Source organism: Candidatus Poriferisodalis sp., assembly GCF_965204125.1.
Classification (GTDB): domain Bacteria; phylum Actinomycetota; class Acidimicrobiia; order Acidimicrobiales; family Poriferisodalaceae; genus Poriferisodalis.
In genome coordinates this window covers 3129045-3185544 of sequence record NZ_OZ241968.1, presented here as the reverse complement: position 1 = coordinate 3185544, position 56500 = coordinate 3129045, and the positions used below count along the sequence as shown (strand labels likewise).

Genomic DNA, 56500 nt, shown 5'->3' with positions numbered 1-56500 from the left:
TCGTCGCGCACCAGCGCCTCCAGCAAGCTGACGGTGTCGACCACAGCATCGACGGCCCCAGCCGGACGACCCCGGTAGCCGGCGAGGACAGGCCACAGTCGCAGACTGCGAAGCGCTTCAATCGTGTCGCCTGCCGCAGGCAGCAGCAGGGAAGCAGTGTCGTCAAGCACCTCGGTCAGCGTGCCGCCGGCGCCCACCGTCAGCATCATTCCCACCGGCGGTGATGAGCGCACGCTCACCAACAGCTCGGCCACCACGTCAGTGATGCACGACTCCACCATGACCGTTCCGCCTCCGACGGAGGCGGCGACCCGCTCAGCAGCTGCGGCAACCGAGGCGGCATCGGCGAGCCCGACCACGACGCCACCGGCATCGCTCTTGTGCGCTGCACCGACGGCCTTGACAGCGACTGGGTAGCCGATCTCATCTGCGGCAGCCGGGGCCTGCTGCGGCTCGACCAGCCGACCCATCGGCACCTCGATGCCAGCCGCCGCCAGACGCGGCTTTGCCTCGTGCTCAAGCAGGACCGATGTGCCGAGGGGAGCCTCTCGAGCCTTCACCACCAACGAGCCCGCCTCGGCTTCCGTGTGGTCGAGATGGTGCCCCCATGCGGCGGCCGCCTCCAATGCAGACAGCGCGTTGTCGATGTCGCCGCAGGCAGCCAGCCCCCATGCGGCGGCTTGAGAGCGGGCCTCGTCGGGCAGGTTCTCTGCCAGCGATACCGCCACGACGCCGGGAGTGTCGCCGTTGGCGCAGGCCGTGGCGAACGCCTGCATCGTCGGCCACCAGCGCGAGCGATCCAGCCCCTCGGCGGGGAAATCGAGCAGCAAGACGGCGGCATCGAACGGTGCGCCGTTGCCGGAGGCACCCAGAACAGATTCGAAACAGCGACTCAGCCTGTCCAGGTCGCCCCAGATGAATGTGTGATAGTCGAGCGGGTTGGTGACCGCGACGCGGCCGTCCAGCGCAGCCGCCACGCGGGCGGCGTGGTCGGGTGCGAATTGCGGGAAGCTCAGGTTGCGCCCTTGGCTGCGGTCGGCCACCAGCGCCGCCTCGCCGCCCGAGCAGCTCAATGACACCACGCGGTTGCCCCCCAGAGGGCCGGTGGAACAGAGGGTGGACAGAGTGTCGACCAACCCGTCGATGGATTCGACGCGGTGGATGCCCAGCTTCCGAAAGAGCGCGTCGTAGGCAGCGTCGTCGCCCACGAACGAGGCGGTGTGGGTGACCGCGATCGCGCCCGATGACGGCGAGGCGCCGACTTTCACCGCCACTACCGGAAGGCGTCGCCGACGAGCCACTGCCGCGGCCTCGACGAAGCGCTCGACGTCGTTCAGGCCTTCCATGCACAGACCCACGCCGGTTGTGGTGTCGTCGGCGACCACTGCCTCGAACGCTTCTGAGATCCCGACGTCGGCTTGGTTTCCCAGGCTGATGACCCAGGCCACATCGAGACCGCGGCGACTCATGGTCAGGTTTACGGCGATGTTCCCACTCTGGCTCAGCAGTGCCACGCCCCTGGTGCGACGAATCAGACCGTGGACGTCCGGCCACAGGGCGGCGCCGGTGGGCGCTGAGAGCATTCCGTAGCAGTTGGGCCCCAGTACCGCCATCGCGCCCGCTGCTTCGACCAGCTCGACTTGGCGGATCTTGCCGGCCGCGCCGACCTCGGCAAACCCCGAGGCATGACAGACAGCGACGCCCACACCGGCTTGGGAGAGGCGGCGCACGGTGTCGATCGTGGCGTCGTGGTCGACGCCGACGAACGCAGCGTCGATGCCTTCGGGCAGCTCGGCAACGGAGGCGACCGTGGGCAGGTCGCCCAGGGTGCGGTGAGGGTTGACCCCCCACATCTCACCTGCGAAGCCGAATGCCCGGCAGGCGTCAATCGACTGTTCGGCGGCGATGCCTCCGACGAATGCCAGCGACCGTGGCCGCAACAGCCGATCCAGCCGACCAGTCATGCCGTCCCAGTCATGTCGCTGCGATGACTTGTGTCATGGCGGTTCAGCAGCCGAGGGGCCGCAGCATGTCACGAGACACGATGTGGCGCTGGATCTCGCTGGTGCCGTCCCAGATGCGATCGACCCGGGCGTCGCGCCAGATTCGCTCCAACGGAAGCTCGTCCATCAGCCCCATGCCGCCGAGGATCTGTATGGCCTCATCCGACACGAACTGCAGCATCTCGGTGGCCGACAGCTTGGCCATGGCGGCGTCGGCGTCGGTCATCTCGGCCCGCTCGGAGAGCCACGCGGCCCGGTACGTCATCATCTCGGCTTGGGCGAGGCGGAGGCGCATGTCGGCCAGCTTGAACGACACGCCTTGGAATCGCCCGATCCGTTGGCCGAACTGCTCACGGGTGGCGGCCCAGTCGAGCGCCACCGACAGTGCCCGGTCGGCGCGTCCCAGGCACACAGCGGCCACCTGCAGGCGGGTGCTTCCGAGCCACTCGTTGGCAACGTCGAAGCCTCGATGTTCCTCGCCGAGCAGCTTGCTCGCCGGCACTCGGGCGTTGTCAAAGTTCAGGATGAGGTTGTGGTAGCCCCGGTTTGACACGCAGTTGTAGCCAGGCACCCGTTCGACGCCGGGGGTGTCGAAATCCACCAGCAGGGCTGAGATCAGCTTGCGGGGACTGCGGCCCGGCGTATCGGCGTCTGGAGCATCGATGCCCGTGGTCGCGAACAGGATCACATAGTCGGCCAGATCCGCGTGGCTGATGAAGTGCTTGGTGCCGTTCACCACGAATTCGTCGCCGTCGCGCTCGGCCCGGCAGGACATGCCGCGCAGGTCAGAGCCAGCGTCGGGCTCGCTCATGGCCAAGCACTCCACCCGTTCGCCTCGCACGGTAGGCACCAGGTAGTCCGAGATCTGATCACCGGTGCAGGCCCGCAAGATGTTGGAGGGGCGGGCCACGATGTACTGCAGGGCGTAGGACGTCCAGCCGAAAGCCCGCTCGGCCATGGTCAGCGTCAAGTCGTCAAGCCCCCCGCCGCCGAGCTCGACGGGCATGTTGGCGGCGTAGAGGCCAGCATCGACGGCCCTGTTGCGTATCTGCTCCACCAGATCGGGCGGAACCTGACCGGAGCGCTCCACCTCGTCCTCATGCGGCACGAGTTCGCGCATGGTGAAGGTGCGCACGGTGTCGACCACCATCTGCTGGGTGTCGTCGATCGAGAAATCCATCGGTGTTGCTGTCCTGGCTGTTGTGGCGCTACAGGTGAGCGCGTTGGCGGAGTGGTGCGTGCAGTGCTACGTCGGAAGCAGCGCCATGCGGCTGCCGGCCTGCGGCGGCGTCGGCATCGATGCGTGTGCTGCAGTGATGGCCGCAACTGCCGCTGCTGGGCCGTCTGCCAACGGAGCACTGCGCCCGGCGGCCGTGTCGACATGAACCAGCATCTGCTCACCGACGCACAGCACCTCATCGTGTTTGTGGTCGCTGTGGTGTTGCTCGTCGCGCTGGCGTTCGTCGTGGCCGTGCCGGTGCCCGTCGCACCTGTGCATCGTGTGGAAGATGTGCAGGCGCTTGGCATCGCTGCCCAGCACTTGGGTGGTGATCCGCAGCGGCTCGCCTGCCGACGCCTCGCGCAGATGAGTCAGGTGGGTCTCGGCTGTGTAGTACGAGTGGCCGGCGGCGCGGTAGGCCTCGTCGATCCCGATGTAGCGGAACAGGGCATCAGCCGCCCAGCCGAACGCGGTCAGGAACGCCCACTCGGTCATGTGGCCGTTGTAGTCCACCCAGTCGGGCATCACGACGGTCGAGTACAGGTCTAAGGGAGCAGCCACTTTGCTGCTCGGCGACCACCGTCGATGCTGTGCATTCGCGGCTACCAGAATGCGAGCCTCCCGCTCCGCCATCAGACGGCCTGCACCCAAGCCGCTGGGCCGGAGCGCCCTCATCACTGCCAGCAGGCCGTCGTCGCGCAGCCGTTCGAGTTCGGCAATCGACCGTGGGCCAGCTTGATCCTCGCAGCCGGCGGCCATCGCCTCGATCAGCTCGGGGGTCAGCTCCGGAGCCTCCAGCCGTGTCCACGGCAACGCCAGTGCCGGGCCGAACTGGCTCAGCATGTGGCGCATGCCGCCGTCTCCTCCGGCGAGGTGGAACGTGAGATTTGTGCCCATGGCTGCCCAGCGCAGACCTGGGCCGTAGACGATGGCGTCGTCGAGCTCCGCAGTAGTAGCGACGCCGTCGTTCACCAAGTGCAGATTCTCGCGCCACAGAGCTTCTTGGAGGCGGTCAGAGAGGTAGCCCTCAATCTCGTTGCGCACGACCAGCGGGTGCATCACCAGATCGTCGTAGTGCTCCAGGGCCGCGGCCAGTGTCTCGTCGCTGGTGGCCTCGCCCCGCACTACCTCGACCAGCGGCAGCAGGTACACGGGGTTGAACGGGTGGCCGATCACGAGCCGCTCGGGATGAGCGAGCGACTCCGCCAGCTTGCTGGGCAGCAGTCCCGACGAGCTGCTTGCGATCGGCGTGCTGGGATCAGCCGCAGCGTCCACTTCGGCCAGCAACGACTGCTTCAACGATTCGACCTCTGGGGCGCTCTCTTGCACAAAATCGGCCGAGGCGGCCACCTCTTGCGCGCTCGAGGCCCAGCGCAGCCTGTCAGGATCGGCATCGGGGAACAGTCCCAGGTCAGCCGCCGACGGCCATGCCCGCTCGATAGCCGATCGCAGCCGCTGCTCAGCGCCATCACCCGGATCCCACGCCACCACGTCATGGCCCCGTGCCAAGACGCGAACAGCCCAGCCGGCGCCGATGACCCCAGTGCCCACGAGCCCGATGGTTCGCCGACTGTTCTTCACCGCAGCAGCGCCCTCCCCCGACAACCCCAAACTAGGTTGCGTGCCTTGGCGAGTCACCCTGTTTCTTGTGCAGGCCCGTGGGGAGTCCCTGCGTGTGGCGGAGGCTGTGCGTGGCGCGAGGTGGCAGAGTGCTCGCCATGACGTCACCTGGATCAATCACGTTCGGTCTGCTGCTGCCCTCGCGAGAGCTGGCGATGTATCCGCCGCACGACGGCGATGCGCGCCGACTTGTCGAATGGGCTGTGCGAGCGGAAGAGCTTGGTTTCGATGCCGTGTGGATCGGCGACTCCTTGCTCGCCAAGCCGAGAGCGGAGCCGCTCTCGGTGCTGGCGGGTGTAGCGACGGCCACCGAGCGTGTCGATCTCGGCACGGCGGTGCTGCTGGCCTCGATGCGCAGCGCCACCCAGCTCGCCCAGCAGGCCGCCACGGTGGATGCTCTCTCGGGCGGCAGGCTCATCCTGGGTGTCGGCGCAGGCCCACCCGGAGCGGAGGTCAACGCCGATTTCGACCTGGTCGGCGCCGATTTCAACCGGCGAGGCACCCTGATGATGGAAACCGTGCATCGGGCTCGTGAGCTCTGGCGCGCCGAAGGCACACCCACCCAGCGGCGGCTGCAGCCGGTCTGCGTCAGCGATGGCGGGCCGCGCCTGTGGCTGGGGGGCTCAGGCCCGCGCGGACTCGAGCGTGCAGGCCAGCACTTCGACGGCTGGTTCCCCACGGCACCGGCCGCGGACACCTTCGGCGAACAGCTCGCGACCGTGCGCAGCCATGCGGCCGACGCAGGCCGCGATCCGGCATCGATCACCGCCGCGGCGTACCTGACGGTCAACATCGGCGAGCCGGAAACCGCCGCCGCGGAGGTGGCCGAGCATTCGAAGCTCTACTACGGGGTAGAGATCGAGGTGCTCCGGCGCATAATGGGCACCTACTCGGGCACACCTGCCGAGGTTGCCGCCTGGCTGCAGGGCTACATCGACGTTGGCTGCGAGCACATCTGCATCCGGTTGGCCTCGCCAGACGTGGACACCCAGCTCGACCGCCTTGTCGCGCTGCTCCCCGAACTCCGTCAGTAGGCGGATCGGGCCGTCCGACCGCTGCTCAATCGACGCCGAGGCCGGGGTTACGCTCGCAGCCGTGAGCGAGGAGGGTGCGACGACGCCGGGACTGGTGTGCTCGCATCATCACCTCTACTCGGCGCTGGCCAGGGGCATGCCTGCACCGCCGCGCACGCCAGGGGGCTTTGCCGAAATCCTCGAGCTGGTCTGGTGGCGTCTCGACCGAGCGCTCGATCTGGAGATGCTGGGGTGGTCGGCGAAGCTCGGAGCGCTGGAAGCGCTGGAATCGGGCTGCACGGCGATCGTGGATCATCACGAGTCTCCCAACGCCATTGAGGGATCGCTCGACGTGATCGCAACGGCGTGCGCCGAGGTCGGCGTGCGGGTGAGCTGTTGCTACGGCGTCACCGACCGTCACGGCAGCGACGGCGCCAGGCGCGGTCTGGCAGAGAACGAGCGCTACCTGGCCGCCGGCGGCCAGGGCTACGTCGGCGTCCATGCGTCGTTCACCTGTACCGATGACACGCTTGCGTCGGCGGCGGAATTGGCAAGCCGGTACGACGTGGGCGTGCACATTCACGTGGCCGAAGGCCCCCCGGACGCGGATGCCGCAGAGCGGCTGGCCGGTCTCAGCGACGATCGCTGGCTGCTTATCCATGGCGTGCACCTGCCCACCGAACACGGTCTCGCCGGGACGATCGTGCACAACCCTCGCTCCAACATGAACAACGCAGTCGGCTATGCCAATCCCACGCGCTTCGCCGCCGCGAACCCCATCGCGCTCGGCACCGACGGCATCGGCGCAGACATGCTCGATGAGTTCCGGGTGGCCTACGCCCGGCTGCGTGAGCACGACGTCACCGCTTCGCCCGACCCGCCGTGGGAATGGCTCGCACGAGGCTGGGAGCTGATGCCCGACGCCCGCAACGACACGGTGCGCTGGTCGTACCCCAGCGCCGATCCGTGGCACCTCGCCTATACGCCTGGCGTGCACCCCCTCGACATCACGATCGACGGGGAGCAGGTGCTGGCCGGCGGCATCGCGACGCGTGTTGATCCAGCTGAGGTGCGGGCCAAAGCGGCCGAGCAGGCCCAGCGGCTATTCGCGTCGCTCGACGAACTCGATTGAGACCGAACTCGACGGAGACACGGATTGGGGAGGTCAGCAATGGGTGCTCTGGTCAACCGGAACCCACTGTTCGACGGGCGCGACTGGCCAGCTGTGTCGCCCGAGGTGATGGCGTTTCACCGCCGGCTGCCTGCATATGCGCCGACCCTGGTCATCGATGCTCCCCGGCTGGCCGACAGTCTGGGCGTGGGGCAGGTGCTGGTGAAGGCCGAGACGCAGCGCATGGGCCTGCCCTCGTTCAAGATTCTGGGTGCTTCGTGGGCTTCATACCGCGCTGTCTGCGAGCACATCGGCCAGGAGCCCCCGCCTTGGGCCAACATCAACGAGTTGGCAACCAGCTTGGCGCACCTGCGGCCGATGACGCTGGCGGCTGCCACCGATGGCAACCACGGGCGAGCGGTCGCGTTCATGGCACGCCTGCTGGGCTTCGACGCGCACATCCTGGTGCCCGACGGCACCTCGGAGGCTCGCATCGCCGCGATCGAGGGCGAGAGCGCCACGGTGACCGTCGTGGACGGCACCTACGACGACGCCATCACCCAGAGCGCCGAGATGGCCGGCGATCGCTGCCTGGTCGTGTCGGACACCTCGTGGCCGGGGTACGAGACAATTCCCGCCAACGTCGCCGAGGGCTACACGACGATCTTCGCCGAGGTCGACGACGCGCTCGCCGCCAATGGCATCGACCAACCAGATCTGGTCGCCGTCCCCGTGGGTGTCGGCGCCTTCATGGCTGCGGCGGTCACCCACTACCGCAGCGGGGAGCATCGGCCTGTGCTGGTGTCGGTGGAGCCCGACGACGCCAACTGCGTGCAGATGTCGACGATCAACGGGGAGATCACCGAGACTCCCGGCCCGCACCGGTCGATCATGGTCGGCCTCAACTGCGGGGTGCCCTCGCCGCTGGCGTGGCCGATGATGGCGAGCGGCGTCGACTGGTGCGTGTCGGTGAACAGCGACGCAGCCGGTGCGGCCATGGCGGATTTGGCCGATTCGCAGGTGGTCGCCGGCGAGACCGGCAGCGCCTCGCTGGCCGGCGTGCGAGCACTCCTGGCCGATGAGCAGGGCTCAGCGGCGCTGGACGACCCCGCAAGCGCCACCGTGCTGGTCATGGTGACCGAGGGCGCCACCGACCCAGCGAACTACGAACGCATCGTCGGCCGCCCACACACCCAGGTTGGCCGGGTGCTATCCGCAGTACGTTGAGCGCCAGCCAAGTGGCCTGAAACACGGGGGAGGCTCGTCATGCCGCTGGATCAAGCGAACTATCAGGCAATGCTCATCGACAAGCGTGACAACGGCGTCGCCGTGGTCACGCTGAACCGCCCAGAACGGCTCAACGCCGTGAACGGCCAGATGCACCACGAGATGGCCAGCTTCACCCGCGACGCCCAGACCGACGACGACGTGAAGGTCGTGGTGCTGGCCGGTTCGGGCCGTGCGTTCTGTGCGGGGGGCGACTTCAGCGACACCGGCGGGCCGGCAGTCAGCTTCGAAGAGGGGCGCCAGATCGTCGATCACCTGCTCGAGCTGCGCAAGCCGATCATCTCCGCCGTGCAGGGCTACGCCATGGGCCTCGGCGCCAACATCGCCCTGCTGTGCGATGTCGTGGTGGCAGGGCACAGCTCGGTGTTCGCCGACACGCACGTCAACATGGGCATCGGCGCGGGCGACGGCGGCCAGGTGATCTGGCCGCTGCTGATGGGGGTCAACCGGGCCAAGTGGCATCTCATGACCGGCGAGCGGGTCACCGGCCAGATGCTCTACGACATGGGGCTCGTCAACTTCCTGGTGGACGATGACGCGATTCTCGACACGGCCGTCGAGAAAGCAGACCAGCTAGCGGCTGGCCCGCAGAAGGCCATCAGCGCCTCGAAGGTGCCCATCAACAACTGGATCCGGCAGATGTCGGCACAGATCCTGCCGCTGTCGCTGAGCCTGGAGGGCGAGACGTTCCACAGCAGCGACGCCCGGGAGGCCCAGCGGGCGTTCGTGGAGAAGCGGCCGCCCAAGTTCGACTAGCCATTCATGGCGCTGCTCAGATGATGAAGGGCAGGTTCGGCAGCGGCGACGTGGAGTTCACCAGCTCCACTGTCTTGGCCGCCATGCGCAGTCCGTCGGCTGTGCGCCGCAAGCGGTGTGTCGCCCGGCCTGCCCATAGGCGCAGGTGCCCGGTTGCCTGAACGGCGTGCTCGTAGAGCACGAAGTTGCTGCCAACCTCGAACTCGTCGCCTTCCGCGCTCAGGATCTCGATGTTCGACACCACCCGGCGCATCGATGACGGCGGGTCCTGTGCGTGATGAACGCCAGTGGCGAGCTGCCGGATGCGGGTGCCCAGGCGGGCCCGGTTGTCGTTGATGTAGCTGACCCGGGTGCCGGGCTCGTAGTCACCCGGGCCGAACGGCACCCAGTAGTGCATGTCGTCGGTGACCAGCGCCTCCCACTCGTCGTAGCGGGACTCGTCCGCCAGCCGGGCTTCGAGATACACGAATGCCTCGATGTCGCGACGCGTTGGCTCGTCCACGGTCGCCATCGCAGTTGCTCAGACGCCGTTGTGCCGGTCGCCCACCACGCTGGCCATGACCTCGCGGTAGTGATGCCAGAAGCCGCGATTGGTGGTCTCGTCGGTGATGTCGCTCCAGCGCTGACCGTCTGCCGACTGTTCGCGCTCGAGGCCTCGGCTGAGATCGACCCAGCCGTCGTCGCCGACAGCAGCCCCTTCGAAGGCCCGGTGCATGCGTTCGGCGATCACGGCATCGTCGGTCAGGAAGAACGATGCAGGGCCCATTGCCGCTTCGGACTGCAGCACCAGCCGCCGGTTGACGCTCTCGTCGGTGCCCTCGACCAGCAGGGGAGTGTGGCGGTGCACCGTGACCCCCGGTGCGACCGGTTCGATCCGAGCGATGTTCATCTCGGCCAGGAACAGGTTCGGGAACACCAGGGCGTGCGGCGGGCCGTCCCACATGATCGTCTTGGCCTTCTCGGGGCCATAGGACCCCTCGAGAGCATCGCAGTAGTCGGCGACCTTCTCGCGTGTGGTGCCGAGCCAGGCCAACTCAGCGGTGTAGCTGCGGCGGAAGTCGAGTTCGAGATGACCGCCGTCGTAGGCGCGGGTGGCCGACTCTGAGGCCTCCTCGCCGGTCATCACGATCTCGTCGTAGTAGGTATCGGGGACGGCCCGGGCCATGGACGCGTGCGTGAAGTTGAGGTGGTAGCCGTCGTGGTCGCTCTCGGGCCACATCTTCCAGTTGGAGTCGATCCGCTGACCGATCCAGCCCGCAGAGAGGCGGACCCTGCCGGTGGGCGACATATTCGAGGTGCGATCGATGAGATCAGTGCCGCCTGCGCCGAGATGGTCGCTGAGCGAGCCGGCGGTGCCGCTGCGATTGGCGAACACGAACCCCCGGTAGTCGTCGACCTGGCCGGGACGGTCGAGCCCGAGATCGGCGGTGTCCTTGTGGAAGCCCTTGGGCCCGGGAACGCCGAGCAGCGTGCCGTCGAGGTCGTAGGTCCAGCCGTGGTAGGCGCAGCGGAAGTTGCGGTTGTTGCCGTCGTTCTGCGGGCAGAGCGTGGTGCCGCGATGGGCGCAGCGGTTCGCCACGACGCTGATCGCGCCGTCACGGTTGCGCACCATGAGCACCGGCTCGGTGCCGAGGCGCCGGGAAACCCAATCGCCTACCTCGGGCACCTCCGATTCGTGGCCCACGAACGCCCAGCCGTCGGTGAAGATGCGTTGCATCTCGTCTGCGAACACCGCCGGATCGGTGTAGAGGCTGCCGTGGATGCGGTCGTCCTGTACGAGGTGCCGGTAGTCGTGCGATGCCGGTGAGCTCTGCACGGTCAGTGCCATCGATGTTCCCCCTCGGTGTCATCGAACGCTAGGCGCTCAGGCCCAGCTGTTGCTGATACCTGCTAGATCCCGGGCGTCCGGTAGCCGTCGCGCCGCCACAGGATGGGGAAGTGGTTCTCGTCCATCTCGTCGTCGGCGAGCCGCGCATAGCGGGCGTAGATCGGGCCGTTGCCCTCGCCGAAGCCAGCCCGGTCGAACCGGGCCTCGCTGGAGGCGCAGTGCAGCACGAGCGCGCGCCGGTGCCGATCAGACTCATTCGGCCCCGACCCGTGCCACGTCCAGCCGTGATGGAACGATCCGCCCCCGGCGGGAACTTCCACCGGCACGAGGTCGACTTCTGCACCGCTGGCGCCGGCGGCAGCCGCCACGGTGGCCCGGTAGTCCTCCGGTGCATGGAACTCGCCCATCTGGTCTCCGCCGGTCGGCCATCGGTGCGATCCCCGTGCGATCTCCATCGTGCCGCCTCCGGCCGCCGTGTCGTCGAGTGCGATCCAGCACGAGAACATCTCGGTCGGCGTGTACCAAGCCAAGTAGGCGTTGTCACGGTGGAAGCCGACAGAACGTGCGCCGGGGGGCTTCCACAGCACGTTGTCCTGGATGATGCGGGCGCCAGTCCAGCCAGCCAGCGTGGCCACGGCCTCGCCCAGGCGGGCATCGAGCACCGTCGAGGCGATCAGCCGGTCAGCCTTCCAACCGTTGCATATCTGCCTGGTGAGCGTCGGATCGTCGCGGCCCGAGAGCCAGTTGACCTCATCTGGGGAGATGCCGGTCTCGAAGTCGCCGCAGAACAGCTGCTCGAACCGCTCCCTGAGCGGCTCGAGCAGCTCGGGGTCGATCAGCGAATCAACCGTGACGAAGCCGTTGGCCTCGAACGATGCCACATCGCCGGCCGTGAGCATCTTCCCAAGCTAGTTCCGGTACGTCGCCGTACTCTCGAAGGGCGCATCACGAAAGGATCGGAGTGACATGACGGCTGAGCCGGCCTTTGCACCGGGCACACCTGGCTACCGGGCGATCGTGGATCATGCGCTGATGACCACCCGGGGCGTGCGCCAGCGCCTCGACTTCGACAGGGATGTCGATGATCAGATCATCCTCGACTGCATCGACGTTGCCGAGCAGGCACCGACCGGTGGGAACAACGGCAGCCGCCGGTGGATGATCATCAGGGATCAGCAGACCAAGGATCGGATGGCTGATCTGTACCTGTCGGCCGGCGTCGACTGGGTGATTGAGACGGCGAAACGGCTGGAAGGCAGCGGCCACCCGAACGAACGGCTGATGGCCGGTGCACGTCACCTCGGCGAGAACATCGCTAGGACGCCGGCGCTCGTGATCCCCACGATTCTCGGGCGCCACGACGGCAGCGGACGGCCCGGGCTGTTCGATTCAGTGATCCAGTCGGCCTGGAGCTTCATGGTCGCGTTGCGGAGCAGGGGCCTGGGGACCGTCTGGACCACGATGTACCTCAACGAGGCGCCTGCGGTCGCCGAGCTGCTGGAGCTGCCAGACCATGTGACCCAGATCTGCCTGTTCCCGGTGGCCTACACGGTCGGCACCGACTTCACGCCGACCTCTCGGCGCTACCCGGCTGCTGACATCGCCTACTTCGACCGTTATGGGCGCACTAGGACGCCCACCGGGCCGGGTGTCGTCGATGAGATTGATCTCAAGGCCAAGCCCGACACCGTCCGGGCCGCCATCGAATCGCTCGACTCGCCACCCGAGCGCTGGCGGTTCGACCTCGAGCAGGTACCCGGGGGCAGCCGACTGCGCCTGCACGCCCCGGTCGATCCTGGCGGCGACGCATCGACGGTAATGGCCGAGGTGCGACAAATGCTGGACGCGCTGGCCCAGCAGCTCAAGAGCTAGCTCATCCGCCGTATCTGATGTTCAGGATGTCCTAGGACATCCTGAAATCGGGATCGTGGCGGCGGAGCTCGCGGCGGGCGATGGTCATCTTGTGGACCTCGTCGGGACCGTCTGCGATCCGCAGCGTCCGCATCTGGGCGTACATCTCGGCCAGCGGGAAGAACTGGGTGACGCCGCCGGCGCCGTGGACCTGGATGGCCCGATCGATGATCTTCAGCGCCATGTTGGGCACCACCACCTTGATGCCGGAGATCTCCTGCGCGGCGGCCTTGTTGCCGATGGTGTCCATCAGATGTGCCACATGCAGCACATACTCGCGGGCCTGGTCGATCTCGATGCGAGCCTCGGCGATCCAGTCCTGGATGAGGCCTTGCTGGGCGACCGACTTGCCGAAGGTGTGGCGCTCGAGCGCCCGCTTGCACATGTACTCGAGTGCCCGTTCGGCCACGCCGATGGAGCGCATGCAGTGGTGGATGCGTCCGGGGCCCAGCCGGGCTTGGCTGATGGCGAAGCCCTCGCCCTCGCCTCCCAGGATGTGGTCCTCGGGCACCCTCACGTTCTCGTACACCAACTCGGGGTGACCGCCCCGGTGGTGGTAGCCGAACACCAGCGGGTCGCGCTCCACCGTGATGCCCTCGGCGTCTCGGGGCACCACGATCATCGACTGCTGGCGATGGCGCGGTCCGTCGGGGTCGTTCTTGCCCATCACGATGAGCACCTTGCACTCGGGCCGCAGCGCGTTCGAGGAGAACCACTTGCGCCCGTTCAGCACGTACTCGTCGCTGTCCTTGTCGATCCGCAGGCGGATGTTGGAAGCATCCGAGCTGGCAACCTCGGGCTCGGTCATCGAGAAGGTCGAGCGGAACTCTCCCTCCAGCAGCGGTGCCAGGTATTGCTGCTTGACCCGCTCGGAGCCGTACAGGTTCAGGATCTCCATGTTGCCGGTGTCAGGCGCCGCGCAGTTCAGCGCCTCGGAGCTGAACGACACCTTGCCGAGCTCTTCAGAGATCGGCGAGTAGTCGAGGTTGGAGAGCTTGGTGCCGGGCGCCTGCGGGTCGAGGTGGGGGATGAACAGGTTCCACAGGCCACGCTCGCGTGCCGCCGCCTTGAGCTTCTCCATGATTGCCGGGGTGGCGTGCACCTGCCCGGCGGCTACGAGCTCTTCGTACTGCTCGTTGTACTCCTCCTCGTTGGGATAGATGTGGTCGTCCATGAACGACTTGACGGCCTCCTGCATCTCGAGGCCCTTGTCGGTGTAGGCGTGTGCCATGTCGGTGCTCCCGTCTCGTCGGTGCGGTGGGGCGAGGTCGGCACCCTTCGGTGAGCGGGCGCCACTGCGCCCCGAAAGCTAGCCCGCGGACGTGCGACGTTTCAGAGCCGCGGCCGGGCGGCGGCGACAGCGGGTGTGGCCCACGGGCGCGGCACGCCGCGGCAGATCAAATTGTGGAAGGTCAGATGTAACTGGCGACGCCGCCATCGATGGTCAGGCAGCTGCCGTTGATGTAGTTGGCGGCATTGCTGGCCAGGAACACGATCCCGGAGGCAACCTCTTCGGGTGTGCCGTAGCGGCCTTGGGGCACACCGGTGGAGTTGCGGGCGAAGATGGCCTCGGCATCGGTGTCGTTGGCCTCGGCGATCTCCGCCGCGGCTCGTTCCCACATATCGGTACGGATGAGGCCGGGGATGATGGTGTTGGTGAGGACGTTGTCGGCGCCGTACTTCGTGGCCAGCGCTTTGGCCGTCGCGACCATCGCAGCCTTGGTTGCGGCGTAGTCGATGAGGGCAGGGTTGGGTGAGAATGCGGCACCTGTCGCCACCATCACGACCCGTCCCCATTTCTGCTTGCGCATGTGGGGCAAGCAGTGCCGGGTGCATCTCACCGCTGACATCAGGTTGAGCTGGTGCAGATCGCTCCAGTCGTCGTCAGACATGAACAAGAAGTTGCGCGACGGCGATGCACCGACGTTATTGACCAGGATGTCTGGCGGGCCCGCATCGGCAGTGGCGGCATCGAGGAACTGCTGCGTGGAATCGGCATCGGCCATGTCGGCGGTATATCCCCGGACCGCGCCGGTGCCCGATGGGGGCGAATAGGAGGCCAGCGACTCCACGGCCTCGCTGCCTCTCGCGCAGAAGGCCACCGATGCTCCGTGGTCGGCCAGCAGCCGCACGGCGGCCTCGCCGATGCCCTTGCTGGCACCGGTCACCAGCGCCACTCGTCCTGACAGGTCCATGTCCAGCATTGCGTCCTCCGCAGTCAGATGTTCTCGTTGTTCGACGATCTCGTGGGTGACGGGGCCGATGGAACGGCTGAGGTCTCAGTCGGCGGCGGCCAAGGCAGTCTCGCCGGAGCCGTCAGCGTCTTCGATGTGACTCGAAACCGCATCGAGTTCGGCGACGCCCTGCTTGATCCGGGGGATGAGCTCGCGGCCGAAGTCGACGGCGTCGTTGAAGGGGTCGAAGCCCCGGATCAGCACGTAGCCCACATCGCTCACGCCGCCGCCCACCGGTATTCCGAGCCGGTAGTAGCGCAGGATCGCATCGGCCACCTGCTCGGGCGTGCCGACGAGGCACGAGGTGTTGCCGGGAGCGCCGGTGGCTTCTGCGATCTTGAGCCACAGCCGTTCGTCGTGCACGTCGCTCGCGGCGGCATAGCCCAGCATCCGCTCGCCGCCATGGTCGTAGGGCTTGCCCCGGTGGCTGCCCGCCACCGTCAGCTTGTCGGTGCCGGCAGCCTCGATGCCGCTCAGAATGCGATGAGCCCGATCCCATGCCTCTCCCTCGGTGTCGCCGAGGATGGGCCGGACGCTGACCGAGAATCGTGGCGTGCGCCCGTAGGCAGCGGCCCGGCGGCGGAAGTCGTCGAACCGCTCGGCGACCGCGGCGCGTGGCTCTGCGTAGATGGCGTACACGTCACAACGTTGTGCCCCCATTTCCAGCGCTTCCTCGCTGGATCCCCCGAAGAAGACGGGCGGCGACGGCTGCTGCAGCGGCTGTACATCGGCACGCACGTTGCTGAACCGGTAGTACGGCCCGTCGTGGTCGAACGGCTCGGTTGACGTCCAGGTACGGCGCATCACGTCGATGTACTCGCCGGCACGGGCATAGCGTTCGGCTTTCGGCAGGTAGTCGCCGTCGCGCTGATTGTCCTTGTCGCTGGCCCCGGCGATGATGTGCAGTGCGAAGCGTCCGCCGCTGAGCTGGTCGAACGTGGCCGCCTTGCGCGCCGCCAGCGTGGGGGCCACGAAGCCCGGCCGGTGCGCCACGAGGTAGCCGAGCCGCTCGGTCACCGAGGCTGCGTGGGTTGCGACCGACCATCCGTCTGCCGAAGTGGAGGTGTAGCCCACCAGCACCAGGTCGAAGCCGGCCTCGTCGTGTGCACGGCTGAAGTCCTCGAGGAACTGGCGAGATAGCCCACCCTCGATGACGTGCACGGTCGAGTCGTCCTTGGGCGGCGATACGCCGATCATCCCGATGATGTCGAGCGGCACGTCACCACGGTACGCGCCGTGCTGAACCGACGCAGCGGCCGTGCGTTATGCCGCGCGCGAGAGCGGGACGCCCCATAGGTCCCCCGGGATCTCCGGCGCAAGGAACCGCGAGCGGAATACCATCGATACCCGTGCGGATCGCCGGCAGCGTCCGTGCGTACCGTCACGATTCCGCGGCGGTTGCCAGGAGTGGAGCGCCGACCGACATGTCAGAACGACCACCTGTCACCGACTGGGCAACAGACTTCGACCATCTCAGCGAGGAGTGGGCCGCGAATGGACCTGAGATCCTGGCCGACCTGCGCGAGCGCTGCCCGGTCGCCCAGACCGAGCGCTTCTACGGCGCGTACCTGGTGACCCGTCACGACGACATCGTCGAGACCGCCCGTGCCACCGAGACGTTCTCGAATTGCATCACGGCGGTCAACACCAACCACCCGGACAACATCAAGCTGGATCTGTCTCCGATCACGCTGGATCCGCCCGAGCACGGCCCGGTGCGCCGGCCGCTGCTGCCGTCGTTCAGCCCGAAGGCCACCGATGAGCTGGAGCCGACCGTCGTCGCCATGGCCGAGCGGCTGCTGGACGACATGGGCGATCGCAAGCTGGTGGACGGCGCCCTCGACTTCGCACAGCTGCTGCCCGTCGAGGTCATGGGCCACCTGTTCGGGGTCTCAGCAGAGATGGGTCCGACATTCCGGCAATGGGTGGACGGGATGCTCAAGGAGGGCCAGATCGACCTGGACATCGCCCGCAAAGCCGCTAGCGAAGTGCAGCAGTTCTTCGCGGCCCAACTGGCGGATCGTGAAGCAATGGGCGACGACGCGCCCGACGACCTGGTGACCATGGTGCTGAACGCCGAAGCTGAGCTGGGCGACGGCAGCACCCGCCCGTTCGGGCGCAAGGAGCGCATCGGCGCGCTGTTCGTGCTGATGCTCGGCGGCATCGACACGACGTGGTCGACGCTGGGTTCCATGTTGTTCCATCTCGGTTCGCACCCGGACGACCTCAAGCGGCTGGTGAACGAGCCTGAGCTGATGCCCACGGCCATCGAGGAGTTCCTGCGCTACTACAGCCCGGTCACGATTGCCCGGTACATCACCGAGGATGCCGACATCGCGGGCTGCCCGGTGTCGGGCGGCCGCCGGGTGCTGCTGTCGTACCCGTCGGCGAATCGCGACCCGGACTACTTCGAGAATCCCGACGAGTTGATCCTGGACCGCCAGAACAACCGGCACATGGCGTTCGGGGTGGGAGTACACCGGTGCCTGGGCTCGAACTTGGCGCGCATGGAGCTGCGAGTGGGGCTCACTGCCTGGCTGGAGCGCTACCCGAACTTCGAGCTGGCCGTCGAGCCCGATGAGGTGAAGTGGTCGGTGGGTCCGATCCGCGGCCCCCGCAGCGTGCCCATCCGGATTCTCGACTGAGCTGGCGAAGCAACAAGCCCATGAAGTGCGGCCCATGAAGCTCGGCGCCGTCCTGCCGACGTGCGAGATCGGCTCGGACCCGCTCGCCCTGCGCGACTGGGCGCAGGCCGCCGAATCGCTCGGCTTTTCCCACATCGTGACCTATGACCATGTGCTCGGTGCCGAGCACGCCGGACGAGAGCCGGCTTTCTGGGGCCCCTACACCGAGCACGACGACTTCCATGAGCCGTTCGTGCTCTTCGGCTACCTGGCCGGTGTCACCAGCACGATCGAGTTCGAGACCGGCATCATCATCCTGCCGCAGCGACAGGCTGCACTGGTGGCCAAGCAGGCGGCCGAAGTCGACGTGCTGTCGGGCGGGCGCTTCCGCCTGGGCGTGGGCTCGGGCTGGAACTACATCGAGTACGAGTCGCTCGGCGCCGACTGGGAGCGGCGCGGCGCGCTGCTGGACGACCAGATCGCGGTCATCCGGGCGCTGTGGGACAACGACGTCATCGACTACGCCAGCGAGTTCCACCGCATCGACCGGGCGGGCATCCAGCCCCGCCCTGCACGGCGCATCCCGATCTGGTTCGGCGGCTACACGCCGGCAGCCCTGCGGCGCGCTGCGCGCCTGGGCGACGGCTTCACCTTCGGCGACTCGGGGCCCGACACCGTCGCGTTGGCCGACCGGCTGCGGGAGTTGCTCGCCGAACAGGGACGCGATCCGGCTGGGTTCGCCTTGGAGGGCGAGGCCAACTTCGGCATCGGTCCTGAACGATGGACAGCGCTGGTGGATGAGTCTCGGTCGGCGGGCTTCAGCCACTTCTCCATCAACTGCCAGAGCACCACGTGCGAGTGGGGCGGCAATCCGGCTGCCAACTTGCAGAGCACGGCCGAGCACATCGCCGCACTGGAGACCTTCATCTCGTCGGTGCGCTGAACTAGAACCGGGTGGGACGCCCACAGCACGAGCGGGGTGGCGCATGGAACAGATCACGGTGTACCCGGCGGCCCGGATCCACACGATGGATCCCGGCAGACCCCACGGCAGCGCCGTCGCCGTCGCAGACGGGCGCATCGTGTCGGTGGGCTCGATGGAGTCGATGCAGCCGTGGCTGCGGCGCTACCCCTACGACGTCGACGACCGCTACGCCGACAACGTCATCTTCCCGGGTTTCATCGACCCACACACTCACCTGCGGCTGAGCGGCACTTACATGGGGCTGCACTACGTGGGCCCGATCGACTCGGCCTCGCCGACCGGAATACGCAAGGGGCTGCCGAGTCGTGACGCCGTGCTGCATCAGCTCCGGGCGCTGGCCGCCGAGCATGCCGATCCCAGCGAACCCCTCACGGCCTGGGGTTACGACCCCGCCAGCCAGAACGGTCACCTCGACCGTGACATGCTCGACGAGATCAGCGACACCGTGCCGCTGTGGGTGTGCGCCTACGCGCCGCACATCGTCTACGCGAACTCGCCGATGCTCGAGCTGATCGGCGTCGACGACGACTCGATTGGGCACGGCTTAGGCCGCTTCGCCGACGGCCGGCTGAACGGCTGGTTCGTGGAGACCGAGGCGACCGCGCGGGCCAACCGGCCAGTTGCGGCGTCGATCTTCGGGCCGGGCACCGGCCGGACTGCCATTGACCGCATGGGGGCGGTGGCCTGCGCTGCCGGGGTCACCACCACGGCCGATCTGGTGTGGGGGATGGCCGACGGGTTCGAACCCGAATGGGACGACCACGCAGCGGCCATCGCCGAGGGCACGTTTCCGCTACGCATCTACATGATCCCCTTCGAGCCGAAACTGGTGCGCACCTACGGCACCGAGATGCTCGACTTCCTGGCTTCCAAGCGAGCCGAGGGCGACGACCGCCTCAACACCCACGGCGTGAAGTACGTGAACGACGGCTCGTACCCGTCGATGACGCTGGTGATGAACTCGCCCGGATACCTCGACGAAGACACCGCCCACACCGGCGAGGTTCCATGGGAGGACATGGTGGAGCGCATGCGGCCGTTCTGGCAGGCGGGCGTGCAGATCCACTCCCACGCCAACGGCGACCGCACGGTCGACATGACGCTCGACACGCTCGCTGCGCTGCAGGCCGAACAGCCGCGATTCGACCACCGCTTCACCATCGAGCACTACTGCATCTCGACACCGGCGCAGGCGAAGCGCCTGGCGGCGCTGGGCGGGCTGGCCAGCGTGAACATCTACTTCGTGCACTTCCGTGCGCAACTGCACGCCGATCACGGGTTCGGTCCTGACCGCAGCGAGGCCACGGCCCGGCTGGGCTCGCTGGAGCGGGCCGGTGCCACGTTCGCGCTGCACAGCGACTTCAACCTCGTCGTCACGCCGCTGTCGCCGCTGTTGGCCGTGTGGTGTGCGGTCAACCGGGTGGGCGCCGACGGTGAGACCGTCATGGCGCCAGGGGAGCGGATCTCGGTGGATCGGGCGCTGCGTGCAGTCACCATCGACGCAGCCCACGTGCTGGCCCGCGACGACCGGTTGGGGTCGATCGAGGCCGGCAAGCTGGCCGACTTCACCGTGCTCGACGACGATCCCTACGAGGTCGACCCGCTGGCGCTGCGGGACATCGACGTGGTGGACACGGTGCTCGGAGGCGAGCCGACCTCGTGAGGCGACGCCAGCGTTCCCTGCCGGACAGATATGGGGCATGGGCCGTGGTGGCCGGCGCTTCTGAGGGACTCGGCGCGGCGTTCGCAGCAGAGCTGGCAGCACGGGGCATGAACCTGGTGCTGGTGGCACGCCGGGGTCACCTGCTCGCCGAAGTCGCCGGGGAGCTCACTGAGGCTCACGGCATCGAGGTTCGCTGCGTCGTGGCCGATCTGGCTGATCCGGCCTTCGTCGAGCAGCTCGCAACGGCAGCCAGCGGCCTGGACGTGGGAGTCGTGATCTACAACGCGGCATTCGCGCCGTTGGGCCCGTTCCTGGACAATTCCGAATTCGGGATCACCCGAGCGGTGGATGTCAATGTGCGCGGCCCGATGCTGGCAGTGCGGGTGCTGGCTCCGGCGATGTGCGATCGGGGGCGGGGAGCCGTGGTTCTGATGTCCTCGCTGTCGGGCCTCCAGGGGACGCCCCATATCGCCGTCTATGCAGCGAGCAAGGCCTTCAACACTCACCTCGCCGAGAGCCTGTGGTACGAGCTTCGGTCGAGCGGTATCGATGTGGTTGCCTGCTGCGCCGGGGCCATGCCTACCCCGGGATACCAGAAGAACTTCGGCAAGAAGGTGCCCGGCATGCTGAGTCCCCAGGAGGCCGCTCGTCAGACCCTCGATGCGCTCAGCCGGGGGCCTCGCTTCGTGCCGGGATTCGTCAACCGCATGACAGCGGTGCTCATGGGGCGGCTGCTGAGCCGCCGCAGCGCCGTGCGCGTCATCGGCAGGAGCACGAGAGACGTGACGTGATCGACTTCTTGGCGGGCTTCTTCGCCCCGTGGGCCGCCTTTGCCGTCATCGGCGTGCTGCACCTCGTGCTTCCGGCGCGGCGTGTGACCGGCTACGCGCGCCACGAACGCAGCGGCGAAGCGCTGAGCTACCGCATCAACGGCCTGCTGGTCTTCGCGGTCACCGTGGGGCTGTGGTGCGTCGCATGCGCCACCGGCGTCATTGCGTGGGACTGGCTGTGGCACCACCGCTGGTCGGGGGCTGCAGGTGCGGTGACGCTGGGGCTGCTGGCATCGGCTGCGGTGGTGCTGGGGGCACCGCCCGGGGGAAAGCGGCTGCTGGCTGAGCTCTATCTCGGTCGCCGGGCCAACCCGCAGCCGTTCGGCGGCCGCGCCGACGCCAAGATGTACCTGTACCTGGCGGGCGCGACGCTGCTCGAGCTCAACCTGCTCTCGTTTGCCGCCCATCACGTCGAGACGTACCCCGATGACGTGTCACCGGGAGTCGTGCTGTATGTGGTGCTGTTCAGCTGGTTCGTGTGCGACTACCTGTTCTTCGAGCACGTCCACCTGTACACCTATGACCTCTTCGCGGAACGGGTGGGGTTCAAGCTCGTGTGGGGCTGCCTGTGCTGGTACCCGTACTTCTACGCCGTCGGGCTGTGGGCGGTGGCAGATCGCCCGAATCCGCATGCACCTGCCTGGCTGGCGGTGCTCGCCGCCGTCGTGTTCCTGTTCGGATGGACGCTGGCGCGCGGATCGAACATGCAGAAGTACAGCTTCAAGCGAAATCCCGAGCGGTCATTCCTGGGGCTGGCTCCCCGGGCGCTGTCCGACGGCGAGCGCCAAGTGCTCGCCAGCGGATTCTGGGGTCTGTCTCGGCACGTCAACTACTTGGGCGAGATCGCGATGGCGACCGGGCTCGCGCTAGCCCTGGGTTGGCCTGCGGTGGTCTGGCCGTGGCTGTACCCGCTGTACTACGTGCTGCTGCTGGTGCCGCGTGAACGCGATGACGACCGGCGCTGCGCGGCCAAGTACGGCGAGCTGTGGGAGCGGTACCGCAGCGAGGTGCCGTGGCGCATCGTGCCCCGGATCTACTGAGGCATATGAACACCGAAACGAACTCGGGCGATCCGGGGCTGCTGCGAGCGCAGCCCGGGGGCATCGACGAGTTCGACGCTGCGTGGCAGACCACAGTCGGCTCGATCGCAGCGGCACGGCGGCGGCCCGGCGACAGCGGTGCAGAAGACGTCGGCGTCACGGTGCTGACGGGCTTCCTCGGCAGCGGAAAGACCACGGTGCTGCGCCGGCTGCTGGCCGAACCTGCCGGGCTTCGCATCGCCGCGGTGGTGAACGACATCGGGCCCGTGAACATCGACGCTGCAGCTATTGAGGGGTTGCAGGTCGCGTCACGAACGCCTGATCGGGTCGAGCTCACCAACGGATGCGCCTGCTGTGCACTGGTAGACGACCTCGCTGAGACCTTGGAAGAGTTGGCTGGCGCCCGAATGAGCGATGCCATCGTGGTGGAAGCCAGCGGGGTCGCCGATCCCGCCACGCTGGCGCTGGCAGCCGAGGGGGCTGCGGGCTGCATGCTCGACGGTGTTGTTGCCGTGGTGGACGCGCAGCAGCTGGCTTCACAGTTGGGCGACTTGCGCGTCGGGCCCGCCGTACGTCGTCAGATCGACGTGGCTCACCTAGTGGTGCTGTCGAAGGTGGACCAAGTTGACGGCGACGAGGTTGCGGCTCTCACCGACCGACTCGGCCGGCTTGCGCCCGGCCGGATGGTCGTTCCCGCGGTGCACGGCCGCATCGACCCTCGGCTGCTGCTCGGCGCTGCTCTGCGTGGAGCGACCTTCCCAACCGACGTGAGCGATCACCCCTTCGACGTGGCAAGTGCTGTCGTGACGCCGGCAAGACCGTGGGAGGTGGCCGAAGTCGCCCGCTGGTTCGAATCATCACCGCCGGGCCTGATGCGGGCAAAAGGCTGGTTCTCCAGCTCTGACGGAGGCTGCCACGAGGTGCAGGCCGTAGCCAGGAGCTGGCGCATCGTGCCTGCCGCCAGCGCGCACGACCCGGCGATCGTGCTGATCTGCAGTTCCCAGGAAGCCGTCGACGGCGCAGCCGCTTCCCTGCAGCAGCTCGGTTAGCTGAGCAGCCAACTCAGCAGAACTGTCGGCTATTCGGGCGCTCCGGCCATGTGCTGGCGCATCTCGGGCGAAGGCGGGCCAGCCGTGCCCCAGCGGTCGGACAGCTCGGGCGTGCGGGGCCAGGTACGCGGCACCCACGTCGCCTCGTCGACTTGCTGGACTTCGGCGGTGATCTCGGGAACGGTGCCGGCGGGGTCGACGAAGTAGCCGAAAGCGTTGTTGCCCGGCCCGTGGCGTCCGGGACCCCAGCCCACGGTGTGTCCAGCGCGGTTGAGACGTCCCAGCGATGCCATGTAGGCGTCCAGCGATGGGACTTCGTACGCGACGTGGTTGAGCGAGGCCCACTCGGCCCGGTTGAACGCGATGGAGTGATGATCGGCGTTGCAGCGCAGGAACACCATCTGGCGCTCGCTCCAGTCGCTCACCCGGAAACCCAGCACGTCGCACCACCAGGTGCGCAGCGCTTCGATGTCTGCGGTATTGAGCACGACATGCGCGAGCTTGAACGGCGCGGCACCGGTGTCGAGCGGTTTGACCGCCTCCGTGCGGGCAGCCAGCTCGACAACACGCCCTTCTGGGTCCGCGATCCGGAATCCATAGCCGCCGCCGGCACGATCCAACTCGGCGGGCTCGCTCAGCAGTGCCACGTTGCGTTCTGCCAGCCCGGCTGCCGCAGCGTCGACGGCACGGTCGTCGGCGAGACCCAGGCCGATGTGGTCGATGCCGTTGCGATCTGCTCGATGCAGCTCGAGCACATGATGCTCTGGGCCTGTTGCCCGCAGCACGGCGGTGCCGTCATCGGAATCGGCGAGTCGCTGCAGCCCCCACGGCCCGGCGTAGTAGTCGACGCTCTCGTCGAACGCCGCGCAGCGCAGCGAGACATGGCGCAGATGGGTGATCGCCCACGATGCTGGCTTCGCGGCAGGGCTCATTGCCCACCCCGTGTTTCATCCAGCGCGGCGAGCACGGTTTCCGGAGTCAGGGGCATGGACGTGACGCGGGCACCAGTCGCGTCGGCGACGGCGTTCGCGATGGCCGATGCGATCGGCAGCATCGCTCCCTCGCCGAGGCCTTTCGAGCCGAACGGTCCCGGGCCGTGGCCCTGCTCCTGGGTGATCGACACGAACTCCGCTGGAAGGTCGCTGGCCCGTGGCACCCGGTAGTCGACGAGCCTGCCGTTGGTCAAGTCGGGGCCGTCGAAGCGCATGGTCTCGAACAGGGCACCGCCTAGCCCCATGATCGCCGCGCCCTCGTCCTGCCCCCGGCAGGCGCCCTCGTGCAACACAGCCCCGGCATCACCCGAGACCACTAGGCGGTGCACCGTGACAGCGCCGGTCTCGGCGTCCACCGACACCTCCGCAGCGCCCCAGCCGTACTCCCACGACACGCACGGCGATTCCAGCGGGGCCCGGTGGTCTGTGGGCGCTTTGAAGAAACCCTCGCCGGTGAACTCGTAACCGGTGCCGCCGTAGAAGCCCATGACCAAGGGCGCGAGCGGGCGGCGCTCGGGCTCACCCGAGCCGTCGGGAGGTGTCACGATCACGAAACCGTCCCGGAAATCGACCTGCTCGACCGGGACGTCCAAGGCCGTGGCGGAGAACTGCAGGACACGCAGCCGGGCTGCCTCAGCGGCCTTCTGCACCGCCTGTCCCATCACAGAGATCGCCGACGATGCGTTGGTGCCCTGGTCGAAGGGCGTGTGGTCGGTGTCGATGTCTGACCAGTGGACCCGCTCGCGGCTCACGCCGAGCACGCGTGCAGCAACTTCCCGCAGGGCGGTCTGTGCGCCTTGGCCCATCTCGACCGTGCCGCACTGCACCCAGGCGTCGCCCGAAGTGGCCACCTTCACCCGGGCCTGTGCCGGCTTGTTCACCCCGCCCGAGTCCTTGAAGCCCACCGCCACACCGCGACCCCGTCCCACCGGACGTGGGCCGTCCATCCCGATGTGCGACGCCACCAGATCGAGGCCTTCGATGAGATCGGAGTCCATGGCCGACTCGCCCGGCACGTACGACTCGCCGAGACCGATCAGGTTGCGACGGCGCAACTCCACCGGGTCCATGCCGAGCCTCGCCGCGATCATGTCGATCTGGCTCTCGCAGGCGAAGTTGGCCTGCGTGCCTCCGAAGCCCCGGAACGGTCCGGCCGGCGTGGTGTTGGTGAGCACTGCATCGGTGACCGAGCGGATGTGCTGCCAGCGGTACGGCCCAGCGACCCGGTAGCCGGCCTTCTCGGCCACCAGCGGGCTGGCATCCGCGTATGCGCCGGCGTCGAGCAGCACTTCGGCGTCGCGGGCCACCAGCGTGCCGTCGGCCATGACGCCGGTGCGAAGCGTCAGGCGGGCATTGTGCTGGCGCATCGTCCAGAAGCCTTCGTCGAGCGTCAGGCAATAGCGCACCGGCGCGCCAGCCTTGAGCGCCAGCAGCGCTGCGATGGGCTCGGTCTTGCAGCCGTTCTTGGCCCCGAAGCCGCCGCCGAGATAGCCGACGTGCATGCGTACCCGCTGCTCGCCGATGCCCAATAGGCGGGCCATCTCCTTGCGAACCGGGAAGGGGTTCTGGCAGCTCGACCACAGCTCCAGCCGGCTGTCGTCGCCGGTCACCTGCGCCGACCACCTGGCCACGGCCACGAAGGGTTCGAGGTGGAGATGCTGCTGGCGGCCGTCGAACGCGAAGACGTCAGTGAAGACGTGGTCGCAGCCCTCGAAGGCTGCCGGGTCACCGGTCTCGTAGCCGAAGCGGTAACAGACATTGGGGCGCGGCCTGGCACCGCCGCTTGCACCCTGTCCGTAGGCGGGCGTCATCCCCAGCGGCGCTTCGGGGAAGATCTCCGACGCCCCATCTGCGAGCGCTTCGTCGAAGTTGGTGACCGCCGGCAGCGGCTCGTAGGTGACGTGCACCAGCGAGAGCGCCCGGGCCGCATCGAGCTCGGTCTCGGCGGCGATGGCGACCACCGGGTCGCCGATGCAGCGCACGCGCTCGAGCGCCAAGATCGGCTGGTCCTTGATGAAGTAGCCGTAGCTGTGCGCTGCGACGAGTGGCGCATCCGATGGGCGGTGCTGGAGGTCAGCGGAGGCCCAGCGGCCACGGTGCTCGCCGTCGAGCAGGTCACGGCGGGTGAGCACGGCCCGCACACCGGGGGCCTGCTCGGCGGCGGCCGTGTCGATGTGGGCGACGAGCGCATGGGCATGGGGAGAGCGGAGCACTTTCGCGTGCAGCATCCCGGCGAGCGCGACATCAACGGCGTACGGAGCTGTGCCGGTGACCTTCAGCGACGCGTCCGACCGGTTCATGTCGCCGGTTCGGGGTGTGCGTCGGTCCGGTCACGCAGTGCAGCCCCCGCCGCCTCGACCGCTTCGATCACCATCAGGTAGCCGGTGCAGCGGCACACATTCGAGTCGAGCCAGTCCACCATCGTGCTGCGGTCGGGATCCGGATGGTGCGCCAGCAAGGAGCTGGCCGTGAGGATCAGGCCAGGTGTGCAGTAGCCGCACTGGAATGCGCTGGTCTCGGCGAACGCATGCTGCACCTCGCGCACGACGGCGGGAAGGCTCTCGGTCGGCTTGACGACGGCGCCCTCGTTGGCCGCCTCGATCGTGTGAATGTCGCACCCGGCGGCCTGCCAAGCGAACGTGGAGCACGACGCCGTGGGCAGACCGTCGACCAGCACCGTGCAGGCACCGCAGACGGCCTGATCGCAGCCGACGCGAGTGCCACGGAGGCCGGCCCGGGAGCGGATCGTGTCAACCAGCATCTCCGAGACCGGTGCAGCAGCCTCGAATGGGCTGCCGTTCAAGTGCATCTGAAGATCCACTGAGCCGGCGTTGCCGGCCGTATGACCGTCGCCTCGTCGTGTTGTCGCTTGGCCGGGTTGCCCTGTCGGCGCCGCGCTCTCACGCCGGGCATCGTCGCCGGGAGACAGTTGTCCGGCATCATCGCCGGGGCTCGCTGGCGCACCTGCTGCGTGCGCTTGCACGCAGCGCTCGATGAGTACCTCGATCACGCGGCGCCGGTATCCGGATGAGGCATTGGCGTCATCCAGCGGCTCGCCGAGCAAGTCCAATGCTGCACGCACGGCGTCGAGATCGACAGTTCCATCGGTGCCGTGGGCACCGTCGGCTCTCTCAGCGCTGTTGGCATCGAACTCGAGTTCGATGATCTCGACGTTGCGATACGCGCAGCCGATGGCGGTGTACCGATCGCCGACGGCCACCGAGGCGACCGGCTTGAGCGATCGGTCGTACACGACACGGCCTTCAAGCGGCACCTCGCAGCCCACCAGCAGCCTGCCCGCGGCCCGATCGGCCACCGAGCAGCGCTGCTCGGTGCCGCCGGGGTCGAGGAAGATCAGCTCGGCGCCTGCCGCTGCAAGGATCGGTGCCGCGTCGTAGCCGGCGTCAAGCGACATGAGGTTGCCGCCGACGGTGCCGGCGGTGCGGATGCGTATGTTGCCGATCGTTCGCCACGCGGCAGCCAGATCAGGCCGATGGGCACGCACGAGCGCGTCGGATTCGATGCCGGCGTGCGTGACTGCCGCCCCGATGAACAGCGCGCCGTCACGCAGCGAGATCTCGGTGAGCGTCTCGAGGCCACCTAGCGGCACCATGGACTCGGTCGATTCGCCGTTCCGCAGGCGCTGAGCAACGTCGATGCCGCCCGCGTGTGCCCACGCCCCGTTTGCTACGCCGGCCGCCGCGTCGGCCAGCGACGCCGGCCGGGTCAGCGTGAACGGTTCGATACCCAGGTGGCTACGCGAGATCAGCCCGCTCGATGACGGACCCGCTGAGGATCCTGGCTCCACGCTCACCGCAGCTTGTCCCGACATCTGTCGGTTGCGCGAGTGGTCATCGGTCCACCGAAGGCATCTCGACCGGCGGCACGAACGGCACCGGCATCGGTCCGAGTGCCTCGCAGTCCACCCGGATCAACTGCGGGCTTCCCGCATTCATGGCTGCCTCGAACGCACGGGCGAAGTCGTCAGGCGTTAACGCATCGGAATAGCCCATGTCGAATGCCGTTGCTGCCGAAGCAAGATCAGGGGCCAACAGATCGACGCCCGAGCGCCGGCCGAGGTGTCGGTCCTGCGTGTTGCGCAGCACGCCGTAGCCGCGGTCGTCGAAGACCACGACTGTGACCGGCAGGTTCTCCTGGGCGAGGGTGGCCAGCTCGCCGAGCTGCGGCGCAAGACCGCCGTCGCCGACCATCACCATGGTCGGCTCAGTGGGACGGGCGACTGCGGCGCCGATCGACATTCCCACAGCCTGACCGATACCGCCGCCGCGGGGCACCACGTTGGTGGCGGGGTCGATGATCGGCAGCAGGCGGTTGCCCCACGAGCTGTTCGGGATGGTGATGTCGCGGACACGAGGTGCCCCATCGCTGAGCACGCTCGTCATGATGTCGCAGATCTTCGAATAGGGCCCGATGTCGCGGCGCAGCTGCTCTCTGCACTGCTCTCGAGTAGCGGTGATTGCAGCGCTCCACGATGGTGTCGTCCGCGGCCGGCTGTTGGCGAGTCGTTGGCCGAGCGCATCGAGCACGACGCCGGCCTCGCCCACGATCCCGACATCGGCCGGGTACGCCCGCCCGACCGCAGCGGAGTCGACATCGATCTGGATGTGCACCGGCGGCATGGCGAGCCGGTAGCTGCGGGTCTCGTTGGAGCGGAAGTGCGTACCGACCGAGACCAGCAAGTCGGCCTCGGCCAGCAACTCGGCACCCGCCGCCGAAGCCGCGAAGTTGCCGATAACCCGGTCGTCGGTCTCGGGCAGCACGCCCCGACCGGCGTTGGAGGTGAACAGGCCGGCGCCGGTCTGTCGCAGCAGATCGTCGATCTGTTCCCCGCAGCCGACCGCACCGCCGCCCGCCCACACCAGCGGCCGTTCCGCAGTTGCGATGAGTTCGACGGCCCGATCCAGCGCGGCATCGTCAGATTCGGGCATTTCGACCGAACCTGACGAGAACGCCGCAGTGCCTCCCGTCTGTGGCTCGAACGGGGTCGTTTCGCCGTACTGCAGGTCGATCGGCCACTCCAGGCTGACCGGTCCACGCGGGTGACAGCCCAAACGACCGGCAGCCGCAGCGAAATTGGACAGCGCATCTGCTCCGATGGTTGCCGCGGACACCGAGCAGGCCTGCAGCAGCCCGAGCTGGTCCCGGGTCTCATGGATCACACCACGGCCGCGCCCTAGGTATTCGCTGGGAATCTGGCCGGTGACGTGGAGTACCGGCGTGCCCGCGGTCAGGGCCTCGACAAGTGCACCGGCTGCATTTGCTGCACCGGTGCCGGTGGAGGTGACTGCGCAGCCAGGTGTGCGGTTCACGCGGGCGTAGCCGTCGGCGGCGTTGACGGCTGCTGCCTCGCTGCGGGTGGGCACCCATCGCAGCTGATGCGTCAGGGCATCAACCAGCGGCAGGTTGTGCACGCTCACCACGCCGAACGCAGCCTCGACGTCGAGTGTCCTCAGCACCTCGACGAGCAAGTCGCCGCCGTTGCGAGCGGGTCCGTCACTCATGGCATCACGAAGCCGCCGTCAACGACGATGGTCTGACCGGTGATATAGCCGGCGTCTTCGGACAGCAGGAACGTGACTGCGCCAGTCACGTCCTCCGGCTGCTGGGGCCGGCTGATGGCCCGGTTGGCGGCGTACAGAGCATGTCGCTCCGCAGGGATCCTCTCGGCCGAGGGTCCTTCTGTCAGCCCTGGTGCCACAGCGTTCACGGTGATGCCGTGGTCTCCCAGTTCTCGTGCCATGGCCCGTGTCAGAGCGATAAGCGCTCCCTTCGAGGCGATGTAGTGCGCAAGCCGCGGCGATCCGTACAGCGCCGCATCCGAGGCGATGTTGACGATCCGGCCTTCGCCTGCGCCGATCATCTGCGGGGCGAGCGCCCGGCTCACCAGCCACGGCCCCCGAGCGTTGGTCGTGTGAATGCGGTCCCACTCGTCGGGCGTGATGTCCCAGAACGTCTTGCCGCCCACGGCGTCGGCCAGGCCGGCGTTGTTGACGACGCCCCAGAGGCCGCCGCTGCCCGAGACATGAGCTGCGAGATCGGCGACCGACGACTCGTCGCTCACATCGGTCGGGACGAACTCGGCAGCACCGCCGGCAGACCTGATGTCGCTCGTGACCCGCTCGCCGCGCTCGGGTACCTGCTCGGCCACGACAACCGACCCGCCCTCGGCTGCAATCGCACGCGCCATGGCTTCGCCGAGACCGCGCCCGGCGCCGGTGACGACGACGCGGCGACCGTGCAGGCTCATGCTGGAGCCGGTCGCGCTGACGATTCAGTCCCGCGTGATCCCCGCCATGGGGGAGTGCGGGGGATAGGTGGGCAGCTGGGGCTTCGATGCACCCAGCATGACGACGAACAGAGCGTCTGTTTTGCCCACATTGCGCAGCGATCGAGCAGTGCCCGCCGGGATCTTGATGAGATCGCGGTAGCCGAGCAGCCGGCTGGCGGAGTCATCGCCGTCGTGGATTGTTACCTCGAGCTCGCCTTCGAGCACGAAGAACGCTTCCTCCACGTCGTGGTGGGTGTGCTCAGGGCCTTCGGCGCCCGGCGGCAGCAGCATGTTGGAGAAGGTGAAGTGCTCGGCGGCCAGCGCCCGCTCGTCACCCTCGTGGTTGCCGGTGCCGCCCGAGCCGATGTAGCGGATCTGCGCGCGCCGGTACTGCGGGCCTGCCTTGGTCTGAAACGCCAAAGTGTCCCAGTCCTCGCGCCGGCTGTCGCGCATGGCGCACATGTCGTCGATCCGAGCCTCCAGCTCGGCAGCTCCGGCGGCGGTCTGGGTCATCGTTGGTGTCCTGTGGTGGTCGGCGGTCGCAGGTTACGTGAGGCCCGGCATCAGTCAGCCAGGGCAAGAGGTTCCGGGGGCGTCGGCTCGTCGAGGCCGAAACGCTGCCGTTGCGCCTCGAAGTCCGGCTCGAGCGCCCGACGCAGGTGCACCACGGGCCGGTCAGCCTGGGCGAGGTGCTCGTCGCGGCGGGCTTCCTCGACGGTGCGCAGGCCCTCCAGCATCTCCTTGTCTTGATTGAGCACGTGCAGGTGGGTGCCGCGCAGGCGCAGCCGGTACAGCGTCCGCCAGATACGACGCTCGCGGCCCGACACCGCACGGAATCGGGGAAAGTGCACGAGCGTCGCGGCATTGTCACGCGGGGTCAGGAATCCCAGGATCCGCAGCGGCGGACCGGGCCCGGCGCTGGGCGGCAGCGGGATGTCCAAGCGGACGTACGCAAGCTCGCCGGTGTGGATGTCGATCCAGTCGAAGTTGGTGCCCGCCTGGTCTCGCCGGCGGACCTCGAAGCCGTCGTCGTGATCGTCGACCACCACCCGGTCGTTGGTGATCCCCTCGTTGAGGGTGATCGAGCGGGCGTGCAGGAACGGCGCGTGCATCAGATCCACGAGGTTCTCGAGCGCCAGCAGCCAGTTCGCGCCCCATTCCACGGTTTCGGGAAACGTCGAGTAGCGCTCGTCGGTGAACTCAGGCGGAAGCTTGAGCGGGGCAGGCTCGTTCTCGCCGATCCACGCCCACAGATAGCCGGCCTGCTCACGGACGGGATAGCTCACGCTGACGCGGGTGCGCTCCGCCAGCGAGCAGGCGCCACCCTGGGACGGCACCGATATGCACTGGCCATCGCCGTCGAACCGCCAGTGGTGATACGCGCACTGCAACTGGCCGCCGACGACATCGCCGACCGACAGCCGGGCGCCCCGGTGCGGACACAGGTCGGCCATAAGTCGTACCGCGCCGTCACCGTCGCGCCACGCCACCAGGTCCTCGCCGAGTAGGCGTGTCGGCACCGGCTGGCTGCCGACCAGATCGGCCACACCCAGCAGGTACCAGCGATCCCGCAGTCCGAGACGGGGGTCGCCCTTGGGCAGTTCTGGGACCGGCGGCCAGATCGGCGGCCGTCGGGCCGCACGCCGCGCACCGATACCCGAATACTGGGAGATGCGGCGCCGACCGAGCTCAACCAGCGCCTCGGCCTCCGTTCGAAGCGTCCGAAGTGCTGGCGAAGTGGCCGCTCGCGGTGCCGACACCATGGCTTGTCACTGTATTCGTCCCAGTCGCCGGACTCGTCGGGCCGAGGCAGCACTCAGCGTTTGCGCAGGTTCAGTCTCCGGTGAGGTGTGCCACCCGTGGCATGACATCGTTGGCGAGCAGGTCCATCGAGCGGCGCCATGCCTCGGCAGACTCCGGTGTTTCGGAGTAGTCGAAGCAGAACAGCAGCAGGTGACCAAAGCCGCCGACGTCGGCGTACACCTTCTCGATGCTCTCGGCGACGGTCTGCGGCGAACCTACGAACCAGTTGTTGCGGGCGCAGTACTCCACGGTGACGACACCGTCCGCAGGCGGGTTGCGCTCGTCGATGAGGAACTTGTGGAAGTCGAAAGCGCCGAGCAGCGGGATGAAGTAATCGGTCATCATCCGGCCCATCATCCCGCCGTAGGACAGCTCCCAGGCCTCCTCGTCGGTCGGGGCGACGAAGACTTCGCGCACCATGCGCCAGTCGCTGCGGTGCGCCTCACGGCCCGCTCGCTTCGCCCCCGCCTCATAGGAGTCCCAGTGGCCACTGACGTACTGCGGATTCAGATTCAAGCTGAGGGGCAGCCAGCCCTTCTCGCCGGCCATCTCCAGCGTCGGCGAGGGCGAGTTCAGCCCGGCGACGCCGATCGGCGGGTGAGGTTGCTGCAAGGGCTTGAGGTGCTGCACGAGCTCCATGTCGGGCATGCCGTGGGGCACCGCGCCTTTCCAGTGTTTGCCTTCATGGGTCCAGCCCGGCTCTTGAGTCCACAGGTTCATGATGAACTCAACCGATTCCTGGGTCATCTCGCGGTTCTCGCCGGCCATGCCGTCCACCCCGAACATCTCCCAGTCGCTCGGGAGCCCGCTTGCGGCCACGCCGAAGTTCAGCCGGCCTTGCGAAATGTGGTCGAGCAGCGAGATGCGGTTCGCCAGCTCGGCCGGGTGGTAGTAGGGCATCAGGAAGCCGCCGGGGCCGATGCGGATGTACTTCGTGCGCTGCAATGCGGCGAGCGTCAGCAGGTCCGGCGCAGGATGCGGCTCCCACTTGGCCGCGTGATGCTCGCCGATCCAGGCTTCGCCGAAGCCGAACTCATCGGCCCACTCGATGACCTGAAGATCCCACTCCCATCCTTCGCGCAGGTCGCGCTCGGGCGGGTGGCTCGGCATGGTGAACAGTCCCAATTCCATCGTGGTCCCCTGTCAGTCTCAGCGGCGCCCAGAAGCCTGCGCCTCGCCGCCGAAACTTACTGCGGCCACCGAACCCCGTCATCTGTGCCCATCTAGCCTCCTCTTCGATCTCATATCGCAGCGAGATCACTCGTTGGCGTCGAGCGGGGAGTTCGCAATGCCAGTTGATCCGGATCGGGAGACGTGGAAGCCGGGGATGTCCTGGGAGGACGCGATCGCCGAGATCGCGTACCTCAAGGAGCTCGCGGCCGAGATGGGTGGCCCTGAACGCATCGACCGCCAGCACCAGGGCGGTCGGTACACGGTGCGCGAACGCATTGCCAAGATGGCCGACCCGGGCACGTTCATTGAGATGGGTGGGCTCATGGGCGGCCCCGAGTACGACGACGAGGGCAACATCATCGGGTTCACGCCCGGCGGCTACGTGATGGGCCTCGCCGAGCTCGACGGGCGACCGGTGGCGATCGGCGGCGACGATTTCACGATCTCGGGTGGCAGCCCCCACAACGTCCACAAGATCCCGCACCAGTTCGCCCAGCCGCTGGCCATCACGTACGGCATCCCCTATGTGCAGCTGCGCGAAGGCGTCGGCCACAGCTCACGGTCTGATGAGGAGTCGGGCCAGATGGCGCTGCCGGAGGGCGACATGTGGTGGCAAGGCGTGGAAATGCTGACCAAGGTGCCGGTGGCTGCGGGAATCATGGGTTCGGTCGCGGGCTGGCCCGCCGCTGCGGCGCTCATGTCTCACTTCACGGTGATGGTGAAGGGCCAGTCGCAGATCTTCCCGTCAGGCCCGCCAGTGGTGCAGCGGGCTACCGGTGAGACGCTGTCGAAGGAGGAACTCGGCGGCTACCGGATGCACGTGTACGAGAGCGGCCAGGTGGACAACGTGGCCGAGAGCGAAGAGGACGCGTTCGACCAGATCAGGCAGTTCCTCTCGTACTTGCCCAACACGACCGCGCATGTGGCACCTCGCGTGGACACCGGTGACCCGCCTGATCGCCGGCCCGAGGAGTTACTGAACATCATTCCCACCAACCGGCGAGCCGGCTACGACGCCCGGGCGCTCATCCGCCACGTCGTCGACAACGGCGAGTTCTTCGAGATGCGGCGCCACTACGCCGGAGCGATCATCACCGGGTTCGCCCGGCTCGACGGTTACAGCGTGGGGGTGGTCGGCAGCGATCCGATGCGGCTGGCCGGGGCTATGGACGGCGACGGCGCCGACAAGTACGCGCACTTCGTGGACCTGTGCGACGCGTTCAACCTGCCGATGCTGATCTTCCTGGACATGCCCGGGTTCATGCTGGGCTCTGCTGCTGAGCGCAAGGCCACCATGCGCCGGGGCGTGCGTGCCTTGATTGCATCAGCGGAGGCGAGCGTGCCCAAGGTGGAGTTCAACGTCCGCAAGTCCTACGGCGTGGCCGCCGATGCGCCCAACAGCATCGGCCTGCCGCATGCGCTCAACCTGCGCTTCGGTTGGCCTGCGGGGGAGTGGGGCGGCATCCCTATCGAGGGCGGCGTGGCGGCGGCGTACCGGCGTGAGATCGACGCGGCACCCGATCCAGAGGCGCATCGGGAGATGATCGAGGAGCGGCTGCTGCGGCTCCGCTCGCCGTTCAAGGCCGCGATGCACGGCGATGTCGTCGACCTCATCGATCCACGCGAGACCCGGCGCCTGGCCTGCACCTTCGTGAAGCTGGCCCAGCCGGTCCTCGAAGAGCTGGCCCGCCGCCCCAACAAGCGCGCCGTCCGCCCCTGACCCCACCATCGGGTGAGGCAGGTGCAAAACGCCGGGCTCGCCCAGCGGCGATCGCGAGCGCGTCGTTAGTGTGACGCCGTGACTGGGGAGAATTCGCTCAGGTTCGGGTGGCTGTCGCCGTGCATCGGCAACCGGTGGAGCGATCACCGGCCGATCGTGGCCGACCAGGTGGAGTGGCTGCTGCCCGAGGTGATCGGGCACTTCGACTCGCTGTGGATCGCCGATCACTTCTACGGGTTCGACGCCAAGACTGATCCATTCCTCGAAGCGTGGACAACGATCACCTGGTGTGCGGCTCGCCTGCCCGATGTGCAGCTGTGCCACCACGTGCTCGGGCACGGCTACCGGCCGCCGGCCTTGACAGCCAAGATGGCGGCGACACTGCAGTACCTGTCGGGCAACCGATTCATCCTGGGCATCGGGGCGGGCTGGCGCGGCGACGAGTACGAGGCGTACGGCTACGAATTTCCCTCGCCCAAAGTGCGGTTTGCCCAGCTCGAAGAGGTGGTCACGATCTGCCGGCTGATGTGGACGCGGGATGACCCCAGCTTCGAAGGGCAGCACTATCGCATCGACGGTGCTGCAGCGCCACCGCTGCCTGAAGTTCCGCCGCCGATCTGCATCGGAGCCTCGGGAGAGCAGATCGGCCTGAAGGTTGCCGCCCGCCATGCCGACATCTGGAACACGCCGTGGCGGCGGGATCTCGAAGCGCTACGGCGCAAGTGCGGCATCGTGCTGGACGAGCTCGAGCGTCTCGGACGCGATCCGGCTGGCCTGGAGATGTCCACCACTGTCGAGCGCGCACTGCCCACAACTGACAGCGAGTCTGCCGAGTACGCCGAGTTCCTGGCTTCGCTGGTGAATGTGGGCATCCGCCACTTCGTGCTCGACTTCGGCAACCCCGACAGCGCCGAGCCAGCCCACCGCTTCGCCGAGCAGGTCATCTCCCCGCTGCGTGCGGGTAGCGGCTAAGCGAATGCAACGACGCTGGTGCCGGTGAACTCGACAGCGACCGAGTCGCCGCGACGTACTTCGGGATCGGGTCCGCAGCGCACGCGCAGTTGAGTGCCGTCGAGATTCGCCACGACCATCGAGTCGTGCCCGTAGAACTCCACCAGTTCGACTTCGGCTGTGGCGCCCTGGGCCAAGCTGAGCTGCTCCGGGCGCAGCATCACGTCGACAACTCGGTCTGCGGCGTTGGATGCCGTCCCGTTGCCGCTCTCGCCGGCGGCGTTGCTGAGAGGGAGGCGTCCGAGCGGGGTGTGCGCAAAGCCATCCGAGGCACCGCAGCGCAGCCATGACGCTGTGCCCACGAAGTCGGCCACGAACGGGTCGACAGGTCGGCGGTAGAGGCCATCGGGTGTGTCGACCTGCGCGAGACGGCCCTCGCAGAGCACGCCCACGCGGTCGCCGACCACAAAGGCCTCGTCCTGGTCGTGGGTCACGAAGACGGCCGTGATGCCCAGTTCGATGAGCAGCCGCCGGACCTCGCTGCGAACGTCCTCGCGCAGCGATGAGTCGAGATTGGAGAAGGGCTCGTCCAGCAAGAGCACACCAGGGCGGGGCGCCAGCGCTCGCGCCAGCGCGACACGCTGCTGCTGCCCGCCCGACAGCGTGGAGGGCATGCGTTCGGCAAACCCGGACAGACCCACTAGGTCGAGTGCTTCGGCGATACGGCCCGGCGTTCGTGTCGACCGTTCGAGCCCGTAGCCGACATTCCGGCCCACGGTGAGATGCGGGAACAGCGCCCAGTCCTGGAACACCATCCCGACACGGCGCGACTCGGGAGCCACCCAGGAACCGCCTCGCCCCGGCGGTCCCGAGACGAACCTCTCGCCGAGCTGAATAGTGCCAGCCAGGGGACGTTCGAGGCCTGCGATCAGGCGCAGCAACGTGGTCTTGCCGCAACCGCTGGGGCCGAGCAGCGCGACCGACTCGCCGGGCTCGACACGCAGCGACAGGTCGTATACCGAATAGCTGCCCTGGGCGATTGCGTCGGCGGGATCGAGGCCTTTGGGGGAACTGACTCCGTGGGCCTGGCTGTACGAGTGGGTGACGCCATCGAGGATGATCGAGCGTGCCCCCGGCCAGTGTCGACCTCGGCCGTTCCGGGCCAAGTCATCCGGCGCCGCCGGGTCGGCGTCTCGCCGGTCTCGCTTTGACCGAAATGCCCGGACCGTGCGCACCAATCGAAGTATAAGCAGGGGACTCGGCACGTATCCAGATGGCCGAATGCTGAATAGTGACGGTGCCTGCTGCAGTTCAGTAGGCATAGCTAACGCCCAGAACGAGCCGACACCCCGAGGGCCAGAGCTGCGCGAACCGCGCCGCAGTAAGTTGACGCCAACAGGCCGGCAGAGCACTGGGGGAGAGCTGTGGCACTGACAAATGACGACCGAGTCGAGATACGGGACCTCATCTCTCGTTACAACAAGGCGATCGACACCGGCGATGCCGACGGGTACGCCGATACGTTCGCTCCCGACGGGCAGTTCATCGGGATCGTCGGCACCTTCAACGGCCGGGACGAGCTGCGGGCGTTCGCCGCCGCGTACTCGACCGAAGAGCAGTACGCGGAATTCGCCTCGGCACAGCACTGGGTAACCAACGTGGTGGCCGACGGCGACGGATCCGAGGCCACTGTGTTCAGCCACCTGCAGATGGTCAAGCCGCTGGCTGACGGCGGCAGGATCCTGCTGGTCGGGCACTACGACGACATCGTCCGCAAGGTCGACGGGCGATGGCTGTTCGCCCAGCGAATCGTGGTCTCGGACGCCTAGCCGAGCCCGCCGAGCATCACCGGAGAGAGCATCGTGCCGCAGACCGGCCCACCGCACGGCAACGCGCCAGCGAGCGCGTTCGACATGGCAGCCAAGATGGCCGAGGGCCTGCCTCAGCCGGCGGGGGCGTGGACGCCCATCCCGCGCTTCAGCTTCGTCGGCGGGAACAACGACTCGCCGAGCGTGCCGGTGGGCGGCCTGACCGAGGCGGCGATGGCAGTTCTCACCAAGCACGGCTCCGAGCTCGCTACGTACAACCTCGGCGGCAATCCGCAGGGCTTCGACGGGTTGCGTGAGTTCATCGCCGGATCGCTGGCAGCGAATGCACACATGCCGACGAGCAGCGAGCAGGTGCTCGTGGTGTCCGGTTCGTTGCAGGCGCTCGACCTCGTCAATGCGGCGTTCCTGCGCCCGGGCGATGTCGTGGTTGCCGAAGAGGCGACGTACGGGGGGATGATCTCGAAGGTCGCCCGGCGAGGATCCAGATGCGTCGGCGTCGAGCTCGACGACGACGGGATCGTTCCGGAACGGCTTGCCGGCCTGCTCGACGAGCTGGCTGCGGCCGGCACGCCGCCCCGTTTCATCTACACCATCCCGACGGTGCAGAACCCCACCGGATCGGTGATGCCGGTCGAGCGCCGGCGGGAGATCCTGGCCATCGCCCGGCACTTCGGCGTGCCGATATTCGAGGACGAGTGCTATTCCGATCTCCAGTGGACTGGCGAGCGTCCACCGACGCTGCGTGCACTGGACTGTGCCGAATCCGGCGGACAGAGCGCAGTGATCTACTGCGGCTCGTTCTCCAAGTCGATCGCGCCTGCGCTCCGCGTCGGCTACATCGTGGGCGACGTGCCCATCGTGCGCCAGCTCATGGCCCTCAAGGACGATGCCGGCACCGGTGCAATCGAACAGCTCGTGCTCGCCGAGTACGCAGCAGCCCACTTTGACGACCACGTAGCCCAGCTGCGGGAAACGCTGCGAGAGAAATGTGCGGTGATGCGCCACGCCGTGAACACCCACATGGGTGCGCTGTCACAAGTGGCGATCAAGCTCGGCGGACCGGTGCAGGTGACCGACCCCAAGGGCGGCATCTTCGTATGGCTCACATTCCCAGCCGGCACCGACACGTCGAGCTATCTGGCGCCAGCGGCCAAGCGAGGCATCCAGTTCAACGAAGGCGCAGCCTGGTCAGTAGAACCCGCTTGGGGCGCACGCCGTATGCGCCTCTGCTTCGGCAGCCTCTCCCAAGACGACATCCAAGAAGGCGTCGCCGCCCTCGCCCAAGTCATCGCCACGACTTAGTCGCGCACTACCACTGCGCCAAGGTAGGCGGGGTGGGTGGCACCGAACGGGGCCCCCGCAGCCCGCAGCTTGCGAGGACTGCGGGGCGCGCGGGCGCTTGCGCCCGTGCAGGGAACACAGTGGTGACAGGACCCGCCCCGCCGGGCGGCACAGAAGCTCTAACCGCGGCCGTGGCGCAGGAGCTTGCCCGGTGTGGCGCCCGTGCACTCCCCGTCTTGGAACGTTTCGACACCGTTCACCAGGATGTGCCGGTAGCCATGCGCACGCTGCACGCGGCGCCACTCGCCGCCGGGCAGGTCGTAGACGGCCTCGCCGATCCATTCGGGATCGATGGCCAGCTCGTCCATGTCATAGACGAGCACGTCGGCTGGGGCGCCCTCCTTCAGTACACCGCGATCCTGGAATCCGGCCGCATGAGCTGCAAGCGCCGACATCCGGTAGTGCGCCTCCTCGACCGTCAGCCGCTGCTCGTCACGCACGATCCACGCCAAGAAGTCCGTCGTCCATGCACCGCCGGTGAAGAACTTGGTGTGCGCACCGCCGTCGGACACGCCAGGGATCGTGTACGGCGAGTCGGTGTACACCGCCGACATGTGGTCCACGTTGAACTCGGGACCCTCGCCCAGGAACTCCGTCTTCAGATCGGTCTCGAGCGACAGGTCCAACATCACGTCGATGTAGTGCTTGCCTTCCATCTCGGCGATCTCGCCCAGCGACTTGCCCACGTACTTCTGCAGGTCTTGACGTCGCGCCACGCCCTGCACGACCAGCTTGCGGGGTGGTCCGCCGACCGCGCCCTGCGTGTTCGCGAACAGCGTCGCCGCCTCGTCGGTCTCGGCACGCAGCCGATCCCGCACGGCAGGGTCTTTCATCTTGCGGATCTTGTCCTCGAGTGAGCCCGTGGTTGCTTCGCGCCACGCCGGGCTCGAGTCGTACAGGTTCCACTCGTCGAGCGAGAAGGCGAAGCCCGTGCGGATGGAGGCGCCCTGGCCGAAGATGCGCAGCCCGTCGTTGTGGGCCTGTTCGAGCCATTCGAGCCGTTCCTCGTGCACCCGCGGGTTGCGCTGGCTCACCGGCACCACGTTGTCGATGATCGGTCGGCCGCTGACCTCGGCCAGCCGCCGCTTGAAGTCGAGATCCTCCGGATTGTTGACGTCGGGGCTCGTGGCCTGCGTGAGCTGGATGAAGCCCTCGTCACGCTCACGCAGCACTTCGGCCAGCACGAAGATGTCGTCGTCGATCATGGTGTCGGTGACCATCGGCGAGCCGTCGAAGTCGGCCTGAGTGGAGTTGGGTCCGAGACGCTGGATGGAAAAGCCGCATAGGCCGGCGTCCATGCCCTCGTGCAGCAGGCGCTGCATCTCCTTGCGCTCCGCATTGTTGGCCGGACGGGTCTTTGCCGCTTCGAGGCCCATCACGTAGATCATCAGCGACGCCGTCGGCATGTACTGCAGGACGTTGACGCCCTTCGGCGTGCGGTCCAGCGAGTCGAGATACTCCGGGATGGTCTCCCAGTCCCACTTCGGCAGCATGCCCTCCTGCATCGCCGCCAGCGGGATCGCCTCGGTGCGCACCATCGTGAGCATCGACCGCTCGCGGAAGTCGGGCTTGCAGGGAGCGAACCCGAAACCACAGTTGCCCAGCACCACCGAGGTCACCCCGTGCCAGCTCGAGATGGAGCAGTAGGGATCCCAACGGATCTGCGCGTCGTAGTGGGTGTGCAGATCGATGGTGCCCGGGGCCACGATGCAGCCACCGGCATCGATGACTTCCTTGGAAGGCTTGTCGGGACGGCCGCCGATCTGGGCGATCCGCCCGTCGGAGATCCACAGGTCGCCGCGGAAGCTCGGCACGCGTGTCCCGTCCACGATCGTGCCGTCCTTGATGTGAATGTCGTATTCCTCCACGATGTCCCCCTCGTGACTCAGCGCCCAGCTCGCTGTGGCACCGAATGCGGCATCGCTGTGGGACAGCGCAGTCGCTCGGATGGCGCGAGCCGGAATCCCCGCGCCAAAAAACCTAACACAGCTTCGTAAATCGATGACGCACGGCGAATTGCACGAGGCGTCAGAAGATGCTGAAACCGCCGTCGATCTTGATGACGTCGCCGGTGTGCCAGCGGGCTGCGTCGCTCATGAGATATACCGCGATGGCACCGAAGTCGTCTGGCACGCCCCATCGGCGCATGGGTATGCGGGGCATCACGTTGTCGACGAACTTGTCCCAGGTGAACAGCCGCTCGGTCATGGCGGTGTCGATCCAGCCCGGAATGACGGCGTTGGCGTTGATCTTGTAGCGGGCCATCTCGACCGACAGGCCCATCATCATCGCCAGCATGGCGCCCTTGGTGGCTGCATAGGCCTGGCCCCGGGCAGCGCCCTGGATCGCTGTGCCGCTCGAGGTGAGCACCAACGAGCCGCCTTCGCCTTGGGCGATCATCTGGCGGGTGGCGGCGCGCAGCGTGAAGAACACGCCGTGCAGGTTCACGTCGATGACGCTGAACCAGTCCTCGTTGGAGTGCTCGTGGAAGCCCTTCTGGTTCTGCGTGCCGATGCCGGCGTTCGGGAAGCAGGCATCGACCCGTCCGTAGCGCTCGACCACTGCCGCCATGGCCTCTTCCACCTGCTCCTCGTCGGAGACATCGCAGCGAAGGGCACTGGCGGACGGGTTGATCTCGCGCAGCTCGGCCTCGGCCGCCGCGTTCTTGTCGGGATTCGTGCCCCAGATGCTGACGTCGGCACCCGCAGCAGCGACACCGCGGGCGTAGCCCAGCCCGATGCCGCCGTTGCCGCCGGTGATGACAGCGACTTTGCCAGTGAGGTCGAATCCCTCGTACTGGTAGGCCACGCGGTTTCAGCCCTTGATCTGGCGCATGAACATGCCGTTGTCGAAGTAGTCCCGCCAGAAGGTGATCAGGCCGTCGTTGACTTCGAAGATCCCCATCACCGGCAGCTCGATCAGCCGGCCGGAGCCGGTGTGGAAGCGGTCGACCCGCTCGTTCATCACGGTGTTGCCGGTGGCCGTCTGGCGGACGACCTCGAACTCCACGGGCCCGTCGCCCTTCGTCAGGCCGCTCAGGAACTCCTTCATGGCGTCGGGGCCAGTCATATCGCCCACCGGCACGTTGTCGTAATAGACGTCGTCGGAGACGTGGGCGGCCGCCCCGTCGAGGTCCTTCGCTTCGATGCAGGCGATGAACTTTCCGACGACCTCGGTCGGTGAATCGGCGGAATCAGTCATGTCGGGGCAACCCTCCGGCTTGGCCTGGCGGCAAGCGTTTCCCGCCGCCGGGATCTTGTCCTAGCACGCGCCGCCGGCCGGTGCCGCGGCTGCTGTCGCTAGCGATACTGAGCCCAGTCAGCTGGCACAAGTCCCGCAAGCGGCCGGGAGTAAGGTCACCGGGCTATGGGATCGGAGCACATGAGGTGTCATCGATGACGGCGAGCGCTGACCGCAGACCGCTTGCAGGGATCCGGGTCTTCGAGATCAGCATTGCGGTGGCAGCGCCGTGCTGCGGCAAGGCCATGGCTCATCACGGGGCCGAGGTGTTCAAGGTGGAGGCCCACAGCTATCCCGACGTGGCGCGAGCGTTCGGCTCCGCATGGGCTCGCGATCCCGATTTGGCGGATGTCTTCTGCGACACAGGTCCCTACGTGCCCGAGATGTCGGCCGGCAAGCGCTCGGTTGGCCTCGAGCTGAAACAGCCCCAGGCGCTTGAGGCTGCGAAACGCCTGCTGGCCACGTGCGACGTGTTCCTGACGAACTTCGCGGCGCCGGGCATCGCCGAGCTCGGACTCGACTACGAATCCGTCAAGCAGGTGTGCCCCGACATCATCTATGCAGGCATGACCGGGTTCGGCGTCGACCCCGACAAGCCGTACTACCCGTTCCGGGCCTTCGGTCCGAATCAGGCACCGCTCGTGGGATGGGACGCGCTCACTGGCTTCCCGCACGAGGAACCCGCCGGCATTCCCTCCATCGCCCCGCCGGACTACATGGGCGGGCTGCACACCATGCTGGCGATCGTCACGGCCTTGCACGAGCGGGACAGCACAGGTGAGGGCCGGTTCATCGACATCAGCCAGCTCGAGACCACCGTGTCGTTCCTGGGGCCATACCTGGTCGGCCAGGACCTCGGCGTGCCCGAGCCGTTTCGCAATGGCAACCGGGTCGCGTGGGCGGCACCTGCGGGGATCTACCCATGCGCGGGCAACGATCGCTGGATCGCCGTCGAGGTGCCCGACGACGAGGCGTGGCAGGCGCTGGCGGGTTTGGCCGAATGGTCTGATGTGCCTGCGCACGACGCCGTCGACCAGGCTGCGTTGTCCACCTACCCGCACGCCACGCTGGCCGATCGCATCGCCAACCACGATGCGATCGATGCCGAACTGTCGGCCTGGACCAGCCGCCGCAGCCCCCAGCAAGCGGCTGCGGAGCTGCAAGCGCTGGGCATTGCGGCGTACGAGGTGCTGAACCACACGGGCGTGCTGGCCGATCCCCAGGTGCACGACCGACGTCCGTACTCGATCGCCCCGAGTCCACGACTGGGTCGCGACCTGTTCGTTCGCAACCCGGTGCGCATGAGCGAGTCGCCCCCATACGTGACCCGCGCCGGCCCCAACATGGGTGGCGACACCGTCGACGTCCTCACCGAGATCGGCTATGCGCACGACGACGTGGAGCAGATGGTCGCGGACGGGACGGCGTTCGTCGATGCCCGACCCGAAGTCGTGCTGGAGCGGCCGTTCGACCGCTGGTACGAATCGGTCGGGATAGCGGAGTTCTACGACGCCGAGGGCAACGTCACGGGCGGCGTTCAATGAGCCTTGCACAGCAAGGCCACGGGCCATGGAGCGGCGTGCGGGTGCTCGATCTGACCGGCCTGTCGGGCGCGTACGGCACCCGCGTCTGGGCAGCGCTCGGCGCCGACGTGATCTGCGTGGAACCCCCTGGGGGAAGTCCCATCCGCAACATGCCGCCGCTGGCGCCGGGTCACGAAGGCCCCGAGGCCAGCCTGTGGTGGGCGTACTACGCGGCGTCGAAACGCAGCGTGGTGCTGGACCCGACCGATCTGAACGACATTGACGCACTCGTGCAGCTCATTGCCAGCGCAGACGTGGTGCTCGACGACGCGATGCCCGCTGCACAAGAGGGCTACCCATGGCTGGCGGACGTCGGCGAGGCAGGGCTCGGTGTCTCCGGCATCGTCGAGCGGTACCCGCACCTGACGTGGGTCTCGATCACGCCGTTCGGGATGACAGGGCCGCGACGTCACTGGCGCTCGTCGAACCTCGTCGCCTGGGCATCGTGCGGCTTGGCGTCCACCGTGGGCTTCCCGCATGGCCCCCCGCTGGCGCCAGCCGGCGAGATCGGCGTGCTGATGCACGGAGCTTCGCTGCATGCGGTGATCGGCTCGATGATGTCGGTGCGCGCACGCAACTTGGCGGCAGCGGCTGGTGAACCGGCGCTCGGCCAGACCATCGACCTGTCGCTGCAGGAAGTCGGATTGTGGCTGTCGCCCGAGACCGGTGTGCCGCTGTACCTCGACGATCAGGTGCCGCGGCCCCGGGCGGGCAACCGCCGCCCGGTGACGAGCCCGATGGGCATGTACCCCGCGTCCGACGGCTACGTGGCGATCATCGCCATCCAGCCGGCTCACTGGAACGCGGTAGCGCAGTGGGTGCACGAGCTGACCGGCAACGAGGGCATCCTCGACGAGATCTTCATCGACATCGTGGTGCGCCGTGAGGCGCTGGAAGCCGTGGATGCGTGGGTCGAGGAGCTGACCAGCCGCTTCACCAAGCAGGAGCTGTTCGTGGAGGGCCAGCGACGGCGCATCCCGATCACCCCGGTCAACACTGTCGGTGATCTGCGTCACGACCCGCATCTCGAAGCGGTGGGCTGGTGGCGGCCCGAGGAGCACCCGGTGCTCGGCACCTACACCGTGCCAGGTTCGCCGTTCAGCACCGACGGCGATTGGTGGGCGTGGCAGCGCGCACCGATGCTGGGCGAGCACACCGACGAGGTGCTCGCGACCCTCGCATAGCGATCCGCCCCGCCTAACAGTGTAGGTCGGACGCCGTACCGATTTCGCCGCGAGCGAGGCTGTCATCCGGGGCTGATTCCGACGGTCGAGCGCTGTCCTGCGGCATTGCCGACGTTCTTGGGATGCCCGGACCGCAGTGATGTGGTGCTATTCCGTCGATTTTCGTTGTTCTTCGGGCGTCATTTCCGGGGTGCAAACCTCGGCCCCGGACCCGCGCGGCGGCCTGAACCTGCTGGTCAGAGGGTGTTTTGGGGTGTGCCTTAATCGTTCGTATTGTGCACAGGCTTGATGTGCTGTGTCAAGCGGGGCGGTGATGGTGTCTACGCGGCGTGCCGCTTTGGCGGGTCGCCGTCGTTGTCTGATCGCGTGAAGGCCTGTTGGTGTGCTTGGGCGGCGGTGTCGTGGTCGATGGTGCGCAGCAGGGATCTTGCCGATGAGCGACTCCAGGCGGTGCTGCCGGTGGGGGTGGCGATGCCGGCGTCGGTGAGCGCTGCTGCGATCTGGGCGAGGCTGTGGCCGGCTGAGCGCAGGCGGGATGCGAGCTTTTTGGCGGTGTCGCTGTGGCGGCTGGGTCGTCCGAAGCGGGTGCCGCGCTGTCGGGCGATCTCGAGTGCTTCGCTGGTGCGGACGCGTGCCATGTCGGATTCGAATTCGGCGACGAGGGCGCGGAACCCTATGCACATGCGGCCTTCGGGGCCGCTGAGGCCCGCGGGGAAGTCGAGCACGGCGAGGGTCCAGCCCTCGGCCTGGGAGCGTTCGTAGAGGCGCAGCAGCTCGATCGTGGAACGCGCGAGGCGGTCCGAGCGGGCTACGGCGAGTACCTGGACGTGGCCGTCGCGGAGTTGCTCGAGTGCTGCTTGCAGCAGCGGCCGCTGCTGGGTGGGGGTCGTGCCTGACACGGCGCCGTCGGTGATGCGCTCCACGATCTGCCAGCCCTGAGCAGCTGCGGCCCGTTCCACGGCGCGGTGCTGCGCGTCGGTGCTCAGGCCCGACGCGGCCTGAGACCCCGTAGATACCCGCGCATACGAGATTGCCTTCAATTCGTCAAGTTCATATGTGTGTTCATCCATTCGGGGACTGTGCCTGAAGTGAACGATTCGCGCGCAGGCCGGCCCGTCGGGCGGCATCAGTTGCATGGGTCCCCTTCCGGGACCGGCGTGCGCGCGGATCACCCACACGCCAACCCGTCCGGAAGGAACCCGCCAATGCCCAAACGCCTAGGAGCTGCGCTCGCCGCGCTGCTCACGTTCGCTGCCGTGCTCGCGGTAGTGCCGCTCGTCAGCGCCGAACCCGCCGACGCGCACACCAAGACCATCCAGCGCTGCTCCTATGATCCCTTCGCGGGCCGCCAGTGCTGGAACGAGTCCGTAGCCCACACACATCCCAAGCCCAAGCCCAAGACATCGACCAACTACTCACCCCCGCCCGACACCACGCCGCGCACCACCACCACGACCACCGCGCCGCCGCCCACGACGGCGCCGCCGCCCAAGACGTGCCCGTCGGGCACGACCGGCACCCCGCCGAACTGTCTGCCGGTCCCGTCTGACAACTCCCGCACTACTCCGAAAACGTGCCCGGACGGCACGACCGGCACCCCGCCGAACTGTCAGCCGATCCCCTCCGACAACTCCAACCGTGATGCGAACACGTGCCCGTCGGGCACGACCGGCACCCCGCCGAACTGTCAGCCGGTGCCCTCCGACAACTCCAACCGCGACGGCACGGAAGCCGGCGACGAGACCGCCAGCGACGAGACCGCCAGCGACGAGACCGCCAGCGACGAGACCGCCAGCGACGAGACCGAAGGCGACGGCGCAACATCGACCGCGGCAACGGACCCATGCAAAGCATGGGCCGAGCGCACCCGCAACCTGCTTCACACGCCCGGCCCCAGCGGCTCGCCCGCAGTCACCCCCGCACCGGCAACGTGCGGCACGACAACCCGCGAGATGCTCACAAAACTCGGGTTCACGGAGGCCAATGCGCTGCGCGTAATCGAGTGGCTGAGGAAGCTGGAGGAAGCCCCCGATCAGCTCGATCAGCAGGTACAAGATGCAACCGAGAAAGTCGGTGACGGGCTAGGTAAAGCCCTCAAGCACACGGACGCCGCGGTGCGCGAAGCCGCCCGCAAGGCCATGGAGGCGGGCCTGAAAGCGCGGGACGCCGATAGAGATTTCAAGAGAATGACCTACAACCAACTGCTCAACGCATGGGACGCTCTCCCGTTGGAAGCGCAGACGTTCGTCGCTGGCGTCGCTTGTGGCGCGCTCGGAATCGGCGCGGGAACGCTTGCCACTCCGACCGGCCCAGGAGCGGCAGTCGTCGGCGTCTTGGTGTCCGCGTCTTGCGGCACGGTTGTGGTCGCCTTGGATAGCCGACTGCCGAGGAACGTCAGCGGCGACGACAGCAGCGACAGCGGCAGCAGCGACAGCGACAGCGGCGGCAGCAGCGGCAGCAGCGACAGCGGCAGCAGCGACAGCGGCAGCAGCGACAGCGGCAGCAGCGACAGCAGCAGCGGCTCGGCGCAGCAGCCGAACACGCCCAAGCCGGACCCGACGCCCGAGTCTGGCTACATATCGCCGGGTGACCTAGCGCGGTATAACGCAGAGCATAACGCCGGCCGCCTCACCGACGAGCAAATGGAAGCCATAAAGGCTCGCTTCCGCTGTCAACTCGGCATAACTAGCTACTGCAAATGAGCGCGAGGAATAGACAAGCCATGAGCGCAGCCAACTACCCTGACACCATGACCGCCGCACAGCACCCCAAACGGCGCGGACCCAGATTCTGGATCACGTTGTGTATTGCCTCGGGCGCTGCGAGCTTCGGCGGGATCTACGGGGCCAGAGCGGTGTACCGGACCGGCAGTCTTGTGCTGGAGACGGCGACGGTGATGGCCGCAGCGACGGCCGCAGTGATGGCCATCTGCATCGTTGCGTACAAGCGGTGTGCGTAGAGCGTCAGCACCGCACCCCTACAAACTGACAACGCGCAAGAGCGCCCTAGCCACGTTCGGCTAGGGCGCTCGCGTGTTCGTTGCTGTGATGGTGCCTCCCGGTTGTGATTGCCGGGGGGCACCGTGCGGCTGAGTAAGGAGCCTGGAATGATGTTGCGGCGTCCGTCGTGGTTGGTGCTGGCGCGTGACCGGCAAGAGACAGCGGTGGGGCTTGCGAATCTCGCTGTGATGGTCGGCGGCGGGGTGCTGTTGGCGTTCGTGGTGGGCTGGTGGGCGCTGGCTGTGGTCGGCGTGTGGTGGTGGGTGTCGCTGGTGCTCATCACCTGGTGGCGGGTGCGGCGCTCGCGGCGGCGCTGACGTTGGGCTAGCGCTGTGGTGTGTCGCGGCTTGGGGGTGGTGATGGCACCGGCTAGCCGCAGCGCCCCGGCGGGTACCGGCGGGGGGGTCTTGCGTTCACACACTCGCCGGGCCGATGCGGCCCGATGGTGCCCCGTGGTACTGGGTGGGCTGTGTGGCCCCGAGGGCACCACGCCCGCCCGAGGGGACCCCTGCCGCGTGTGCGGCGGCGCTGGGGTGGGGGCGTAGGGGTGGGTGCCGACGTTCACTCATCACGGCCCCGGCTCGACGCCGTAGGGTCGCGCTGTGGGCGATGCGAGCGAACACGACTGGCCGGACTGGCTGCCCGAGCATGACCTAGACAACCTGCCCGAGCCGTCCCGCGTGCTCGGCGTGAATCTGGTGCTGAAGCTGCTTGCCGCCGACGGCGTGGGGAATCGCACGGCAATGCGAGTCGAGTACGACGCTGCGCTGCTGGGCCGTGCTGACGTGGTGCGGCTGCTGCGCGAGCACGCCGATTTCCTAGAGGCGAGATAGCGGGCCGCGACGCCCCCGGCTGTGGTGATGGCACCGGCCCGGCGGGCAGCCCCTCGGCGGCGTCGTGGGGGTGAGTGTTGCGTGCACACGTTGGGGCTGCGGGGCGCGTCTAGCGTCGGTGCTCCGCTGCCGCGGCGTGATTGTCCGCTGTTCCCCCGCGCCGTGGCATATCGCAGCCCCACGACGGGCGGGGCACGGCCCCAACCTGTTGCCCCGAGGGCTGCGCCCGCAGGCATCCCCTCGGGCGCAGCGGGCGCGCCGGGGGCGCGGCTAGCTTCGCGGCCCATGACTCGGGCGAGCGCGTCGGGCGCTGCTGCGCTGTCGCCGTGCGGGCGCTGGGCGGGCCGCTGTGATGCCCGCAGGGGGTTACCGGGCGCGCTTGTGGGTAGCGGTTGGGTAGCTGCGGGCGAAATATCGCCGTGACCTGCGGCGATGTGTACCGCGACGAGGTGCTAGCGACCCTCGCATAGCAACCCGCCTCGCGTATCGGTGTAGGTCGGATGTCGGTACTGATTCTGCGGCGAGCGAGGCCGTCACCCGAGGCTGATTTCGGCGGCTGGGTGTTGCGAGCTCGGCGTGCAATCGAGGTGCGAATGAGGGAACCGCTGAGAATGAGTGAGAGGTACATTCAGGCCATGACCCCGGCGCAGCATCCCGAGCCGCCGAAGAGCAAGCTCTGGTGGATTACCGCATTTGTCGCCATAGGCGCGTCCGGTGTCGTTTGGGATGCGGCGTATCGGGCGAGGAACTGGGTGCTGGTGACGGCGCTGTGGGTCGCTTTGGTGACCTACGTGGTCGTGTCCTACAGGTCGTTCGCGAAGCGCGAGCGCCAGCGCCGCATGTCGCAACCTGCCGAGACAGTGCCGCCGAATCACGCTGGGACCGTGAGCGCGGCGCAGGATCTCGGCCCGCCGAGAGCCGGGATGAGGCTCGGGCTCCGGTGGTTCGCCTTCATGGTCGTCTTGCTCGCTGGGGTTGGCGTGACGGCCGGCCTCGGTGGTCTGGCAGGTTTCTTGGTCTATGCCGTCGTCATGTTCGTGATCTTCACCGCGTGCGACCGGCGGCGGCATCGCTCCCCGCGGGCTGCACGACAAGGCGGCTGACGTGCGAGGCGCTTGGGTCGTGTTTGGCCGGGACGTGCTGATGTGTCGGCCCGATTGCAGCAGGCTCGCATGAGAGATGCCGACTCGCCGACGTCGGCGAAGCGGTGGGGTTGGGGCACGAGACCCCGCGACGGCCGCGAGCTTGGAGCGTACGCTGCGATGATTCTCGCGGTGCTCGCGTGGTGGCCGTTGGCGGGGCCGTTGGGCAAATGGCAGGCGACGATTGGGATGGCGGCCATGGTGGTCGTGTGTTGGCCGGTTTACGCCGGTTGGTGCCGTCGCCGCTGCCCGTGAGGGACGAGGCGCCATGAGCGACGAAGTTGCTACCGACCGGCCGAGACCCACGTTCGGACTGGCGTCGGCGATCGTCTTGTTCCTGTTGAGCAGCGGTACGTACTACGTGTTCAGCGCGGCGTACCGGACTGGCAGTTTCGTGTTGGTGGCGGCGACATTTGCCGCACTGCTGACCTGCTGCGGGATCTCCGGGATCGTGTGGTTTAGGTTCGCGAAGCGGAAACACCAGCGCCACACTCCTACCGACTGACGACGCCCAAGGAAGCTTGGGACCAAGCCATGCGCGACTACATCATCGGCAAGCTCGCCCGCTCTGGGTTAGAGGCAGCGGTCAGGCGCCATCGGTACGCGCTGGGCGTGCAATCGAGGTATGAGTGCGGGAACCGCTGAGAATGGCCGAGAAGCATATTCAGGCCATGAGCGCAACGAACTACCATGACACCATGACCGAGACCGTTACGACGGCCCAGCGCAAGCAGCGGTGGCACAGGCCGCGGCCCGCGCTGCCGCCCGGCCACGAACCCGAGGCCACGAGCCGCTGGAGCTGGCGCTGGAATTGGGTGCGGCCCCGCGATGCACGCGAGTGGCTGGCCCGGCTAGCGCTAGCCCTCATCGTGCCCGCGTGGTTGTTGCTGGTGGACCCGCTGGGCAACGTGGCCTTGCTCGGCATGATCGGCTCGGTCGTCGTTGCCTGTCCGGCGTACGCCAATTGGCAGCGCAGACGCACCCCAGCAGGCAGTGGCAGCTAGCCATGAGTACCGCGAGCGCAGAGAGTTACGCTGGGACCGTGGGCGCGGTGCAGATTCCCGGCCCGCCGAGGGCCGAGATGAGGCTCGGGCTCCGGTGGTTCGCCTTCATGGTCGTCTTGCTCGCTGGGGTTGGCGTGACGGCCGGCCTCGGTGGTCTGGCAGGTTTCTTGGTCTATGTCGTCGTCATGTTCGTGATCTTCGACGTGTACGACCGGCGGCAATCTCGCTGGTCGCCGCCCAAGGCGCGCACAATGCCGAAGTCATGGCAGAACTCGGCGCCAACCCCGACCAAATAGCCGACCTGGCCGATCGGGGCGTGCTCCGCTCCGCCGATTCGTCGGCCTGCTGCTACAGGCCGGCTCGCCGGACTATTCGGGAAGGTCGGCGGGCAAGAGTGTGAACGGCTGACCGGTCAGCGATCGAACGACGCGGAAGTGCCGTTCGTCGAGCGTGGCGATCTGGTGGGTTCCGTGGCGGTGGGCGAGGACCACGAGTGACGCGTCGGTCAGGCCCAGCCGCAGATCCCGGTATCGCTCAATGACGGCTCTCGCACGGATGAGGTCGACGCGTTCGAACGGGGCGAGTTCAAACATGCCCGACCCGAGTTCGTCCAGAATCGCCAGTTCAGCATCGACGCCGGCGATGCGTGCGGCGAAGTAGTCGATCTCGGCGAGCACGAGCGGTGAGACCACCAACGACCGTGCAGCCGACAGAAGCGCCCGGCAGGGGGCATGCTGTTGCTGACCACGAATCGACGCCGCCAGGAGAACGCTGGTGTCGACGATCACGAACCGAAGCGCAGTTCCTCGAGGATTTCATCGACCCGTTCAGCCAGCGTCGGGTCGCCCCAGTCGTCCTCGAACAGCGGAAAGTTCGGCCGCCTCTCGCGACGTGCGATTGCTTCCTCCAGCGCTTCGCGGATGATGGATGCCTCAGTCCGATTTTCCTGCTTGGCGATCATCTTGAGGTCGTGCTTGAGTTCTTCGGGCAGGTAGACCGTCGTCTGCTTCATCAGAGGTTTCACAAAAGGTATTGTACTAGGCATTGCGTGGGCCTTCTGTCCGGCGAATTCGGGCGCGTCAGATGGGTTGGGAGGCCCGACTGATGTACCCTGCTGATAGCTCTGACGAAAATACAATGAAATCTACTGAAATAGGCAGAGATTATTGTCAGATAGTGTTGTGCGTGGCTAGTGAGGCGGGTCGAGCAGGGGTGGACCGGTGGCTGTGACGGTGACCGGGTCGCCGACGGAGACCACAGCGCCGTCGGGGTCGATGGTGCAGGCGATGCCGAACATGGCATTGCCCTCCAGCATCCCCCGCATGCCTGGCGAGAAGCCTTCCGCGACCGAGCACCAGCGGTGCTTGCGCAGCACCAAGGCGGGTTCGCGGTGGCGCTCGCCGGTGTCCTGATCGATCTGGGGGACGGCGCAGCGGGGCCACACCACGCGAGCGCTGAGCTGGGCCGGGCCGATCGAGAACTCGGTCCAGGTGTCTTCCGACCAAGGTTCGTCGTTGGTCACGATGAGATTCGCCCGGAAACGCTCGATGCCGAACGGCTCTGAAGCCCGCGCCACCAGATCGTCGAGCGAGGCCGTATTGGCCACGAGCACCGGCGCCGCGTCAGCGAAACCGGTGAGGCGTCCCCGGAACAGCCGCATCGGACGGGATGACTCAGGGGTGAACGCTGCGAGTCTGGCCGGGAAGCCGAGCACCTCGCTGAAGAACTCGGCCGCCTCGTCTCCTGCATCTGCACATGCCACTTCATCGCCGATCAGGGCAAGGACGGTGGTGTCATTGGCGTCGGGGCGTTTCACGTCAATAGTGCCCATGCCGGGTGCGCTGATCGTCAGGCCGCCGTCGATCGGCACGGGGGCGACGGTGGCAAGCGCCGCGTTTCGACGTTGGGTGACCGCTTCCCCGAGTGCGTTGGTGCCGTCGGGAGCTGTCACCACCTGCCATGCACGGTCGCCCTCAAGCCCGGTTGCGGTGACCAGAGCCGAATTGAGCTCGATGCGGCGACAGCCCTTGATGGGGTGAATGGTGATACCGGTGAGCGTGCCGGCGGCTTCGCCGTCATGTTCATCTGTGGCCATGCCCAGACCCTAGGCTCGCCGCGCACCGGTGTCTCGGCCTCGCCGCGACGCATTGCGGACCTTGGGAGGGGTAAGCAGGCATGGCACTGCACGGGCGCGAGCGTCGCCACCGACCCAAGATCGGTGTCGGCCGGGCCGAACCCCCCGAGTGGCTGCTGGACCACACCGACCTCAACATGCACGCGCTTGGCCCGGGTGCCGATCTGGAGGCAGAGTGGGTGGCTGCGGGGTTGCAGCTTCCCGACCTCTCGGCGCTGCGCCGGTACCGACTGACACGGGTCCGCGAGCAGTTGCGCCGCGCAGACTGCGATGCGGCCCTGCTGTACGACCCGTTGAACATCCGCTACGCCACCGACACCACGAACATGTCGCTGTGGACCATGCACAACGCCGTCCGGTATGCGTTCGTTGCGACAGAGGGTCCTGTGGTCGTGTTCGAGTTCTCCGATGGAGAGTTCCTGGACGCGCACTCAGAAGCAGTCGATGAGATCCGGCCGGGGACGTCGTACATCTACTTCAAGGCGGGACCGAGGTCGGAGGAGATCGCAGAGCGCTGGGCATCGGAGATAGCCGACCTGCTGGCGGCGGCTGATAGCGGTACACGACGGCTGGCGGTGGACCAGCTGGATCTGACGGGGTATCGCGCCCTGGAATCCCGCGGCATCGAACTGGTGAACGCAGGTCCGATCATGGAATTGGCACGTGCGGTGAAGGGTCCCGACGACCTCGCCGCCATGCGCTGCGCCATTCACGCATGCGAATCCGCCATCGGCGAGATGCAAGCCATATTCGAGCCGGGGGTGAGCGAGTTCGATCTGTGGGCGGAACTGTGGGCCGGCAGCTTGCGTCGTTACGGGGAGTGGATCGAGACGAGACTGCTGTCGTCGGGGCCGAGAACGAATCCGTGGTATCACGAGGCCAGCAGCCGTCGGGTCCAATCTGGGGAGCTCATGGGTTTCGATACCGACCTGGTGGGTGCGTATGGAATGTGCGTCGATATGTCGCGCACATGGCGCTGCGGGGGCGGCGCCCCAACGTCGGCACAACAGGACTGCTGGTCGCTCGCCGTCGAGCAGATCCATCGCAACACCGAACTGCATCAGCCCGGGGCGACCCTGCGCGAGATCACCGAGAAGGCGTGGTATCCCGACCCGGACAGCTACCGCGGCTACACGGTCATCTCCCACGGGGTCGGGCTGTGCGACGAGTACCCGGCCATCTACCACCGTCACAAGTGGGACGCCGGTGGCTACGACGGCGTGCTCGAACCCGGCATGGTGATGTGCGTAGAGGCCTTCATCGGCGCTCGGTCCGGCGGCGAGGGCGTGAAGCTGGAAGAACAGGTGCTGATCACCGAGACCGGCAATGAGGTGCTGACGACCCTCCCGCTCGGGCTCGTCTAGCTGGTTGGACCTGTCGAGTCACGTCCTCTGTGGCGGGCTGTCAGCTCGGATCCGCCGGCAGCTCGCGCTCGTGCTGCTCGAAGGTGACGAGGAGTTGGTTGGCTTCGACGGCATCGCCGGTGCTGCAGCGGACCTCTGCGACTGTGCCGGCCCCGTGCGCCGCCAGCGAGTGGAGCATCTTCATGGCCTCCACCACCACGACCACGTCGCCGGCGGCCACCACATCGCCGATGACGACGGGCACCTCGACGACCACGGCGGGGAACGGTGCCGCGACTGCGTCGACGGAGCCCGTGTCGTCGGTCGCGGTGGGTGCCCACGCGTCGGACCGCTCGGGCACTTCGAAGGTGACGGTGTGCCCGGCGATGTTGACCGCCACCGAACTGGCGTCGGCACTGCTGGCCGTGGCGAGAGCTTCGGTGCCGGCGCCGTTCAGCGCCCCAGCGGCCACTTCGTGCAGCTCGCCTGCACTGTCACGCAGCAGCACTGCTGCCTCGGCACGGTGCTCGGTGAGGCGGAAGAATCCCAGCGCCGACCACGGGCTGGCAGTCTGCGCAGCCCGCTGGCTCCTCAGCCGTGCCATCCATGCCGCCGCCGCTGCGGGTGCAGCGTCGTCGCTCGACGGAGGCTCGCCCATCTCTGCGGGTCCGAGTGCGTCGATGACGTTGGTGGTCATCTCACCGCTTCGCAGCGCGGGCATGTCGGTCAGCCATCGCAGGAAACCGGCATTGGCAGGAACTGGCCCCACGATGAGCTCATCGAGCGCATCGCGCAGGGCATCCAGCGCCGATGCCCGGTTAGGGCGCGTGACGATCAGTTTGGCGATGAGCGGGTCGTAGTAGGGAGTGACTTCGGATCCCGCTGAGACTGAGGCATCCCAGCGCACGCCGTCAGGTACCGACAGATGGCGCACTTGGCCTGCCCGCGGGCTGAAGCCGTCGTACGGATCCTCGGCGTTGATGCGGGCCTCGATGCTGTGGCCGGTGAACGTCACATCAGACTGGCCCAGGCCCAACGGCTCGCCGGTCGCCGCCCGCAGTTGCAGTTCCACGAGATCGAGTCCCGTGATCGCCTCCGTGACGGGATGCTCCACCTGCAGGCGGGTGTTCATCTCCAAGAAGAAGAACTCGCCGCTGGCGGCATCGACGATGAACTCCACCGTGCCCGCGTTGTCGTAACCGATGTGCCGGGCCAGCGCCACGGCGGCCTCGTGCAGGCCGTCGCGAGTGGCGGCAGGCAGGTTCGGCGCCGGGGCTTCCTCGATCAGCTTCTGGTAGCGGCGCTGCGACGAGCAGTCGCGAGTGCCGAGATGGATGACGCTGCCGTGCCGGTCGCCGACCACCTGCACCTCGACGTGCCGGGGCCGGGAGATGTAGCGCTCGACGATGACGCGATCGTCGCCGAAGGAGCGCAGCGCCTCGGTGCGTGCCTCACCCAGCGCAGCGTCGAAGTCGCCAGCCGAATGCACGATCCGGATGCCCTTGCCGCCGCCGCCGGCTGAAGCCTTGACCAGCACCGGGAATCCGATCTGATCTGCAGCAGCCGCCAGGTCGCCACCGCTCGCGCCCGGAATCGTCGGCACTCCGGCTGCTTCGGCCAGGGCACGTGCTTCGATCTTGGCTCCCATCTGAGCGATGGCCTCCGGATGCGGCCCGATCCAGACCAGGCCCGCCTCGGTCACCGCTTGGGCGAAGGCTGCGTTCTCGGAGAGAAAGCCATAGCCGGGATGCACGGCATCTGCGCCGG

52 protein-coding genes (2 of these 52 only partly in view) are annotated in these 56500 nt (G+C 67.5%); 26 read left to right on the top strand and 26 right to left on the bottom strand.

The features are described from left to right. The 3 genes from ACOGXD_RS14680 to ACOGXD_RS14670 all read right to left on the bottom strand — a co-directional run. Window positions 1–1964, bottom strand: the 5' portion of a protein-coding gene (locus tag ACOGXD_RS14680; protein WP_419915761.1) for an acetate--CoA ligase family protein. Its footprint begins 94 nt before the window's first position; the window shows 1964 of its 2058 coding nt (coding positions 1–1964); it begins with the start codon at window positions 1962–1964; its stop codon lies off the left edge, out of view. 43 nt (window positions 1965–2007) lie between these two features. Beyond that, on the bottom strand, window positions 2008–3183 hold the full coding sequence (locus tag ACOGXD_RS14675) for an acyl-CoA dehydrogenase family protein (protein ID WP_419915760.1): 1176 nt from the start codon (window positions 3181–3183) through the stop codon (window positions 2008–2010). A 66-nt stretch (window positions 3184–3249) separates the two neighbouring features. Then, window positions 3250–4773 carry a 3-hydroxyacyl-CoA dehydrogenase NAD-binding domain-containing protein gene (locus ACOGXD_RS14670; RefSeq protein WP_419915759.1) on the bottom strand — a complete coding sequence of 508 codons (1524 nt, stop codon included), beginning with the start codon at window positions 4771–4773 and terminating at the stop codon, window positions 3250–3252. A 167-nt stretch (window positions 4774–4940) separates the two neighbouring features. Between ACOGXD_RS14670 and ACOGXD_RS14665 the strand changes: the two genes are divergently transcribed. The 4 genes from ACOGXD_RS14665 (at window position 4941) to ACOGXD_RS14650 (ending at window position 9009) form a co-directional block, all read left to right on the top strand. Next, a complete protein-coding gene (locus ACOGXD_RS14665) occupies window positions 4941–5876 on the top strand; it encodes an LLM class flavin-dependent oxidoreductase (RefSeq protein ID WP_419915758.1) in 936 nt (311 codons plus the stop codon). 61 nt (window positions 5877–5937) lie between these two features. Beyond that, window positions 5938–6987 carry an amidohydrolase family protein gene (locus tag ACOGXD_RS14660; protein WP_419915757.1) on the top strand — a complete coding sequence of 350 codons (1050 nt, stop codon included), beginning with the start codon at window positions 5938–5940 and terminating at the stop codon, window positions 6985–6987. A 39-nt stretch (window positions 6988–7026) separates the two neighbouring features. Further along, complete coding sequence (locus ACOGXD_RS14655) at window positions 7027–8193, top strand: diaminopropionate ammonia-lyase (RefSeq protein WP_419915756.1); 1167 nt, start codon at window positions 7027–7029, stop codon at window positions 8191–8193. A gap of 39 nt (window positions 8194–8232) precedes the next feature. Further along, on the top strand, window positions 8233–9009 hold the full coding sequence (locus ACOGXD_RS14650) for an enoyl-CoA hydratase-related protein (protein WP_419915755.1): 777 nt from the start codon (window positions 8233–8235) through the stop codon (window positions 9007–9009). A gap of 16 nt (window positions 9010–9025) precedes the next feature. Here ACOGXD_RS14650 and ACOGXD_RS14645 read toward each other — a convergent pair whose 3' ends face one another. The 3 genes from ACOGXD_RS14645 to ACOGXD_RS14635 form a co-directional block, all read right to left on the bottom strand. After that, window positions 9026–9520: an aromatic-ring-hydroxylating dioxygenase subunit beta gene (locus ACOGXD_RS14645; protein ID WP_419915754.1), complete on the bottom strand. Its 495-nt coding sequence runs from the start codon at window positions 9518–9520 to the stop codon at window positions 9026–9028. A gap of 9 nt (window positions 9521–9529) precedes the next feature. After that, window positions 9530–10837 carry an aromatic ring-hydroxylating oxygenase subunit alpha gene (locus tag ACOGXD_RS14640; RefSeq protein ID WP_419915753.1) on the bottom strand — a complete coding sequence of 436 codons (1308 nt, stop codon included), beginning with the start codon at window positions 10835–10837 and terminating at the stop codon, window positions 9530–9532. A 62-nt stretch (window positions 10838–10899) separates the two neighbouring features. Beyond that, a complete protein-coding gene (locus tag ACOGXD_RS14635; RefSeq protein ID WP_419915752.1) occupies window positions 10900–11736 on the bottom strand; it encodes a phytanoyl-CoA dioxygenase family protein in 837 nt (278 codons plus the stop codon). A 67-nt stretch (window positions 11737–11803) separates the two neighbouring features. Between ACOGXD_RS14635 and ACOGXD_RS14630 the strand changes: the two genes are divergently transcribed. Then, window positions 11804–12709 carry a nitroreductase family protein gene (locus ACOGXD_RS14630; protein WP_419915751.1) on the top strand — a complete coding sequence of 302 codons (906 nt, stop codon included), beginning with the start codon at window positions 11804–11806 and terminating at the stop codon, window positions 12707–12709. 31 nt (window positions 12710–12740) lie between these two features. On the opposite strand, the gene ACOGXD_RS14625 is transcribed toward ACOGXD_RS14630, so the two are convergent. From ACOGXD_RS14625 to ACOGXD_RS14615, 3 genes are all read right to left on the bottom strand, one after another. Continuing rightward, on the bottom strand, window positions 12741–13979 hold the full coding sequence (locus ACOGXD_RS14625; protein ID WP_419915750.1) for an acyl-CoA dehydrogenase family protein: 1239 nt from the start codon (window positions 13977–13979) through the stop codon (window positions 12741–12743). A 181-nt stretch (window positions 13980–14160) separates the two neighbouring features. After that, entirely contained in the window at window positions 14161–14952 is a 792-nt protein-coding gene (locus tag ACOGXD_RS14620; protein WP_419915749.1) for an SDR family NAD(P)-dependent oxidoreductase, read from the bottom strand. Between the two features lie 75 nt (window positions 14953–15027). Further along, entirely contained in the window at window positions 15028–16200 is a 1173-nt protein-coding gene (locus ACOGXD_RS14615) for an LLM class flavin-dependent oxidoreductase (RefSeq protein ID WP_419915748.1), read from the bottom strand. Between the two features lie 206 nt (window positions 16201–16406). Here ACOGXD_RS14615 and ACOGXD_RS14610 point away from each other — a divergent pair, with 206 nt between their 5' ends. The 6 genes from ACOGXD_RS14610 to ACOGXD_RS14585 are packed head-to-tail and all read left to right on the top strand — an operon-like array spanning window position 16407 to window position 23173. Then, window positions 16407–17627, top strand: a complete 1221-nt coding sequence (locus ACOGXD_RS14610; RefSeq protein WP_419915747.1) for a cytochrome P450 — start codon at window positions 16407–16409, stop codon at window positions 17625–17627. Between the two features lie 34 nt (window positions 17628–17661). Continuing rightward, window positions 17662–18549 carry an LLM class F420-dependent oxidoreductase gene (locus ACOGXD_RS14605; protein WP_419915746.1) on the top strand — a complete coding sequence of 296 codons (888 nt, stop codon included), beginning with the start codon at window positions 17662–17664 and terminating at the stop codon, window positions 18547–18549. 43 nt (window positions 18550–18592) lie between these two features. Beyond that, window positions 18593–20254 (top strand): amidohydrolase, encoded by a 1662-nt coding sequence (locus ACOGXD_RS14600; RefSeq protein ID WP_419915745.1) that lies wholly within the window; start codon window positions 18593–18595, stop codon window positions 20252–20254. Window positions 20255–20301: 47 nt separating this feature from the next. Continuing rightward, a complete protein-coding gene (locus ACOGXD_RS14595; protein ID WP_419915744.1) occupies window positions 20302–21045 on the top strand; it encodes an SDR family NAD(P)-dependent oxidoreductase in 744 nt (247 codons plus the stop codon). Next, window positions 21042–22124, top strand: a complete 1083-nt coding sequence (locus ACOGXD_RS14590) for a DUF1295 domain-containing protein (protein ID WP_419915743.1) — start codon at window positions 21042–21044, stop codon at window positions 22122–22124. The genes ACOGXD_RS14595 and ACOGXD_RS14590 overlap by 4 nt, the downstream gene beginning before the upstream one ends. Window positions 22125–22129: 5 nt before the next feature. Then, window positions 22130–23173, top strand: coding sequence for a CobW family GTP-binding protein (locus ACOGXD_RS14585; RefSeq protein WP_419915742.1), 1044 nt, complete (start codon window positions 22130–22132; stop codon window positions 23171–23173). Between the two features lie 29 nt (window positions 23174–23202). Here the strand turns inward: ACOGXD_RS14585 and ACOGXD_RS14580 are convergent, their stop codons facing one another. From ACOGXD_RS14580 to ACOGXD_RS14545, 8 genes are all read right to left on the bottom strand, one after another. Then, window positions 23203–24105 (bottom strand): VOC family protein, encoded by a 903-nt coding sequence (locus ACOGXD_RS14580; protein ID WP_419915741.1) that lies wholly within the window; start codon window positions 24103–24105, stop codon window positions 23203–23205. After that, window positions 24102–26465 carry a xanthine dehydrogenase family protein molybdopterin-binding subunit gene (locus ACOGXD_RS14575; protein WP_419915740.1) on the bottom strand — a complete coding sequence of 788 codons (2364 nt, stop codon included), beginning with the start codon at window positions 26463–26465 and terminating at the stop codon, window positions 24102–24104. The genes ACOGXD_RS14580 and ACOGXD_RS14575 overlap by 4 nt, the downstream gene beginning before the upstream one ends. Then, entirely contained in the window at window positions 26462–27973 is a 1512-nt protein-coding gene (locus ACOGXD_RS14570; RefSeq protein ID WP_419915739.1) for an FAD binding domain-containing protein, read from the bottom strand. The genes ACOGXD_RS14575 and ACOGXD_RS14570 overlap by 4 nt, the downstream gene beginning before the upstream one ends. A 43-nt stretch (window positions 27974–28016) precedes the next feature. Next, window positions 28017–29687, bottom strand: coding sequence for a thiamine pyrophosphate-binding protein (locus ACOGXD_RS14565; RefSeq protein ID WP_419915738.1), 1671 nt, complete (start codon window positions 29685–29687; stop codon window positions 28017–28019). Then, window positions 29684–30433, bottom strand: coding sequence for a 3-oxoacyl-ACP reductase family protein (locus tag ACOGXD_RS14560; protein ID WP_419915737.1), 750 nt, complete (start codon window positions 30431–30433; stop codon window positions 29684–29686). Before ACOGXD_RS14560 ends, ACOGXD_RS14565 begins: the two co-directional genes overlap by 4 nt. A gap of 24 nt (window positions 30434–30457) precedes the next feature. Then, window positions 30458–30967 carry a cupin domain-containing protein gene (locus tag ACOGXD_RS14555; protein WP_419915736.1) on the bottom strand — a complete coding sequence of 170 codons (510 nt, stop codon included), beginning with the start codon at window positions 30965–30967 and terminating at the stop codon, window positions 30458–30460. A gap of 50 nt (window positions 30968–31017) precedes the next feature. Beyond that, window positions 31018–32217, bottom strand: coding sequence for a Rieske 2Fe-2S domain-containing protein (locus tag ACOGXD_RS14550; protein WP_419915735.1), 1200 nt, complete (start codon window positions 32215–32217; stop codon window positions 31018–31020). Between the two features lie 70 nt (window positions 32218–32287). Next, window positions 32288–33388, bottom strand: a complete 1101-nt coding sequence (locus ACOGXD_RS14545; RefSeq protein ID WP_419915734.1) for an LLM class flavin-dependent oxidoreductase — start codon at window positions 33386–33388, stop codon at window positions 32288–32290. A 157-nt stretch (window positions 33389–33545) separates the two neighbouring features. Between ACOGXD_RS14545 and ACOGXD_RS14540 the strand changes: the two genes are divergently transcribed. Together ACOGXD_RS14540 and ACOGXD_RS14535 are read left to right on the top strand one after the other, a co-directional pair. Further along, on the top strand, window positions 33546–35150 hold the full coding sequence (locus ACOGXD_RS14540) for an acyl-CoA carboxylase subunit beta (RefSeq protein WP_419915733.1): 1605 nt from the start codon (window positions 33546–33548) through the stop codon (window positions 35148–35150). Window positions 35151–35228: 78 nt separating this feature from the next. Then, window positions 35229–36122: an LLM class flavin-dependent oxidoreductase gene (locus ACOGXD_RS14535; RefSeq protein ID WP_419915732.1), complete on the top strand. Its 894-nt coding sequence runs from the start codon at window positions 35229–35231 to the stop codon at window positions 36120–36122. On the opposite strand, the gene ACOGXD_RS14530 is transcribed toward ACOGXD_RS14535, so the two are convergent. After that, entirely contained in the window at window positions 36119–37336 is a 1218-nt protein-coding gene (locus ACOGXD_RS14530) for an ABC transporter ATP-binding protein (RefSeq protein WP_419915731.1), read from the bottom strand. The genes ACOGXD_RS14535 and ACOGXD_RS14530 overlap by 4 nt on opposite strands. Before the next feature lie 189 nt (window positions 37337–37525). Here ACOGXD_RS14530 and ACOGXD_RS14525 point away from each other — a divergent pair, with 189 nt between their 5' ends. Together ACOGXD_RS14525 and ACOGXD_RS14520 are read left to right on the top strand one after the other, a co-directional pair. Further along, on the top strand, window positions 37526–37930 hold the full coding sequence (locus tag ACOGXD_RS14525) for a nuclear transport factor 2 family protein (protein WP_419915730.1): 405 nt from the start codon (window positions 37526–37528) through the stop codon (window positions 37928–37930). Between the two features lie 33 nt (window positions 37931–37963). Then, window positions 37964–39232 carry a PLP-dependent aminotransferase family protein gene (locus tag ACOGXD_RS14520; protein ID WP_419915729.1) on the top strand — a complete coding sequence of 423 codons (1269 nt, stop codon included), beginning with the start codon at window positions 37964–37966 and terminating at the stop codon, window positions 39230–39232. A gap of 158 nt (window positions 39233–39390) precedes the next feature. Here ACOGXD_RS14520 and ACOGXD_RS14515 read toward each other — a convergent pair whose 3' ends face one another. From ACOGXD_RS14515 to ACOGXD_RS14505, 3 genes are all read right to left on the bottom strand, one after another. Further along, entirely contained in the window at window positions 39391–41139 is a 1749-nt protein-coding gene (locus ACOGXD_RS14515) for an N-acyl-D-amino-acid deacylase family protein (RefSeq protein WP_419915728.1), read from the bottom strand. A 160-nt stretch (window positions 41140–41299) separates the two neighbouring features. Continuing rightward, window positions 41300–42079 (bottom strand): SDR family NAD(P)-dependent oxidoreductase, encoded by a 780-nt coding sequence (locus tag ACOGXD_RS14510; RefSeq protein ID WP_419915727.1) that lies wholly within the window; start codon window positions 42077–42079, stop codon window positions 41300–41302. Window positions 42080–42085: 6 nt separating this feature from the next. Beyond that, entirely contained in the window at window positions 42086–42472 is a 387-nt protein-coding gene (locus ACOGXD_RS14505; protein ID WP_419915726.1) for a limonene-1,2-epoxide hydrolase family protein, read from the bottom strand. A gap of 194 nt (window positions 42473–42666) precedes the next feature. Between ACOGXD_RS14505 and ACOGXD_RS14500 the strand changes: the two genes are divergently transcribed. Together ACOGXD_RS14500 and ACOGXD_RS14495 are read left to right on the top strand one after the other, a co-directional pair. Continuing rightward, a complete protein-coding gene (locus tag ACOGXD_RS14500; protein WP_419915725.1) occupies window positions 42667–44055 on the top strand; it encodes a CaiB/BaiF CoA transferase family protein in 1389 nt (462 codons plus the stop codon). Next, window positions 44052–45278 carry a CaiB/BaiF CoA transferase family protein gene (locus tag ACOGXD_RS14495; protein WP_419915724.1) on the top strand — a complete coding sequence of 409 codons (1227 nt, stop codon included), beginning with the start codon at window positions 44052–44054 and terminating at the stop codon, window positions 45276–45278. Before ACOGXD_RS14500 ends, ACOGXD_RS14495 begins: the two co-directional genes overlap by 4 nt. Before the next feature lie 320 nt (window positions 45279–45598). Here the strand turns inward: ACOGXD_RS14495 and ACOGXD_RS14490 are convergent, their stop codons facing one another. Then, window positions 45599–46348, bottom strand: coding sequence for a recombinase family protein (locus tag ACOGXD_RS14490; RefSeq protein WP_419914472.1), 750 nt, complete (start codon window positions 46346–46348; stop codon window positions 45599–45601). Between the two features lie 135 nt (window positions 46349–46483). On the opposite strand from ACOGXD_RS14490, the gene ACOGXD_RS14485 reads away from it, so the two are divergent. From ACOGXD_RS14485 to ACOGXD_RS14450, 8 genes are all read left to right on the top strand, one after another. Then, on the top strand, window positions 46484–47980 hold the full coding sequence (locus ACOGXD_RS14485) for a hypothetical protein (RefSeq protein WP_419915723.1): 1497 nt from the start codon (window positions 46484–46486) through the stop codon (window positions 47978–47980). A gap of 47 nt (window positions 47981–48027) precedes the next feature. Next, window positions 48028–48237, top strand: coding sequence for a hypothetical protein (locus ACOGXD_RS14480; RefSeq protein WP_419915722.1), 210 nt, complete (start codon window positions 48028–48030; stop codon window positions 48235–48237). Window positions 48238–48384: 147 nt separating this feature from the next. Beyond that, complete coding sequence (locus tag ACOGXD_RS14475; RefSeq protein WP_419915721.1) at window positions 48385–48594, top strand: hypothetical protein; 210 nt, start codon at window positions 48385–48387, stop codon at window positions 48592–48594. A gap of 285 nt (window positions 48595–48879) precedes the next feature. Continuing rightward, complete coding sequence (locus ACOGXD_RS14470) at window positions 48880–49110, top strand: hypothetical protein (protein WP_419915720.1); 231 nt, start codon at window positions 48880–48882, stop codon at window positions 49108–49110. Between the two features lie 635 nt (window positions 49111–49745). Further along, on the top strand, window positions 49746–50213 hold the full coding sequence (locus tag ACOGXD_RS14465) for a hypothetical protein (RefSeq protein ID WP_419915719.1): 468 nt from the start codon (window positions 49746–49748) through the stop codon (window positions 50211–50213). A gap of 307 nt (window positions 50214–50520) precedes the next feature. Further along, entirely contained in the window at window positions 50521–50757 is a 237-nt protein-coding gene (locus tag ACOGXD_RS14460) for a hypothetical protein (protein WP_419915718.1), read from the top strand. Between the two features lie 193 nt (window positions 50758–50950). Then, a complete protein-coding gene (locus tag ACOGXD_RS14455) occupies window positions 50951–51256 on the top strand; it encodes a hypothetical protein (RefSeq protein ID WP_419915717.1) in 306 nt (101 codons plus the stop codon). A gap of 38 nt (window positions 51257–51294) precedes the next feature. Next, window positions 51295–51552, top strand: coding sequence for a hypothetical protein (locus ACOGXD_RS14450; protein ID WP_419915716.1), 258 nt, complete (start codon window positions 51295–51297; stop codon window positions 51550–51552). Between the two features lie 72 nt (window positions 51553–51624). Here the strand turns inward: ACOGXD_RS14450 and ACOGXD_RS14445 are convergent, their stop codons facing one another. The 3 genes from ACOGXD_RS14445 to ACOGXD_RS14435 form a co-directional block, all read right to left on the bottom strand. Further along, window positions 51625–52044, bottom strand: coding sequence for a type II toxin-antitoxin system VapC family toxin (locus tag ACOGXD_RS14445; RefSeq protein ID WP_419915715.1), 420 nt, complete (start codon window positions 52042–52044; stop codon window positions 51625–51627). Then, window positions 52041–52268 (bottom strand): ribbon-helix-helix domain-containing protein, encoded by a 228-nt coding sequence (locus ACOGXD_RS14440; protein WP_419915714.1) that lies wholly within the window; start codon window positions 52266–52268, stop codon window positions 52041–52043. Before ACOGXD_RS14440 ends, ACOGXD_RS14445 begins: the two co-directional genes overlap by 4 nt. 177 nt (window positions 52269–52445) lie before the next feature. Further along, on the bottom strand, window positions 52446–53351 hold the full coding sequence (locus tag ACOGXD_RS14435) for an MOSC domain-containing protein (protein ID WP_419915713.1): 906 nt from the start codon (window positions 53349–53351) through the stop codon (window positions 52446–52448). Between the two features lie 80 nt (window positions 53352–53431). Between ACOGXD_RS14435 and ACOGXD_RS14430 the strand changes: the two genes are divergently transcribed. Continuing rightward, window positions 53432–54754 (top strand): M24 family metallopeptidase, encoded by a 1323-nt coding sequence (locus ACOGXD_RS14430; RefSeq protein WP_419915712.1) that lies wholly within the window; start codon window positions 53432–53434, stop codon window positions 54752–54754. A 40-nt stretch (window positions 54755–54794) separates the two neighbouring features. Here the strand turns inward: ACOGXD_RS14430 and ACOGXD_RS14425 are convergent, their stop codons facing one another. Next, window positions 54795–56500, bottom strand: partial view of an acetyl/propionyl/methylcrotonyl-CoA carboxylase subunit alpha gene (locus tag ACOGXD_RS14425; protein WP_419915711.1) — the 3' portion only. 211 nt of this gene lie beyond the right edge of the window; 1706 of the gene's 1917 nt are visible here — the last part of the coding sequence; its start codon lies beyond the right edge, outside the window; the stop codon is at window positions 54795–54797.

Coding starts and splice junctions, on each gene's coding strand:
- ACOGXD_RS14675 (WP_419915760.1), bottom strand. CDS start 3,183: ATGGATTTCTCGATCGACGACACCCAGCAGATGGTGGTCGACACCGTG.
- ACOGXD_RS14665 (WP_419915758.1), top strand. CDS start 4,941: ATGACGTCACCTGGATCAATCACGTTCGGTCTGCTGCTGCCCTCGCGA.
- ACOGXD_RS14655 (WP_419915756.1), top strand. CDS start 7,027: ATGGGTGCTCTGGTCAACCGGAACCCACTGTTCGACGGGCGCGACTGG.
- ACOGXD_RS14650 (WP_419915755.1), top strand. CDS start 8,233: ATGCCGCTGGATCAAGCGAACTATCAGGCAATGCTCATCGACAAGCGT.
- ACOGXD_RS14645 (WP_419915754.1), bottom strand. CDS start 9,520: ATGGCGACCGTGGACGAGCCAACGCGTCGCGACATCGAGGCATTCGTG.
- ACOGXD_RS14640 (WP_419915753.1), bottom strand. CDS start 10,837: ATGGCACTGACCGTGCAGAGCTCACCGGCATCGCACGACTACCGGCAC.
- ACOGXD_RS14635 (WP_419915752.1), bottom strand. CDS start 11,736: ATGCTCACGGCCGGCGATGTGGCATCGTTCGAGGCCAACGGCTTCGTC.
- ACOGXD_RS14630 (WP_419915751.1), top strand. CDS start 11,804: ATGACGGCTGAGCCGGCCTTTGCACCGGGCACACCTGGCTACCGGGCG.
- ACOGXD_RS14625 (WP_419915750.1), bottom strand. CDS start 13,979: ATGGCACACGCCTACACCGACAAGGGCCTCGAGATGCAGGAGGCCGTC.
- ACOGXD_RS14620 (WP_419915749.1), bottom strand. CDS start 14,952: ATGCTGGACATGGACCTGTCAGGACGAGTGGCGCTGGTGACCGGTGCC.
- ACOGXD_RS14610 (WP_419915747.1), top strand. CDS start 16,407: ATGTCAGAACGACCACCTGTCACCGACTGGGCAACAGACTTCGACCAT.
- ACOGXD_RS14605 (WP_419915746.1), top strand. CDS start 17,662: ATGAAGCTCGGCGCCGTCCTGCCGACGTGCGAGATCGGCTCGGACCCG.
- ACOGXD_RS14600 (WP_419915745.1), top strand. CDS start 18,593: ATGGAACAGATCACGGTGTACCCGGCGGCCCGGATCCACACGATGGAT.
- ACOGXD_RS14585 (WP_419915742.1), top strand. CDS start 22,130: ATGAACACCGAAACGAACTCGGGCGATCCGGGGCTGCTGCGAGCGCAG.
- ACOGXD_RS14580 (WP_419915741.1), bottom strand. CDS start 24,105: ATGAGCCCTGCCGCGAAGCCAGCATCGTGGGCGATCACCCATCTGCGC.
- ACOGXD_RS14575 (WP_419915740.1), bottom strand. CDS start 26,465: ATGAACCGGTCGGACGCGTCGCTGAAGGTCACCGGCACAGCTCCGTAC.
- ACOGXD_RS14565 (WP_419915738.1), bottom strand. CDS start 29,687: ATGAGTGACGGACCCGCTCGCAACGGCGGCGACTTGCTCGTCGAGGTG.
- ACOGXD_RS14560 (WP_419915737.1), bottom strand. CDS start 30,433: ATGAGCCTGCACGGTCGCCGCGTCGTCGTCACCGGCGCCGGGCGCGGT.
- ACOGXD_RS14555 (WP_419915736.1), bottom strand. CDS start 30,967: ATGACCCAGACCGCCGCCGGAGCTGCCGAGCTGGAGGCTCGGATCGAC.
- ACOGXD_RS14550 (WP_419915735.1), bottom strand. CDS start 32,217: ATGGTGTCGGCACCGCGAGCGGCCACTTCGCCAGCACTTCGGACGCTT.
- ACOGXD_RS14545 (WP_419915734.1), bottom strand. CDS start 33,388: ATGGAATTGGGACTGTTCACCATGCCGAGCCACCCGCCCGAGCGCGAC.
- ACOGXD_RS14540 (WP_419915733.1), top strand. CDS start 33,546: ATGCCAGTTGATCCGGATCGGGAGACGTGGAAGCCGGGGATGTCCTGG.
- ACOGXD_RS14505 (WP_419915726.1), bottom strand. CDS start 42,472: ATGACTGATTCCGCCGATTCACCGACCGAGGTCGTCGGAAAGTTCATC.
- ACOGXD_RS14500 (WP_419915725.1), top strand. CDS start 42,667: ATGACGGCGAGCGCTGACCGCAGACCGCTTGCAGGGATCCGGGTCTTC.
- ACOGXD_RS14495 (WP_419915724.1), top strand. CDS start 44,052: ATGAGCCTTGCACAGCAAGGCCACGGGCCATGGAGCGGCGTGCGGGTG.
- ACOGXD_RS14490 (WP_419914472.1), bottom strand. CDS start 46,348: ATGGATGAACACACATATGAACTTGACGAATTGAAGGCAATCTCGTAT.
- ACOGXD_RS14485 (WP_419915723.1), top strand. CDS start 46,484: ATGCCCAAACGCCTAGGAGCTGCGCTCGCCGCGCTGCTCACGTTCGCT.
- ACOGXD_RS14480 (WP_419915722.1), top strand. CDS start 48,028: ATGACCGCCGCACAGCACCCCAAACGGCGCGGACCCAGATTCTGGATC.
- ACOGXD_RS14475 (WP_419915721.1), top strand. CDS start 48,385: ATGATGTTGCGGCGTCCGTCGTGGTTGGTGCTGGCGCGTGACCGGCAA.
- ACOGXD_RS14465 (WP_419915719.1), top strand. CDS start 49,746: ATGACCCCGGCGCAGCATCCCGAGCCGCCGAAGAGCAAGCTCTGGTGG.
- ACOGXD_RS14460 (WP_419915718.1), top strand. CDS start 50,521: ATGAGCGACGAAGTTGCTACCGACCGGCCGAGACCCACGTTCGGACTG.
- ACOGXD_RS14455 (WP_419915717.1), top strand. CDS start 50,951: ATGACCGAGACCGTTACGACGGCCCAGCGCAAGCAGCGGTGGCACAGG.
- ACOGXD_RS14440 (WP_419915714.1), bottom strand. CDS start 52,268: ATGAAGCAGACGACGGTCTACCTGCCCGAAGAACTCAAGCACGACCTC.
- ACOGXD_RS14435 (WP_419915713.1), bottom strand. CDS start 53,351: ATGGCCACAGATGAACATGACGGCGAAGCCGCCGGCACGCTCACCGGT.
- ACOGXD_RS14430 (WP_419915712.1), top strand. CDS start 53,432: ATGGCACTGCACGGGCGCGAGCGTCGCCACCGACCCAAGATCGGTGTC.